52 protein-coding genes, 4 tRNA genes and 1 pseudogene (1 of these 57 running past the window's edge) are annotated in these 57,671 nt (G+C 34.5%); 20 read left to right on the top strand and 37 right to left on the bottom strand.

Annotation, left to right across the window (positions count from 1 at the left end):
• On the bottom strand, window positions 1-1,744 hold the 5' portion of the coding sequence (speA, locus tag CQA66_RS06100; protein WP_104763419.1) for an arginine decarboxylase. 98 nt of this gene lie to the left of the window's left edge; the window shows 1,744 of its 1,842 coding nt (coding positions 1-1,744); it begins with the start codon at window positions 1,742-1,744; the stop codon falls past the left edge of the window.
• 149 nt (window positions 1,745-1,893) lie between these two features.
• Here speA and CQA66_RS06095 point away from each other — a divergent pair, with 149 nt between their 5' ends.
• Together CQA66_RS06095 and CQA66_RS06090 are read left to right on the top strand one after the other, a co-directional pair.
• Window positions 1,894-2,190 (top strand): YciI family protein, encoded by a 297-nt coding sequence (locus CQA66_RS06095; RefSeq protein ID WP_104763463.1) that lies wholly within the window; start codon window positions 1,894-1,896, stop codon window positions 2,188-2,190.
• A gap of 18 nt (window positions 2,191-2,208) precedes the next feature.
• Window positions 2,209-3,420, top strand: a complete 1,212-nt coding sequence (locus CQA66_RS06090) for an argininosuccinate synthase (protein WP_411698785.1) — start codon at window positions 2,209-2,211, stop codon at window positions 3,418-3,420.
• An 11-nt stretch (window positions 3,421-3,431) separates the two neighbouring features.
• Here the strand turns inward: CQA66_RS06090 and gatC are convergent, their stop codons facing one another.
• The 14 genes from gatC to CQA66_RS06020 form a co-directional block, all read right to left on the bottom strand.
• On the bottom strand, window positions 3,432-3,710 hold the full coding sequence (gene gatC, locus CQA66_RS06085; RefSeq protein ID WP_104763421.1) for an Asp-tRNA(Asn)/Glu-tRNA(Gln) amidotransferase subunit GatC: 279 nt from the start codon (window positions 3,708-3,710) through the stop codon (window positions 3,432-3,434).
• A gap of 70 nt (window positions 3,711-3,780) precedes the next feature.
• Entirely contained in the window at window positions 3,781-4,227 is a 447-nt protein-coding gene (locus CQA66_RS06080) for a hypothetical protein (protein ID WP_104763422.1), read from the bottom strand.
• 93 nt (window positions 4,228-4,320) lie between these two features.
• Entirely contained in the window at window positions 4,321-4,605 is a 285-nt protein-coding gene (locus CQA66_RS06075) for a DUF2018 family protein (RefSeq protein WP_104763423.1), read from the bottom strand.
• Between the two features lie 124 nt (window positions 4,606-4,729).
• Window positions 4,730-5,506: an endonuclease III gene (nth, locus tag CQA66_RS06070; RefSeq protein WP_233707770.1), complete on the bottom strand. Its 777-nt coding sequence runs from the start codon at window positions 5,504-5,506 to the stop codon at window positions 4,730-4,732.
• Entirely contained in the window at window positions 5,497-6,210 is a 714-nt protein-coding gene (locus CQA66_RS06065) for a hypothetical protein (RefSeq protein ID WP_104763424.1), read from the bottom strand. The genes nth and CQA66_RS06065 overlap by 10 nt, the downstream gene beginning before the upstream one ends.
• A gap of 96 nt (window positions 6,211-6,306) precedes the next feature.
• Window positions 6,307-6,879: a Holliday junction branch migration protein RuvA gene (gene ruvA / locus CQA66_RS06060; protein ID WP_104763425.1), complete on the bottom strand. Its 573-nt coding sequence runs from the start codon at window positions 6,877-6,879 to the stop codon at window positions 6,307-6,309.
• 14 nt (window positions 6,880-6,893) lie between these two features.
• Window positions 6,894-7,775: a hypothetical protein gene (locus CQA66_RS06055; RefSeq protein ID WP_104763426.1), complete on the bottom strand. Its 882-nt coding sequence runs from the start codon at window positions 7,773-7,775 to the stop codon at window positions 6,894-6,896.
• A gap of 65 nt (window positions 7,776-7,840) precedes the next feature.
• Entirely contained in the window at window positions 7,841-8,536 is a 696-nt protein-coding gene (locus CQA66_RS06050) for a chemotaxis protein (protein WP_104763427.1), read from the bottom strand.
• A gap of 156 nt (window positions 8,537-8,692) precedes the next feature.
• The gene (surE, locus tag CQA66_RS06045; RefSeq protein WP_104763428.1) at window positions 8,693-9,556 is read right to left on the bottom strand and encodes a 5'/3'-nucleotidase SurE; all 864 of its coding nucleotides are present in this window, start codon (window positions 9,554-9,556) and stop codon (window positions 8,693-8,695) included.
• A 164-nt stretch (window positions 9,557-9,720) separates the two neighbouring features.
• Window positions 9,721-9,797: transfer RNA gene (locus CQA66_RS06040), tRNA-Arg, on the bottom strand.
• Window positions 9,798-9,842: 45 nt separating this feature from the next.
• Window positions 9,843-9,919: transfer RNA gene (locus CQA66_RS06035), tRNA-Arg, on the bottom strand.
• Window positions 9,920-9,939: 20 nt separating this feature from the next.
• Window positions 9,940-10,016, bottom strand: a tRNA-His gene (locus CQA66_RS06030).
• 19 nt (window positions 10,017-10,035) lie between these two features.
• Window positions 10,036-10,113, bottom strand: a tRNA-Pro gene (locus CQA66_RS06025).
• A 545-nt stretch (window positions 10,114-10,658) separates the two neighbouring features.
• Window positions 10,659-11,123: a low molecular weight protein-tyrosine-phosphatase gene (locus tag CQA66_RS06020; protein WP_104763429.1), complete on the bottom strand. Its 465-nt coding sequence runs from the start codon at window positions 11,121-11,123 to the stop codon at window positions 10,659-10,661.
• 60 nt (window positions 11,124-11,183) lie between these two features.
• On the opposite strand from CQA66_RS06020, the gene CQA66_RS06015 reads away from it, so the two are divergent.
• Window positions 11,184-12,320: a metallophosphoesterase gene (locus CQA66_RS06015; protein ID WP_104763430.1), complete on the top strand. Its 1,137-nt coding sequence runs from the start codon at window positions 11,184-11,186 to the stop codon at window positions 12,318-12,320.
• A gap of 132 nt (window positions 12,321-12,452) precedes the next feature.
• Here CQA66_RS06015 and CQA66_RS06010 read toward each other — a convergent pair.
• The 7 genes and pseudogenes from CQA66_RS06010 to CQA66_RS05980 all read right to left on the bottom strand — a co-directional run bounded on the left by CQA66_RS06010 (window position 12,453) and on the right by CQA66_RS05980 (window position 18,327).
• A pseudogene (locus tag CQA66_RS06010) lies at window positions 12,453-13,281 on the bottom strand (class I SAM-dependent methyltransferase).
• Between the two features lie 116 nt (window positions 13,282-13,397).
• A complete protein-coding gene (locus CQA66_RS06005; protein WP_104763431.1) occupies window positions 13,398-14,165 on the bottom strand; it encodes a class I SAM-dependent methyltransferase in 768 nt (255 codons plus the stop codon).
• Window positions 14,166-14,170: 5 nt separating this feature from the next.
• Window positions 14,171-15,208 (bottom strand): DUF2972 domain-containing protein, encoded by a 1,038-nt coding sequence (locus CQA66_RS06000; protein ID WP_147289210.1) that lies wholly within the window; start codon window positions 15,206-15,208, stop codon window positions 14,171-14,173.
• Window positions 15,172-15,579 (bottom strand): hypothetical protein, encoded by a 408-nt coding sequence (locus CQA66_RS05995; protein ID WP_115582564.1) that lies wholly within the window; start codon window positions 15,577-15,579, stop codon window positions 15,172-15,174. Before CQA66_RS05995 ends, CQA66_RS06000 begins: the two co-directional genes overlap by 37 nt.
• A 65-nt stretch (window positions 15,580-15,644) precedes the next feature.
• Complete coding sequence (locus CQA66_RS05990) at window positions 15,645-16,178, bottom strand: adenylyl-sulfate kinase (protein ID WP_104763465.1); 534 nt, start codon at window positions 16,176-16,178, stop codon at window positions 15,645-15,647.
• Between the two features lie 45 nt (window positions 16,179-16,223).
• The gene (locus CQA66_RS05985) at window positions 16,224-17,723 is read right to left on the bottom strand and encodes a leucyl aminopeptidase (protein WP_104763433.1); all 1,500 of its coding nucleotides are present in this window, start codon (window positions 17,721-17,723) and stop codon (window positions 16,224-16,226) included.
• 4 nt (window positions 17,724-17,727) lie between these two features.
• A complete protein-coding gene (locus CQA66_RS05980) occupies window positions 17,728-18,327 on the bottom strand; it encodes a DedA family protein (RefSeq protein WP_411698800.1) in 600 nt (199 codons plus the stop codon).
• A gap of 222 nt (window positions 18,328-18,549) precedes the next feature.
• On the opposite strand from CQA66_RS05980, the gene CQA66_RS05975 reads away from it, so the two are divergent.
• The gene (locus CQA66_RS05975) at window positions 18,550-19,017 is read left to right on the top strand and encodes a ribonuclease H family protein (RefSeq protein WP_104763435.1); all 468 of its coding nucleotides are present in this window, start codon (window positions 18,550-18,552) and stop codon (window positions 19,015-19,017) included.
• 80 nt (window positions 19,018-19,097) lie between these two features.
• Here the strand turns inward: CQA66_RS05975 and CQA66_RS05970 are convergent, their stop codons facing one another.
• A complete protein-coding gene (locus tag CQA66_RS05970) occupies window positions 19,098-20,300 on the bottom strand; it encodes an ABC transporter permease (RefSeq protein ID WP_104763436.1) in 1,203 nt (400 codons plus the stop codon).
• Between the two features lie 262 nt (window positions 20,301-20,562).
• Between CQA66_RS05970 and CQA66_RS05965 the strand changes: the two genes are divergently transcribed.
• Both CQA66_RS05965 and CQA66_RS05960 read left to right on the top strand, forming a co-directional pair.
• A complete protein-coding gene (locus CQA66_RS05965; RefSeq protein ID WP_104763437.1) occupies window positions 20,563-24,090 on the top strand; it encodes an acyl-[ACP]--phospholipid O-acyltransferase in 3,528 nt (1,175 codons plus the stop codon).
• Window positions 24,077-24,955: an aminotransferase class IV gene (locus tag CQA66_RS05960; protein ID WP_104763438.1), complete on the top strand. Its 879-nt coding sequence runs from the start codon at window positions 24,077-24,079 to the stop codon at window positions 24,953-24,955. The genes CQA66_RS05965 and CQA66_RS05960 overlap by 14 nt, the downstream gene beginning before the upstream one ends.
• Before the next feature lie 4 nt (window positions 24,956-24,959).
• On the opposite strand, the gene CQA66_RS05955 is transcribed toward CQA66_RS05960, so the two are convergent.
• The 3 genes from CQA66_RS05955 to CQA66_RS05945 all read right to left on the bottom strand — a co-directional run bounded on the left by CQA66_RS05955 (window position 24,960) and on the right by CQA66_RS05945 (window position 27,173).
• Window positions 24,960-26,009, bottom strand: a complete 1,050-nt coding sequence (locus tag CQA66_RS05955; RefSeq protein WP_104763439.1) for a tetratricopeptide repeat protein — start codon at window positions 26,007-26,009, stop codon at window positions 24,960-24,962.
• A gap of 86 nt (window positions 26,010-26,095) precedes the next feature.
• Window positions 26,096-26,653 (bottom strand): DUF2147 domain-containing protein, encoded by a 558-nt coding sequence (locus CQA66_RS05950; protein ID WP_233707771.1) that lies wholly within the window; start codon window positions 26,651-26,653, stop codon window positions 26,096-26,098.
• A gap of 31 nt (window positions 26,654-26,684) precedes the next feature.
• Window positions 26,685-27,173 (bottom strand): NanQ anomerase/TabA/YiaL family protein, encoded by a 489-nt coding sequence (locus CQA66_RS05945; protein ID WP_104763440.1) that lies wholly within the window; start codon window positions 27,171-27,173, stop codon window positions 26,685-26,687.
• Between the two features lie 207 nt (window positions 27,174-27,380).
• Between CQA66_RS05945 and CQA66_RS05940 the strand changes: the two genes are divergently transcribed.
• From CQA66_RS05940 to CQA66_RS05930, 3 genes are all read left to right on the top strand, one after another.
• Window positions 27,381-27,941 (top strand): DJ-1 family glyoxalase III, encoded by a 561-nt coding sequence (locus tag CQA66_RS05940; RefSeq protein WP_104763441.1) that lies wholly within the window; start codon window positions 27,381-27,383, stop codon window positions 27,939-27,941.
• 221 nt (window positions 27,942-28,162) lie between these two features.
• Window positions 28,163-29,593 carry a nicotinamide phosphoribosyltransferase domain-containing protein gene (locus CQA66_RS05935; RefSeq protein WP_104763442.1) on the top strand — a complete coding sequence of 477 codons (1,431 nt, stop codon included), beginning with the start codon at window positions 28,163-28,165 and terminating at the stop codon, window positions 29,591-29,593.
• A 385-nt stretch (window positions 29,594-29,978) separates the two neighbouring features.
• A complete protein-coding gene (locus tag CQA66_RS05930; RefSeq protein ID WP_104763443.1) occupies window positions 29,979-31,481 on the top strand; it encodes an outer membrane family protein in 1,503 nt (500 codons plus the stop codon).
• Window positions 31,482-31,633: 152 nt separating this feature from the next.
• Here the strand turns inward: CQA66_RS05930 and CQA66_RS05925 are convergent, their stop codons facing one another.
• From CQA66_RS05925 to acnB, 3 genes are all read right to left on the bottom strand, one after another.
• Window positions 31,634-32,971 (bottom strand): (Fe-S)-binding protein, encoded by a 1,338-nt coding sequence (locus tag CQA66_RS05925; protein ID WP_104763444.1) that lies wholly within the window; start codon window positions 32,969-32,971, stop codon window positions 31,634-31,636.
• 14 nt (window positions 32,972-32,985) lie between these two features.
• Window positions 32,986-34,428: an oxygen-independent coproporphyrinogen III oxidase gene (gene hemN, locus CQA66_RS05920; RefSeq protein WP_104763445.1), complete on the bottom strand. Its 1,443-nt coding sequence runs from the start codon at window positions 34,426-34,428 to the stop codon at window positions 32,986-32,988.
• A 270-nt stretch (window positions 34,429-34,698) separates the two neighbouring features.
• Entirely contained in the window at window positions 34,699-37,272 is a 2,574-nt protein-coding gene (gene acnB / locus CQA66_RS05915; protein WP_104763446.1) for a bifunctional aconitate hydratase 2/2-methylisocitrate dehydratase, read from the bottom strand.
• 121 nt (window positions 37,273-37,393) lie between these two features.
• Between acnB and cysK the strand changes: the two genes are divergently transcribed.
• From cysK to CQA66_RS05890, 5 genes are all read left to right on the top strand, one after another.
• A complete protein-coding gene (gene cysK, locus CQA66_RS05910; RefSeq protein ID WP_104763447.1) occupies window positions 37,394-38,314 on the top strand; it encodes a cysteine synthase A in 921 nt (306 codons plus the stop codon).
• A gap of 173 nt (window positions 38,315-38,487) precedes the next feature.
• Entirely contained in the window at window positions 38,488-39,615 is a 1,128-nt protein-coding gene (locus CQA66_RS05905) for a tRNA dihydrouridine synthase (RefSeq protein ID WP_233707772.1), read from the top strand.
• Between the two features lie 20 nt (window positions 39,616-39,635).
• Window positions 39,636-40,628: a hypothetical protein gene (locus tag CQA66_RS05900; protein WP_233707773.1), complete on the top strand. Its 993-nt coding sequence runs from the start codon at window positions 39,636-39,638 to the stop codon at window positions 40,626-40,628.
• 71 nt (window positions 40,629-40,699) lie between these two features.
• On the top strand, window positions 40,700-42,697 hold the full coding sequence (locus tag CQA66_RS05895; RefSeq protein ID WP_233707774.1) for an extracellular solute-binding protein: 1,998 nt from the start codon (window positions 40,700-40,702) through the stop codon (window positions 42,695-42,697).
• Between the two features lie 18 nt (window positions 42,698-42,715).
• Window positions 42,716-43,603, top strand: a complete 888-nt coding sequence (locus CQA66_RS05890; protein WP_104763448.1) for a hypothetical protein — start codon at window positions 42,716-42,718, stop codon at window positions 43,601-43,603.
• 34 nt (window positions 43,604-43,637) lie between these two features.
• On the opposite strand, the gene CQA66_RS05885 is transcribed toward CQA66_RS05890, so the two are convergent.
• On the bottom strand, window positions 43,638-44,729 hold the full coding sequence (locus CQA66_RS05885; protein ID WP_104763449.1) for a hypothetical protein: 1,092 nt from the start codon (window positions 44,727-44,729) through the stop codon (window positions 43,638-43,640).
• 26 nt (window positions 44,730-44,755) lie between these two features.
• Window positions 44,756-45,145 carry a hypothetical protein gene (locus CQA66_RS05880; RefSeq protein ID WP_104763450.1) on the bottom strand — a complete coding sequence of 130 codons (390 nt, stop codon included), beginning with the start codon at window positions 45,143-45,145 and terminating at the stop codon, window positions 44,756-44,758.
• Between the two features lie 162 nt (window positions 45,146-45,307).
• Between CQA66_RS05880 and CQA66_RS05875 the strand changes: the two genes are divergently transcribed.
• Complete coding sequence (locus CQA66_RS05875; RefSeq protein ID WP_104763451.1) at window positions 45,308-46,423, top strand: Cj0069 family protein; 1,116 nt, start codon at window positions 45,308-45,310, stop codon at window positions 46,421-46,423.
• A 757-nt stretch (window positions 46,424-47,180) separates the two neighbouring features.
• Here CQA66_RS05875 and mqnE read toward each other — a convergent pair.
• Entirely contained in the window at window positions 47,181-48,260 is a 1,080-nt protein-coding gene (gene mqnE / locus CQA66_RS05870) for an aminofutalosine synthase MqnE (RefSeq protein WP_104763470.1), read from the bottom strand.
• Window positions 48,261-48,433: 173 nt separating this feature from the next.
• Here mqnE and CQA66_RS05865 point away from each other — a divergent pair, with 173 nt between their 5' ends.
• Window positions 48,434-48,658, top strand: a complete 225-nt coding sequence (locus CQA66_RS05865) for a DUF362 domain-containing protein (RefSeq protein ID WP_104763452.1) — start codon at window positions 48,434-48,436, stop codon at window positions 48,656-48,658.
• A 23-nt stretch (window positions 48,659-48,681) separates the two neighbouring features.
• The gene (locus CQA66_RS05860) at window positions 48,682-50,217 is read left to right on the top strand and encodes a Ppx/GppA phosphatase family protein (protein ID WP_104763453.1); all 1,536 of its coding nucleotides are present in this window, start codon (window positions 48,682-48,684) and stop codon (window positions 50,215-50,217) included.
• 89 nt (window positions 50,218-50,306) lie between these two features.
• Here CQA66_RS05860 and mnmA read toward each other — a convergent pair whose 3' ends face one another.
• From mnmA to petA, 4 genes are all read right to left on the bottom strand, one after another.
• Complete coding sequence (gene mnmA / locus CQA66_RS05855) at window positions 50,307-51,353, bottom strand: tRNA 2-thiouridine(34) synthase MnmA (RefSeq protein ID WP_104763454.1); 1,047 nt, start codon at window positions 51,351-51,353, stop codon at window positions 50,307-50,309.
• A gap of 238 nt (window positions 51,354-51,591) precedes the next feature.
• Entirely contained in the window at window positions 51,592-53,052 is a 1,461-nt protein-coding gene (locus CQA66_RS05850) for a c-type cytochrome (protein WP_104763455.1), read from the bottom strand.
• On the bottom strand, window positions 53,049-54,284 hold the full coding sequence (locus CQA66_RS05845) for a cytochrome b (RefSeq protein WP_104763456.1): 1,236 nt from the start codon (window positions 54,282-54,284) through the stop codon (window positions 53,049-53,051). The genes CQA66_RS05850 and CQA66_RS05845 overlap by 4 nt, the downstream gene beginning before the upstream one ends.
• 9 nt (window positions 54,285-54,293) lie before the next feature.
• Window positions 54,294-54,809, bottom strand: a complete 516-nt coding sequence (gene petA / locus CQA66_RS05840) for a ubiquinol-cytochrome c reductase iron-sulfur subunit (protein ID WP_104763457.1) — start codon at window positions 54,807-54,809, stop codon at window positions 54,294-54,296.
• Between the two features lie 217 nt (window positions 54,810-55,026).
• Here petA and nadE point away from each other — a divergent pair, with 217 nt between their 5' ends.
• The 3 genes from nadE to CQA66_RS05825 all read left to right on the top strand — a co-directional run bounded on the left by nadE (window position 55,027) and on the right by CQA66_RS05825 (window position 56,783).
• The gene (gene nadE / locus CQA66_RS05835) at window positions 55,027-55,860 is read left to right on the top strand and encodes an NAD(+) synthase (RefSeq protein ID WP_104763458.1); all 834 of its coding nucleotides are present in this window, start codon (window positions 55,027-55,029) and stop codon (window positions 55,858-55,860) included.
• A 29-nt stretch (window positions 55,861-55,889) separates the two neighbouring features.
• Window positions 55,890-56,336, top strand: coding sequence for a GNAT family N-acetyltransferase (locus CQA66_RS05830; protein ID WP_199770435.1), 447 nt, complete (start codon window positions 55,890-55,892; stop codon window positions 56,334-56,336).
• Between the two features lie 132 nt (window positions 56,337-56,468).
• Window positions 56,469-56,783, top strand: coding sequence for a DMT family transporter (locus CQA66_RS05825; protein ID WP_104763459.1), 315 nt, complete (start codon window positions 56,469-56,471; stop codon window positions 56,781-56,783).
• 80 nt (window positions 56,784-56,863) lie between these two features.
• On the opposite strand, the gene flgA is transcribed toward CQA66_RS05825, so the two are convergent.
• Complete coding sequence (gene flgA, locus CQA66_RS05820; RefSeq protein WP_158657030.1) at window positions 56,864-57,526, bottom strand: flagellar basal body P-ring formation chaperone FlgA; 663 nt, start codon at window positions 57,524-57,526, stop codon at window positions 56,864-56,866.
• Between the last annotated feature and the right edge of the window lie 145 nt (window positions 57,527-57,671).

The following is a 57,671-nucleotide window of genomic DNA, read 5'->3' as shown; positions in this document are numbered from 1 at the left end:
CTATATGCTGCTTTAAAATTCGTTCAATCTCTTTAGTATCATAATCTAAATCATCAAGTACATCAACAATTGTTTGCGCTTCAAGGAGATTGAGAATCTCATATCCTTTATTTAAATCATCATCAAAAATAACACTAAATTCCGTAGGATGAGTAAAAAGATTGTGCCTCATACCTAAAACTTCTTGGTATGCGCCAACAAGAAAAAATCCTAAGAAATATTCTTCTTTTGATACATCAATATCATGCAAAAATAATGGCATCTGTGGATTAAAAGAAATTTCACCATCACTATCGCAAGTTATATCCCAAAGACTTGCCGCTCGTGTTGGTCGTCTGTTTAATCTATCAAGTGGCATTACAGGGAAATTCTGCTTTAACCCCCAATAATCAGGCAAACTTTGAAAGAAGCTACAATTAAGTAAATATCGCTCTTGTACGCTCTTTTGGATTTTAAGAATCTCATTATGATTTTTATATTTCAAAAGTTGGATAACTTTTTTAATAATCAAATGAACAAGCACTTCAGTGTTACTTCTATCCTGTAAATCAATATACCCCAAATCAAAGAGAGTCAGTAAAGATTCCATGTGATCAAGACTATCATGCAAATACTCAATGGCATTTTTTTCTGTAATAGAGTGATACAAATCATGAAGCTCCACAACAAGAGGAGGATTATTGTCGACTTTAAGACTCAATGCGCCTTCATCATATTCCTGTGAAAAAAGCTCTAAAACTGGGGCAATGAGCACTGCATGGGAAGCAGAAACAAAACGGCCAGATTCAAGAAAAATATCAGGCTCTAGTTCATTTTTATTTCTTGCAATCTCTTTTAAACTGAAAACTACATCACCGCTAAACTCGGTAAGCGTATAGTTCTTACAATTCATACTCTCATGTTGCGCATATTCAACAGCTAAACCACCGCCAATATTGACTATTGTAAGATGAACCGCGCCCATTTTTCGTAATTCTGCATAAATATTACCAACCTCACGTATTGCTTTTTTCAATGGCGATATATCACTAATTTGACTACCAATATGAAAATGTATCATGGTAAATTTATGAAGCAACTTCGAATGCTCAAGCATAGTCATTGCCTGCAAAAGTTCTGTGGAAGTTAAGCCAAATTTTGAAGTGATACCTCCACTTTTTGCCCAAATACCAGTGCCAACACTGTGCAATCTGATTCTAAGTCCTATGTTGGGATAGGGCTCTGCCATCTCATTTGCAATATCAATGATTGTTTTTAACTCATTAATCCCCTCAATCGTCAAGGTAATATCATGCCCCATATTCGCCGCAATAAACCCTAAACTAATCATTTCTTTATCTTTAAATCCATTTACAGTAATAGGGCTGCCTTTATTAGTGTAAGCCATAGCCACTATGAGTTCGGATTTACTTCCTGCTTCCAATCCGTAGCATTTTGTCTGACTTAACTCAACAAGAGGCAACACGAAATTGGGCATTTGATTAACTTTAAGAGGAAAAACTGCTTTAAATATACCTTGATATTGATATTCTCTTATAGACGATTCAAAGGCACTATAAACTTTTGTAATTTGTTTATTGATAAGATGCGGGAAACGTATTAACAAGGGACCTTTGTAGCCCTTCTCTCGTGCTTCTTTAACAATGTCAATAATCGCGGGTTTCGACTTATGATTAATTTTCACTACACCATCATCGATAATAAAATCATCATTAGACCATAATTTGATGCCATAATCAACCATGTAAGCTTACCTTAAGAAAGAATGTGATTCCAAAGCAAAGCGATATTTTAACAAAACCTTGTTTGATTATTGATACAAACATACAAAATTATCCAAAAATCTTAGCTTTAAGATACAATATCTATTCCAATTTTCACAAGGAGAATAGCATGAAATTATTTGTGTGTATAGTACACTACACAAAACCATTAGAAAAAGTAGAAGAAATCCTTCCGCTACATAGAGCTTATTTGCAAGAATGTTACAATAAAGGTTTTTTACTTGCATCGGGACCGAGAAATCCGCGCACAGGAGGAATTATTATTGGCAAATTCAAGGATAAACAAGAAGCCATTCTTTTTAGTAAGAATGATCCGTTTTGCCAAAAAGACACTGCAGAATACGAAATTATTGAATTTGAAGCAGTACTACACAGTAAACATCTCAACGAATTTTTAGCTCAATAACACAACAAAGGAAGTATCGTGAAACAAGTAAAAAAAGTAGTTTTAGCATATAGTGGCGGACTCGATACAAGCGTGATTCTTAAATGGCTTGCAGATACCTACCATTGCGAAATAGTAACTTTCACAGCCGACATTGGACAAGGCGAAGAGGTAGAATTAGCGCGAGAAAAAGCTATTAAGTTAGGAATAAAAAATGAAAATATTTTCATCGAAGATTTAAAAGAAGAATTTATTAGAGATTTTGTATTTCCTATGTTTCGTGCTAATGCCATTTATGAGGGCGAATACCTACTTGGTACAAGCATTGCGCGTCCACTTATTGCAAAACGACTCGTTGAAATTGCAACAAAGGTTAACGCAAATGCTATTGCGCACGGTGCAACAGGTAAGGGCAATGATCAGGTACGTTTTGAATTGGGAGCTTATGCCTTAAATCCAGATATTGTAGTTATAGCACCTTGGCGAGAATGGAATTTAAATAGTCGTGAAAAACTTTTAGCCTATGCAGAATCCGCAGGAATCACTATTGAAAAGCAAAACAATAAATCACCTTATTCTATGGATGCCAATCTGTTGCATATCAGTTATGAAGGGCAGATATTAGAAGATCCCAATAAAGAACCCGAAGAAACTATGTGGAGATGGAGTGTTTCTCCTATGCAAGCACCCAATGAACCAGAAACAATTAGCATTGAATTTAAACATGGTGATGGTATAGCAATCAATGGGGAAAGTCTTAGTCCTGCAAGCTTTTGGAATAAACTAAATATGCTTGGAGGAAAACATGGAATCGGACGTCTTGATTTAGTAGAAAATCGCTATGTGGGAATGAAATCTCGCGGTTGCTATGAAACGCCAGGCGGCACAATTTACCTTAAAGCTCATCGTGCAATAGAATCTCTTTGCCTTGATAAAGAAGAAGCTCATCTTAAAGATGAAATTATGCCTAGATATGCGCAACTCATCTATAATGGCTATTGGTTTAGTCCGGAAAGAAAGGCATTACAAGCACTCATTGACACAACACAACAAAACGTAAACGGCATTGTACACATCAAACTTTATAAAGGCAATGTAATTGTTACAGGAAGAGAATCAAAATACTCTCTATTTAACGCTGCATATAGCACTTTCGAAGAAGATTCCGTTTATGATCAAAGCGATGCAAAAGGATTCATTAAACTGAATGCATTAAGATTTATTATCGCAGGAAAAAGCCATAAACGCTAAAGGAAATACAATCATTCTATGATTCTTGGAACTATAAAATAATTATCTTGGGAATCTGGTGCTTGTGCAAGTATAGCCTCTGCCACACTGCCATTGTGAGGAATATCATCGCGCAACAATGTTTGCTGCACATTAATAGATGTGTCTAAATCTGTTTCAATGTCTTGCAATATATTCATTTTTTCAATAATTTCTGTAAGTTCTTGCTGAAAAGATTCCCTTTTATCCTTTGGTATCTTTATCATTGCAAGCCTCTCTAATTTATCTAATAAAAGTTCATCAACAAACATCGTTACTCCTTTTGAAAAATAGGAAAAATAATCAAGCATCAAAGAAAGGGATTATACAATAACTATTCAATTACTCACGGGAAAAATTTACTTCTCCAAAGCCATAAATCTTTAAATGGGCAACTGTTTTTTCATCATTAAACGGATTATCTATACCGACAAAGTAAATTGTTAAATAAGGTTGATTAATAGTATTATAAACACCCTGTGTATCAAGAAGATTAAGTCTCCAAGCATTTAACATATATTGTTTATAAAGAATAAACTGATAAGGATAGTTATCATAACGCACCAATAACACCAATCCCTCATTGCGATAAAGTGTCCAACGGAGAGTGAACTGCTTTGCTTCATTGCCATCATCTTGAGAATCTTTTCTTGCAATAATATTAGCTCTAATCACTTCGTCTTTTTTCAAATCTACGTCTAATTCAAAACTCGGAGTAGGCATCCTACTTGATGCAATATTGACAAATAATAAACTTAATACAAAAAAACTAAAAACCCGTCGCAACATACAACACCTAATTATCTTGAATAATAACCCGAAAAATCTATTATAGTGCTAATCACGTACAAAATTTGATAGCCTTAACATAATAAAAAGCAATTATTCATTCTCACTAAGTATTTTCGACATAGATTCAATAGCAAGACTATTTTTTCGTTCTTTCAACGCTTGTTTAAACCTCTCATCATAATGGGTTTTATGATAAAAATCACGCATATTAATTTCCACGTCATATTCATCAAACGCTAATTCATAAAGGGCTAATTCCTCTAGTAATCTCTCGAGTTCATTGTTTGCCAAAGTTCGACTCGCATGAAAAATAATATCTTTCCACTTACTAATTGGTTCACCTTCAAAAATTTCACTATTTGAATTTTCCCACATAGAATAATCCTCACAAAATAAGATAAATAAATACATTGTCGCATATTTTTAATTTTTATGCAAGCCAATCCACATAAATACAACAAAAAATCACCAATAACAACTGACTTTAAACAACCAATAATTATCTAGGCTTAAAATTTTGCTTGCTTATACAAAAATCTGATACAAAGCAATCAGGACAATTGGGCTTTGTAGCTTTACACTCATAACGACCAAATAAAACAAAAGCTTGGTGCAACAAGTTAAGATGATCTTTAAAAAGCCTCACTAAATCTTTCTCCGTCTCTATTGCACTTATACTGGAACTAAGTGATAGTCTATGACTAACACGAAAAACATGTGTATCGACAGCCATATAATTCAAATGTAAAAATTCCCCTAGAACAACATTGGCACTTTTTTGCCCAACGCCTTGAAGTTTCATTAAATCCCGTTGATTCATTGGAATATTTCCGCCAAAATCTTTCTCTACGCTTTTTGCCATAGCAATTAAATGTCTCGCCTTAACGTTAAAAAAAGAAATAGATTTAATAATCGCGCTTACTTCCTCAAATGTCGCTTCACTTAAAGCGCGAGTATTTGGATATTTGGCGAATAGAGTAGGTGTTACTAGATTCACACGTTTATCTGTGCACTGCGCAGACAACATAACCGCAATTAGTAATTCATAGATGTTCGAGTATTGCAGTTCTGTTTTAGCATTTTGATATTTTTGTAAGAATCTTTGCTTAATCTCTTCCGCTCGTTGTAATCTAGATCTATTTTGAGTAATATTGTGTTCAATCTCGCTTTCCGAAAGAGTATTATGCAAATAAATATCTTCATGAGCTAGCTTATCTAGCAATATTTTGTTCCTACCCATAACTATCCCCTTAATATTTGCAACAATCAAATCCATACACCACTCACTCCTTCAGAATGATTCTCATCGCGTTTGGAATCTTCTTTCTGATATTTCCGTATATCATCATTGGGAGGCATATCCTCATATCGATGCAAAAAGGGGTTAAACAATTCCTCAAATCCATTGGAATTGCTATATTCTTCAAGTCGTTTAAGCAGTCCATCTTTATCAAATATCTTACGGCTAATCAAATATTTACCTCTATATCGTTCTTCTTTAACAAGCCTATTATCCACATAATATTTTTTTATTGTTTCATTTGGCGTATAGAAAAACGCCTTTACTAACTCATTGGCGGTACTTTGGCTATAAAACTTTTTTTCAATAATATTACCATTTTTGTAAGTAATTTCCTGTCGAATAAACCCATTAGAATAATATACATTCGTCGCAAGTAATATACCATTATCATAAAAATCTTCATACTCTAACACACCTTTGTTATACCACTTCTCAACCCCATGCTTTACTCCTATAATCTTTTGACAAGGGGACCTACCATCTCGAGATTGACAAATAACAAAGCTAATATCCTCATTATAATAAGGTACATAAGAAGTTTCACTAAGAATCTGGTGTTTATTTTCATCAGAATAATTTACATACACTTCAATGCCATTGCCTATATTCGCAATTTTAAACCACAATATAAAAGCTAACAATACCAAAATTATAATTAGAACATTCAATCTTTTCATTACCATGCCCTTATCTGTAACCCTTGTTTTAATATCTAGTAAAGGAATCATTAGTAACAAGTTTATAAAATTATGATTAAGAATATCAAGTTAAAACTAATATTTACCTATTATTTTTAATATTGCTTTAATAACATCATTAGGCGACAATTTTAAAACTGCTGAATCTAATTGTCGCAGACTATTTTGTATTTCATTTTCCTTAAATCCCAATGCAAAAAGCGAATCATAAATGAGCTGCATATTATTACCTTGTTCCAATTGTTGCAAATTGTGCGTATAACCAGACAATTCTAATAGAATCTTGCCTGCTATTTTATTGCCTATACCTTTCACATTCTTAATTGCAACTATATCGTTGGTTGCAATAATCTCCAAAAAATTATCCACAGAATAATTTGATAAAATCGATAACGCACTTTTCGCACCCACACCACTTACCTTTAATAAACGCAAAAATATATCCCGAGATTCACGCGAGGTAAAACCATACAAACAATGGGAATCTTCACGAATAACCTGCGCTATCTCCAATGTTACCTGATTTTTACCTTGAATTTCATTGCTCACAAGTAATGGCACTTCTATAAAATAAGTAACTCCACCCACTTCCAATTCAACGTTAGTTGGCAAAAGCCGCTCAACATTACCACATAATCTAACAATCATAACTCACTCCTAAACTAACGTGTATTTATGGATTCTATAAAAATTTGTATATCCTTAAAATGTAAATAAGAAATACTATAGTGATAGTATCGAAGCGCATGAAAAATAGCAGTATTTGCTTCTAGAGCATTTAATGCAATAGCTTCCAAATAACTTTTCGGAATAATTATACCCAATGACTTATCGTGCAAAATCTTTGCGGTTCTCTCTCTGAATAATGGCAAGAAACCGCAAAAAAAATGGATTTTATGATAATCTTCATGCAAGAACATAGCAATATAATTTTGTATTTTTTTCAAGAAATATTCATAATGCAATGCTTGGACATGTTTGTTTGTTTTCATATTTTGTCTGTTTTGCTCATCTGTGGTAATCATATAAAAAGGCTGTGTAATAAAATCACGTACACCAAACGAAATTTTCATTTGCAATGATTCTAAAGTGCGTCTTGATAAGTTAGATTCTATTGCGCAAAACACACGTAAAGTGGAAAAATAACTATCTCGTTTCGACATTTCAGTAAGTAGCAATAGCGCATCATACGTAGTGAGTCCTGAAGAATCTACGTGGTTATCACCGCTCACTATTGCCACCGCAAATAAATGAGCATACTGCAAGGATAAAAATGCGCTTTGTAAAGATTCTAACGTATGATTATTTGTCTTAATGGTAGGAATAAATAGCAATTCTTTTGTGATTGCGCATTGTTGTGTAGCAGCAAGCTTTTGTTTTATTGAAAGTTGTAGCAAGCTAGCACAAACAATGGAATCGGGATAAGACTTTGAAATAGGGTTAGCGGGTATAATAACCGCATCAATATGCAAATATGAGCAAGCCCAAATAATATTGGTAATATCTCGTTCCAATGTTTGAGATATATATTCAAACAGAATCATAATGTAATAAAAAGTACCTTAGTAAAGAAACAAAAAGTATAGTATTTGGAATATAAACAAAAAAATTATTTACCTTTTCCAAATGATGCAATAAGTGCTTCTATATCATTTTCGCTTGCAACATCGTCATGATTGTCTCCCTTAATATAAGTAGCAGAAGAAACTCGTTTAGAATCATCACCTCTACCTTCAAATAACGAATTCATATACTGACTTAATGCGCGCATAACATTTATGACACGTTCAATCTTTTGCCTATGAATATCTTGATACTGCATAATGTCCATAGCCTGCAAACAAGCATCGCCACAGTCCATTGCACTATTTTTAATTTCTTTAATCACATTAGCAACCTTACGTGTCTCTTCTAAAGAAGCACCAAAAGCTTTGATTTTAGGAAAATTCTCTACAAGCATAAGAAGCATTTTTTCTTGTGATTCGATATATTGCTGAATTTCTTTTGATTTTTTTTCAATGCCATTTACTGCTTCACCAATAATATCAATTTGATCAAAAACTTCTGTCATTTTCACTTCTGAATCGCGCGTTACATCATCTAATTGATGTACAACCTTATGCTCTTCAGTAGGAGGTGGAGGTGGCCACTTTTTATCAGCTTCTGGTTTGTATGTATTTGGATCTACAAACTCTGCTTTAATTGAATCATCTTTTGGATCTTCGCTTGTGTCTGAATTTTGTGTGTCTAACTTAAGAGAATCTACATCTTGCGCCATCAGGGAATCTAGCTCTTCTTGCGTCATTAAAACTCCTATAAAAGTAATCCCATGATTATAACATATTTTAAAATAAAAGAATCTAAGATTCTAAAACATACAACAAGCATTCATACTATCGAAAGAGAATAGGGTGAATAATAGTTGAATAATTTCGATTGCCAAATAAATAAAATCTCTAATTTAAAAGGTGTTCCCCTGCATATATCGATTCAATCTATTTATATCAGTATAACTTGTACTGTCGAGGTGTAAGGGTGTAATTGAAATATACCCTTCATCTATTGCCTGAAAATCTGAAACTAGAGGAAATGTCATTCCAGATTCCTCTTTGGCATGTTCATCGCAATGATTGATAGGCATAGCAATATCACTATTGCGTTCCTGCCAAGCAAGAGGATTTAACCCTATCCAATAATATTTTTGCATTCTTGGATTGCTATTCTTTTGGATAGAAGGTGTATAGATTCTATATCCAAGTTGTGTAATTCTTATGCCTTTACATGCAGATTTTGCAATCGGGGGAATATTAACATTTAGCAATTTTCTTTCTCCAATAGTATATGTATTATTAAAAATTAACCCTGCTAAAAAAGCAACAAAATCCGCTGCAAGCTCAAAATCTCTTTGTGCTATCTTATTTTCTTCTCCGTATTTATCGCGGATACATTGAGAAATAGCAATACTTGGAATACCATGAATAGCACCCTCCATAGCAGCAGCAACAGTACCAGAATAGGTTACATCTTCTCCCATATTAGCACCTATATTAATTCCTGAAATTAATAAATCTGGACGCTTTGTAAATAATTCACAAATTCCAATATATACACAATCAGTGGGGCTACCGTCATCTAATTTATAAAAATCTTTTTCAATCTCTATAAGTCGCATAGGTTTGCTTACAGATAAACCATGCCCACAAGCTGATTTTTCATGCGCAGGAGCAACTACAACAACTCTAGCAATCTTTTTTAGAGATTGGTATAAATGTAATAATCCATGGCTTTCAAAACCGTCATCATTTGTAAGAAATATTGTTTTCATTCTCTGCCTTAAATTAACGCTTAATTTTCACAAACACTATAATATCAAAAACATTTGAAAACTTTACAATTATAATAACAAGAGTTGCAATATTTCAAAAACAAAGGTAACTAGCGTATATTAAAATTTCATGAAGTTTATGCTAATCGTATGTTTCATGTTTATGGTACGCCCAATAGGATTCGAACCTATGACCTACGGCTTAGAAGGCCGTTGCTCTATCCAACTGAGCTATGGACGCAACATTGCTGTAAAATCAGCAAAATGCGAGAAAGAGGTATTTTTATGGTACGCCCAAAGGGAGTCGAACCCCTAACCCCCAGATCCGAAGTCTGGTGCTCTATCCAATTGAGCTATGGACGCACTACATCAAGCTATTATAGTGGGGTGGATGATGGGGCTCGAACCCACGACCCTCAGAGCCACAACCTGATGCTCTAACCAACTGAGCTACATCCACCATACATAAATTTACAAAATGGTCGGGGCGAAAGGATTCGAACCTTCGACCCCTTGGTCCCAAACCAAGTACTCTAACCAGACTGAGCTACGCCCCGACTAAAAACAAAGACTATGATTATATAGTAAAATAAAATAAAAGTCAAGTTTATTTATTGGTTTATTCAAGTTATTTTATTGCAAGATAACTTAACCCTAATTAACTAAAGTTTATGCTTACTATATGTTCATAACAAAAAGGGGAGGAGAGAGGTATATAAAAATAAAAATTTGAAAATTATAGTTTTCATAATTTTATATGTATGTTGAATGACATGGCGTCATTTTGCAGTACTAGAACTATTATGATAATACTTATTCTTGTGTTATATCTTATCAAGCTATGACAGAACAATAGTAAACATTTAAAATCTCAAGTCTTGTTTGTTGGCACAATTAAATTAATATACTAGCTTAACGAAACTCTTATTTACACAGCCCAATATTAAAAATGTGTGCTATTTGATTTTTATATGAATCCTTGCCTATTTGCATCAACCAATAAATTTCTGTAAATTTTAAAAAATAACAAATTATTTCTAATAGCAAAACCCAATTTAACTATTGATAAAAATCGATATGTTCTGATTCCTAAGAATCAATATTATTTATAGAGAATAAATCCATAATGCTGAAACATTTTCTTTAACAAAGATTCTATCAATTCGTAAACCATAATAAAACCCCTATCATCTTTAAAATAATAAGGATCTGGAATATCTTCACCATCACCAAAATCACCCAATTTAAATACTTTATTTGTCTCAAAACCCAAATTAAGAATATCTCTTTTATTCTGAGAATCCATTCCGATAATTATATCAAAATGCTTATCATCACAAAAATTAATCGGTCGAGATTGCAACTGCGAAATATCAATGCCATTCCTCTGTGCCACCAACACTGAATAGGTATGAGGATTTTCTCCAAGATGAAAACTACTTGTTCCGCAAGAATCAAGCTGCAGATTCCAAGCATTCCTATTATTCATATCTCTTGCGATACCTTCTGCCAACGGTGAACGACAAATATTTCCTAAGCATACAAACAAAATACTTCGTATTTTCATTCTATTATCCTCAATAAAAAATGCTAAAATTATATCTTACAATTCAAATAAAGAGGTGTAATGTCAATCAGCATGCGCATTGTATTTTTTATTGTCATAGTGGTGTTGCATATTTTTATCTACTTTATTTTATTTAAAAACATTTCTACTAATCCTGCTATGAAACATCTTGGAAAATGTATTGTTATTGCCAACCTACTCTGTATTATATTTTTTTTAAGATTCTATCATGGGCAGCTACACCCTATTATTTATACCCTTATGTCAAGTAGTATTGGTATTTTTTGGATTAGTTTCAATATTGCCCTTATTGTATGTATATTAAACTGGGGAGTTTATCTTGGCTTTGGTGCTATCGTTCTGCAACATTGGCAAACAGCAATTCTTGTTGTTGCATGGGCTACTATATTACTATTGATAGGATTAAGTTTTTATATTAATGCAAAAGCCCCTGTCACTGTTGAACAAACAATCACAATAAATAACCTGAAGCAACCAATTAATATTGCACATTTAAGTGATATTCATATTGGCACTCTAATGAATGAAAAAAAAATTGCTGCAATTGTCAAACAAACAAACAAACTTCATGCTGATATTATTGTCCTTACAGGAGATATTGTAGACAGTTACTCTAACTTTAGCATTAAAGCAATAGAAGAGTTAGGAAAATTAAAAAGTAAATATGGTATCTACTATGTTTTAGGTAATCATGAGTACTACTATGATACACACACTATTTTGCACTTGCTTAAACGAATTGGGATTACTCCACTTGTTAATCAAAGTATGATTCTACGTAATCTAGGTATTAACATATCTGGTATTGCAGATTTGGTAGGAGAAAGAACAGTGTTTAAAGATAATTCTTTGAAACCAAATTTGACAAAAGCATTAGAATCTAATCAGGCAAACTTTCCCACCATCCTGTTATCACACCAACCAAAAATCATCAACTTTTTAACGAATGAGAAAATCGATCTTGTTCTAAGTGGACATACACACGGCGGACAAATATTTCCTTTTAATTTTATTGTATTGCTCGATCAGCCTTTTTTAAGTGGTTTGAATCAATTTACCTATCACGATAACAATGCCCAAATCTATATTTCAGAAGGAGCGGGATGGTGGGGTATGCCTATGAGATTATTTAGTCGCAGGCAGATTAATTTATTGCACCTAATTCCCAACAAGTAACTCCACTACCAACCAACAATCAAAAGTTTATTAAGTTTCTCCTAATTAAATAGACAAGTTGAGCCCCCACAAGATTCTAAACCATTGTTCTTCTTATTATTATTCTGAAGGACAATAGGAATAACAAATCCTTTAAGCAACTTTCTTGGCACTCCAACACCGTGTTGTATATTTAATACCAAAATGTGTTGGAAGTTTATGTCGTATTTGATAGGCAATTTTTTCAAACAATTCAACACCCTCTTTTGTTTCTAAATCCCAATAGGGATTTTTTACACTCTTCCATGCATTGATATAATTTTCAATATTCTGATAAAAATAAAAATCTGACTCTATATAAATAATATTATCAAACAGCTCTTTATTCTCTTCTAATATTGGTCTCTGATCTTGACGTCTTATACCTCTAGTATAATTTGGAACAAGCTCTAAAATAACTTCCTCTGCCATCTCCTGAATAGGATCATTTAAATCTCGATGATTCCACATACATGAAAAATAACTCTGAGGTTTTAAAATTCTATGAGCTTCTTTCAATGCTTCATTTCTATCCATAACATTAAAACTACTACCAAAAGTTACCCAATCATATTCACCGCTTTTTAAAGTAGAATCTATACCTGTTGCTCGCACCCATTCTATACTACTATCCGCGCGAAATTGAGAGGAGTCTGTTTGATTTCTTGACGTTGCCTTTATACCCAATTCACGCATTGCATCGTTTGGTTCAACAGCAACAACATTGCAACCTCTTTGTAACAACATAAGACTGAGATTGCCCGTACCTGCGCCAATATCTGCTACTCGCAAGGAAGGGAATGTTGCCCCCCCCCCCCGTTACTCTATTGCTCTTTACGAGAAAAACCAACATGTCAATAGCTGAATCTGCATAATTTGGACGAAACTCATAAAATTTTGCATGCTTGGTATAATCCCAATGCTGTTCTACTAATTTTTGCATAAACTATCCTTTTCGATAATATCTAAGTGTAAGATACACTACTAATTGCACAAAATACTCTTAATGCTGTATCTTTATGATAATCCCCCCTCCTAACATTTTATTTATATGAAAAATTATTTTTTGCGAACGCTCCAAGCACGAATTTTATATGGAATTTCAATAATATGTAAATCCTTAATATGAGACTCTATCATACTAAGGATATGCTGCCATCTTTGTTCACCAGCTTGCGCTTGAATATCATTTACAGAATGCCATGCGCCAATATAACGTGCTTTATCCATCATTTCAACATAATCACATTCCATAAAAAAACAATCTTCAAAATCTCCTGTTGAAACTAGAATTTCCTCCCAATTCTTAGTATTCTGTGTACCACTACTCACACGATTAAGTTCTGGAACAATACGTTTAATTTCAGATTCAATACTCTCAAAAATAGAATTTGGCTTAATATTACGTGGATTCCAAATTGCCGTAAAATACCCTCTTTCTTTTAATATCCTTGCGAATTCAGGTAGAGATTTTTGAGGATTAGTCCAATGAAACGAGCTTGCCATAATAACCCAATCTGCAAAATTAGATTGGACACCTGTCTGCTCACCGCTACCATTCATCCATTTAATAGAAGTATTACGCGTATATCGGATTCCCTCCTCTCGCATATTATCGTTTGGTTCAACAGCAACAACTTTCAATCCAAAATTAGCAAGCATTTTTGTAAGCTTGCCCGTGCCCGCACCAACTTCCACAACTTGTAAAGATTCTAAAGGCTTATCCAAATCATTAATGCATCTTAGTAGCTTCTCCAATAACCTTGCACTATATGCAGGACGATTATGGTAATATTTCGCAACTTCTGTAAAATCACCTTGTTTCATAGTAACTATCCTTTCCTAATTGGTATTAAAAGTCTCTGAAATTCTTGATAATGCTCCCATGTTGCTACAATATCAGGTCTATTTTGTTGCACATGCTGTAGTTCATAACGTAGCACAGTATCAAGAAGTTTAGCTTTTTCTTGATTGTGTGATAAAAAATCTAAAAATATTTGCGGGGTAATTTTAAGAGGATGATAAGATGAAATTTTTTGATGTAAAACTTCCAATCTCAACTCAATCTCTTGAATCAAAGCGGGAAAAAGAGAATAATCAAAAGAACGAGAACTTGTACTAATAAATAATCGACGTTCAGGGAATAAAGGAGAATAATACATTTCATCAATATAGAATCTTTTATCTTGTAAATGATAATATTGCCTAGGACCAATGGCAAAAAACCCACGAAAAGCAGAAACATAAATTTGATAATTAACGAATGTGAATTCTAAAGGAAGATTGTGAGTGAGGAAATCATTAACTTTTAGGTCAAAATCAAATTCTTCAGGTAATTTTATCGTAATATCCTCTGCTACTCGTTGATTATCTGCAAGAAAAGTCGCAATATTTTGCATAGTTGTCTTTGTCTTTTTACCCAATAAATCAGTGGTATCAATGTAGAGAATCTCGTTACTGTAAGGGAGAATTTGTAAAATATTTGAATACCAATCAAGAATAGTCGCATAGGTAGTTTTAGCAGTTGCAAAGACGCACAAAGAATCCATTCTAATGCTCATAATCTCTTCAATCGCACAATGAATTTCTTGTGTCGAACTATTGGCAGTAATTTTTTTTGCGATTTCATCATAATTTAATCCAATATTCATTGCGGATATAATAGCAAGTATTGGATCTCTAACAATGCAAATAATAGGAACTTTGTAGCAAGGAGTAAACTTAGCCAACCATTCTTCTTTACCTTGAGTAAAACCATCCAAAGTGATTCCCCAAAGTGCATAATCTACATTTCGGGTTAATTCGTAGCTTACTTGCAATGAGAAATCAGACGTTACTTCGGATCGCATGGCAAACATACTAAGAGGCAAGATGCCCCCCCCCCCCGTAATCGTGGGAATATCTTATTTAGAACTTCACATGCTCTTGCACTGTTATGATTCTTTTTCACTTCAAGCATACTTAGAAAATAAAGCAATGAATGTAGTCCTACTCCATGAGAACCGCACACTGCAAAAGAGAAAGTTTTGGGAACATGTACAAAATTAAAGCATCTAAAAAGACTATATATAACAATTTTCCAATAAAGATACTTGCAATAGGAAAGCCAACCTTCGTTTTTGAAAATAGACCACATCATTTTTTGTTGCAATTTATCATTAAACTTTCTGATTCTATATTTACATGCAGCAACAATACCTTGCTCTTGATAGATTTTATAGGTTCTTGACTTACCGCGCACATTTCGCCCTTTGCCCACTATAATACGTCCATTACACTGCAAGGTATTTCATAATAAAAAAGCATTTATCCATTAATATCAAGGCAAGAAAGAATGGAATCTACTTTTTGTTCCAAACATTCACGCTTATTATTGTCAATAACAAGACTCATGCCATCATTTAATGGAGGAACATCATAAGCTATGTCCATCCCTACAACTTGCCGTATTTTCCCCTCTAAAAAACTACTATATATACTTTTTTGATCTCTAGCAATAAGCTCATGTATATCACATTGAACATAAACATGCAAAAAATGCTTAAACAAATTGGCGTTATATTCATACACTTCTTTAAACATAGAAATAGTTGTAACAATAACGATAATACCTTGTTGAGAAAGATAATGGGCTAAATCTGCTCTCTTTTTTGCCATATTAATTCTACCTATCTTATCATAAGCAAAATGCCCCAAAATCGAACGCAAAACATCACCATCTAAATACACAACATTTTTCAAGGTTTTTGCAATCTTTTGATGAAGTGCCTGCCCTATTGTGCTTTTACCGCTTCCAGAGAGCCCATTTATCCAAATGACAAGTCCATTACCATTAAGCATTGTTTTCATCATAGAAAGATCTTCCCCATTGCAAGAAACTATAAGCTATTGAATAACATCACAGAGAAACTGAATGCAAGCCAATACACCTGCTCCACTTGCTCCATACGGATTAACCCCCCATTCCTTTTCAACGAAAGCGGGACCTGCTATATCGATATGCAACCATTTATCTTTATATTCCTTGCGTATAAATTCACCCAAAAACATACCAGCTGTAATTGCGCCGCCATAACGAGAGCTAGAAGTATTGCTAACATCTGCAATTTTAGATTCTATAAGTTTTTTAAGATGACTATTAAAAGGAAGAGTATGCGCTAACTCACCGGATTTCAGAGCACTCTCTACAAAAAGTTGTTTAAGCTTTTCGTTATATCCCATAACACCACTTGTATACTCACCAAGTGCTACAACACATGCACCAGTAAGTGTTGCAAAATCCAGAATCATATCTGCTTCTAAGTCCTGTGCATAACTTAAACAATCAACTAGTACCAAACGTCCCTCTGCATCGGTATTTTTCACTTCTATACTTTTTTTCTCACGTGAAATTAAAATATCATCTGGTCGATAAGCATTGCTACCAATGGCGTTGTCAGTAATCCCCATAATAGCATGCAATTCAATATTCAACCCTAATTCCACTGCCGCTAAAAACACCCCTAAAACAGCACAAGCACCACTTTTATCGGCTTTCATGGTTACCATATAATCTGCCGGTTTAAGACTCAATCCACCTGTATCATACACAAGACCTTTACCAACAATAACAACTTTTTTAGTGCTGCTATCAACGTGCTGTGGTTTATAACTTAGATGAGCAAGAAAAGCCGGAAAATTAGAAGTTTGATTCACTGCAAGAAAAGCACCCATTTTTTGTTCTTCCATATAGGAATTACTACGTAAAACTGCTTGAATATCACAATTTCTATATTTTTTTGCAAGTGCTATTGTTTCATTCTGTGCCAAATTGGAAAGAAAAATAGCATTGGCAATATTAGGAGGAGTATTAACAATATCACGAACAAAATTTACACGATTGCAAATGACACACATTTGCTGCAATACATTATCGCGCACACCAATTAGAGCAAGATTAAGTATTTCTCTCTGTTTAATCTCTTGAGATTTTTCCATAGAATCTTGTTTAAAAACATTGTATTCATAATCACCCAATAATATGCCACGTATGATATGTTTATGTAATGATTCATCTTTATCTTTTAGAGCAAAAAAAGCCTCTTTAATATTAAGCGTTTTAAGTGTTTTTATTGCAAGGCATGCTGCATCAGCATAAGAATATGGATTCAAATCCTCCAAACCCACATAAAGAATATTGCTAGCTTGAGCATAAAATGCTCCCTTACCCTTATAGCCTCTTTGTGTAAGTAAAGCTAAATCTTTGACGTTTTCTTTATTTGTTTCCAAAATAACAGAAGAATTTTCTGCAAAAATATCTTTTTCAATCAATACAACTGCCGTACCAAATTCAACATCAGATACACTGATATTAATCTTGGGGGCTACCCAAAGTTGCTTATTCATTCTGTTAGTCCTTTATATTTCTGAATTTCCTAGCCCAAAAATAAATAAGAGCTACAATCAATAGAATTATAACTAATAATGCGAAAAATACAATCGGGTTTTTCTTAACTTCAGTGGAAAAATGCTGCAAAAATTCTAAAATTTCCTGCCCAAAATACCATGCGGGAATAATGGTAATAGATGCCCATACCCAAGCAGATATAAGATTAATAATAGCAAACTTAACCGAAGAATAACGTGTCAATCCAATACTTATGGGGATAATTGTCCGCAATCCATACATATAACGTTGTACAAAAATAATAGGCCATCCATATTTTTTCATAAGACTGCTAGCAAGAGCAAATTTTCTCCTCTGATTGCGGAATTTTCTCTGTACATAAGTTTTATTTAATCGTCCAATATAAAAATAAATTTGATCTCCAGTAAAACCTCCAAGCCCGGCAATAAAAATACACCAGTAAACATTCAAATACCCCTGATGTGCCGCTATTCCTGCAAGCAACAGCCCCCATTCTCCCTCTAAAATGCTCCAACAAAATAAAATGAGATAACCCCAATCTTCTACATAAGTATCCCAAAGAATCCTAATAAGATGTTCCAAAGAAAAATCAGATTGCCATACATAAAATAAAAAGATAACAAGTCCCACTAGAAATAAACCAATGATACTTACTGTCCTAATATTATGACGAATAAAATACATAGTCTATCCTTAAGAGAGTCGCGCATAAAAAGATTCTATATCATAATTAATTTTTATTAACGATTTGAGATTCTTATGATTCTTTGATAGAATTTCTCTACCTAGACTTTAAGGAAACTCATGAAACAAGTAACTTTATATACAGATGGCTCGAGCTTAGGCAATCCTGGACCTTCAGGTTATTGCGCTCTGCTAGAATACATCACAAAAAATGAACAAATATTTTATAAACAAGTAAGCGGAGGCGAAGCATATAGTACAAATGGACGCATGGAACTTAAAGCGGTAATTGAAGGATTACGTGTGCTACATGAGCCTTGTGAAATTCTCATTATAAGCGATTCAAAATATATTTGCGATTCGATAACTATTCACTTACCCAATTGGCTCAATAAAGGTTTTAAAGAAGTAAAACATACCGATCTATGGGGAGAATATATTCATTTAAGTCAATCGCATGTTATATCTACACAATGGATAAAAGCACATAATGGCAACCCTCAAAATGAGCATTGCGATAAAATTGCAAAAGAAAATGCAAAGCAATACAGCAAAAGCAGAATAGCAATTCCCACAAAATTGTCTTGAAGTACATCTATAATTAAATATATTAACTAGTCATTTCGACAGCAAACATAATCAATAAATTTTAACCTTACATTTAATCGCTATTCATAACGTAGCGCATCAATCGGATCGAGTTTTGAAGCACGATAGGCAGGCAAATAGCCAAATACAATACCTACCAATGCTGAAAAGAGAAACGCCCCTAAGGCTACCCACACATCAAAAATAAATGGTAATCCCATTTGCGCAGTAGCAAACCATGAAATAAAAAACCCCATAACAACACCTATTAACCCCCCTAATGCACTCACAACGACTGATTCTATAAGAAATTGTAATAATACATCACTCTCTAATGCCCCAATTGCAAGCCTTGTACCAATCTCACGAGTACGTTCTGTAACAGAAACTAACATAATATTCATAATGCCAATACCACCCACAATAAGGCTAACCCCTGCTACCGCACTTAAAAACAGCACTAAAACTCGGGTAGCTTCTGTCAATCTCTCTTCAAACGCCTTTGTATCCCAGACATCAAACGTATCAATTTGCCCAGGCTTAATATGTCGATAATCTCTTAATATTGCTTTGATATTTCTCACTATTTGCGTAGAATCTGCCCCATCATACATAGAAATCATAATCCGATTCACGTTGTAAATGCTTGTTGTCCCAGAAATATCACGTAAAAAAGTCTTAAACGGCAACAATATCACATCGTCCTGATCACTTCCATTACTCGAACCTTTAGCTTTTAATATACCTACAACCTCACAAATAGCCTTACCGATACGTACCCTTTCCCCTAAAGGGTCCTTCTCTTTAAACAAAGCTTGCCGCACGCTTTCTCCTAAAATGCACACATTAGCACTTGCCTCATTAGAATCAAATCTCCTGCCTAAAGCAATCTCTAAATTAGCGACTTCAAAATATTCGTCCGTAATGCCATTAGCTGTTGTTTGCATATTAGCTCCTAGATACTGCACGAGAGGCGTAGAACTAGCAATAGGTGCTACTGCTTTAAGATTCAAACGAGAACGTAAAATATTCACTTCCTGCATTGAGAATCGTCTATTGAGTGATCCTCCTCCAGTATTTAAGCCTCTAGCAGGATGCACAATCAATAAATTGCTTCCGAGTGCTTCCATTTGCGTCCTCACGTTTTGCGTTGCCCCATTACCTAATGTAATCATAATAATTACAGATGCTACACCAATAATAACACCCAGCATTGTCAGAAATGCTCGTAAATAATTACGTGAAATTTGCCTAAATGCCAATACAATAGCGTTCCATATCATAGTAATCCTCTTATGAATTTTATTCTTAATATTAAAGAGTATCCGAGTATTATAATATACAAGGGTACAAAATTGAGATAAAACCGTGTTCTTACAAATCATTTCCAAAGCAATCAGTGTCTTAAAGTATCCAAAACAATACCTGTAATACCTTGACATTGTAAATTCTGATTGTCATTACAACCCATGTATTCAAAGCTCCATTTATAGAGTACCGTTAGAAAATTGTTATAATCCACACAACATATAATAAAGGAAAAAAATGGACAAAATATATCGCATTAAAGGACTAATCCCTTTTATCATTGTAACTTTCATCAATGCTTTTATAGACTTAGGACATAAAATCATCATGATAAATACTATTTACAAAACTTTTAGCGATAGTACGCAATTATTGTACAACTTAATTATGAATGCCCTTATTATCTTGCCTTTCATTCTAGTATTCTCGCCCTCTGGATTTTTAAGCGATAAATTTCCCAAAAATCAGATTTTAAAAATTGGTGCTTTAGTCAATATTTTTCTTTTTTTCCTGCTTGCTCTTTGTTATTTATATGGATTATTCTGGGTTGCGTTTTCTTTGACTTTTTTACTAGGACTACAAGCTGCTTTTTACTCTCCTGCCAAATATGGCTATATCAAAGAGCTTGTTGGAAAAGAAAATCTTACTTGGGGTAATGGAGTGATTCAAGCCACAGCCATTATTGCCATGTTATTAGGCATGGTTGTTTTTTCTGCACTCTTTGAACAGCTATACAATACGCAACTAACACAACCAGAATCGATTCTACAAGAAATGCTTCCTTTGGCTATTGCATTATGTGTTTTTGGAGTATTTGAGTTTCTCTTAAGCTTCCGTTTGCCTACACTAAAAACTACAGGACAAATAACTTTTGATAGAGTCAAATATCTTAAAGGCACACTACTTAAAAAGAATCTTTCTGCTCTCACAACACACAAAATGATTGCCATCTCTGTTTGTTTTATCGCAATCTTTTGGTCGATTTCGCAATTATTAGTAGATATATTACCCGTCTATGTAAAAAACACCTTGCATATTACAGATACTCGATTTGTTAATAATGTGCTTGCAAGCACAGGACTAGGAATCATACTTGGCTCAATTATCGCAGGAAGATATTCAAAAAACTATATTGAAACAGGCTTTATTCCGCTTGGTGCGTGCATTATGTTTATCTCTGTTTTACTCTTAACTTCTCTTCATTCTTTTTATGCGTTAGCGCTAATCTTTTTTCTATTTGGTGTAGGTGGAGCATTATATATCGTACCTCTTAATGCTTTAATGCAATTCTATGCTAATGATAAAAAATTAGGCGTAATCCTAGCGGGAAACAACTTCATTCAAAATGTAGGGATGCTTTGTGCTTTAGTGCTTGCCAGCGCATGCGCATTATTAGCATGGAATGAAAAGTGGCTATTTTATGTTGCTACAATCCTTAGCTTCTTGGCAATGATTTATACAATCAAACTTATGCCATTCTCACTTGTGAGAATCTTAATTAGCATGGCATTCTTGCAACGATATCGTCTAGTTGTTGAAGGATTTAATAATGTCCCTCAAACAGGTGGTATCCTCCTACTTGGCAACCATATATCATTTATTGATTGGGCAATAGTGCAAATGGCGCTTCCTAAAAAAGTTTATTTTGTTATGGAACGTAGCATTTATTCGCGTTGGTATATTCGGCTATTTATTGATTTTTTTGGAGTGATACCCGTATCCAATGTCGCTAGCAAAGAATCAATGCAGCACATACAGCAACGTTTAAATAATGGCGACACAGTCTGCCTTTTCCCTGAAGGGGTCATTAGTAGGCATGGACATCTTAATGAATTTAAAAAAGGTTTTGAAAAAATTGCAGAAGGAGTAAATGAGGAAAATGCGGTTATTTTGCCATTTTATATCCGCGGTATGTGGGGGAGCATTTTTAGTCGCAGTAATGAGCAATTTAGAGAGCGCAAGAGGAGTTTTACAAAACGTAATGTTAGTATAGCTTTTGGTGAGCCTTTAGTGCTGCATACACAAAAAGATAGGGTGAAAGCAAAAATTTTTGAAATGAGCTTTAAGGCTTGGGAACATCAATGCAAAAACTCTCCCACTTTAGCAGGTGCTTTCATTGAATCATGCAAAAAAGGGCAAGGCGATATTGCCATAATCGATACACAAACAGGTAGCATGTCTTACCGCAAACTATTAACATTGTGCGTTATGCTTAGTCAAGATATTAAAGAACTGCTTTTTAAGCCATTGCCAAAACAAACCTCAACATGCTCTCTCCCCAATGACTGCGTTGGTGTATTACTGCCCTCTTCCATTGCTTCTGTGCTATGTAATTTTGCCACGATAATATCAGGCAAGATTGTAGTAAATCTCAACTTCACTGCTGGGGCAAAATCCCTACATGCCGCTTTAGAATCTGCAAATATCTCACATATTTATACTTCAAAGAAATTTATAGAAAAACTCAACAATAAAGGCGTTACTCTTGATTTATCAAACTACCATCTCCATTTTATAGAAGACTTTGTTGCTAAAATTAAAAAACATCAAATCATGTTTATACTTAATCTTATCTTCCTATCCTTGCTTCCAACTTGGCTCTTAAAACTACTTTTCACAAAAGATAGCACGATAGATTCAGTATGTGCAATACTTTTTAGCAGTGGGAGTGAGGGAACTCCAAAGGGGGTAATGCTTACTCACTTAAATATCATGAGCAACATTACACAAATTGCTGATGTAATTCATGCAAAAAATGATGAATGCATACTTTCATCTCTCCCCCCATTTCATGCCTTTGGTTTAACTGTCACTACTTTTATGCCAATCATTGAAAATATGTCAATGGTTACACACGCCGACCCAACAGATGCGCTGGGAGTCGCAAAGGCAATAGCGCAAAATAAAGTAACCATTATGTGCGCTACCTCAACTCTTCTTGGGATCTACGCCCGCAATCCTAAGTTAGATAGAATCATGTTTGATAGCATTCGTCTAACAGTAGCTGGAGCAGAAAAACTCAAAGCCGAAGTGCGTGAAGCCTATACAATCAAATTCAATAAACCTATCTATGAAGGCTATGGCGCAACCGAAACCACCCCGGTAGCAAGTGTCAATTTACCCGATGAGTTTGATGTAACATATTGGCAAATACATAGAGGCAACAAAGAAAACACGGTGGGCATGCCTTTACCAGGTACTGCTATTAGAATCGTCGATCCAGAGACCTTACAACAACTACCAACAGGAGAACAAGGACTAGTTCTTATCGGGGGACATCAAATTATGCGAGGCTATCTCAATAATCCCGAAAAAACAGATGAGGTTATTGTGGAGCTAGAAGGGATTAGATGGTATAAAAGCGGAGATAAGGGATATATGGATTCTGATGGTTTTTTGCATATTACTGATAGATATTCAAGGTTTGTTAAAATTGGTGGCGAAATGATAAGCCTCTCTGATGTTGAAGAGGAGATTGGGAAAACTCTAAAATTACATTCTATTTCTCAAGAAGTCAAACTCTGCGCAGTAGGATTACCAGATTCAAAAAAGGGAGAGAAAATAGTCCTCCTTATAGAATCCATAGGCAATATACATGAACAAGTTATTGATACGATTAAAGCCTCTACTATCATTCCACTAAAAAAACCCAGCCAATATTTCATTGTCGATTCAATTCCTGTGTTAGGAAGCGGTAAAGTAGATTTAAAAAGCGCAAAAGAACTCGCCATGCAGATAGAAAAAGACTTATATGCCTCATCTTAATTATTCTCTTTTTGAAACAATGCTTGTCGTGCAAGATAAAATTTTTTTATTATTGCCGCATTTAGAAAGGCTCTATAAGAGTGCATTGCAGTTGGGATTTGATTATCAAAGAATAGAATCATTTCTCTCATCGTATGATTATTCAGCTGACAATACGACATTAAAGCACAAGCAAACACTTCAAAATTCATCACACACTACAAATCAAGACTTCTTACAAATACTCCAAAAATTTTTTCACGATTCAACAAATACTCCAACAACAAGCCCGCAACAGCGAGTTCTCACGCCAAATACATTTCGTAACTTTACGTCTCTTTGGGGAAGCATCACCATGTTAAAAGAGCTTTTTGATACCTACAACATTATCTATAAAGAACCCGACAGACAAACTTCATTAAATTATATTCTACGCATAACATTGCAACAAGATGGGGGGCTATTCTATCAGACAATGCCTCTACTTCCTCTTATAAATTATGATACTTTCCTCTACCCTACTCCATTAGATTCTCAAAATATTATGCTAAGTCATAAAACTACGCAAAGAGAACATTTTAAAGAAGCCGCACAGAAAATTACACAGAATCTATGCTTTGACTATATCTACGTCAATAGCGATAACCAAATTACAGAAGGCTCAAGAAGCAACATCTTAATACAAAGTAATGCGTATTATTATACTCCTCACAGCTCTAGCGGACTTTTACGTGGAACATTACGTGAAATATTGTTGCAACATAATCTCTGTCAAGAAAAAATACTTGTCAAACAAGATTTACAAAACGCGGATTCTATTTTTTGCATAAATTCTGTAAGAGGTATTGTACAAGTGAATTGGAAGCACGGACGTGATAACCCCTAAAAAATTATAGAGTTACTAATGCAAAATTTACTCGTACTTCACCAATTTCATCGCAAGTTGCACAACGATAGGAATAAAATGGTGTGATTGACCCGCAGCTATTGCAAGAATAACTGAAATCCAAATCGCCTTGAAGCTTCGAGTGCTGGTTTAATAGCTGCAAAGATTCCAAAGTAATATCGCGTATGATTTTATATTCCTTTATATACCCTTTAGCGCGATAAATGTCCATGATGGCAGAATTTACTTGAATACAATGAAACGGGATCTCATAAGGCTCAAAATGCCATAAAACATCTATGCACAAATAAACATCTTGGCAATGCAAAATCTTTTCCCAAAAAAGCGTAACATTATAAATCTTGAGATGTCTTAAAATAAGAGAATGCAGGCTCGCATCTCGATCGTAAATCTCCAATAATTGTTCTTGTTGTGTTTCCAACGATAGTTTGGGATTAGAAATCACCTTCATAGCTTTGAGATAATTCTTATTTTTTGCTATGCGATTCCCTATTACTTCTGTTAAAACCGCTTGATATTGCAGTTCTTCAAGACAATAAAGAGCTTCTAAAGCCTCCTGATATTCGCCTAAGCTCTCGCAAGTCTGCATAAGAGAAATGAGTGCCTCACTATTATAAGGTGAAATGCGTAAAACTTCTACAAGCACAGACTTTGCACGTTGTAAAAACCCTGCTTTGTAATACCCTTTCGCAAGCATTTCTAATATCTCTATTTTCTGATTAGTATTATTGGTATGCTCGCTTAACACTTGGCACATGGCAATTGTTTGCTGATAATTCCCTGCCTGACAATATGTTTCAGCAATACGCATAATAGTCGTTGTTGGATTCGCAACATGCTTCATAAAAACAGAAATATTTTGCTGTAAATTAAAACTATCAAAATTTTTGCTTAATTTTTCTAAAGATTCTCGTTTTTTCTTCTTGGCATAAGCTACTTTCACAGAATCAGCAATAATAATCACTAACACAATAGCAAATAATATCATTACGCCAAATATAGGATTGCGATACAACTCTATAAGGCTAGTCATTACAAAACCCCGACTGTGCTTTTACTTGCAATTATAGTATTATTTCTTGTATCGTGCGGGACAAATCAATCGACTAAGATTAAAACCTATTTATTGCTTTTTCTTGTATCTTCAATACTTTGTAGAAGTTTATCTATTGGCTGTCGATACTTATCGTATTCTTTCGCTTGATGTGGTAGTAAAAGCTCCCATTCGTATGTTCTTCTAAGCATATAATAAGAATCTAAGGAACCAACAAAATCAATCTTGCCGTCTGCCTTTGGCACTATTTTCCCATAATATGTTTTGCAATTATGAAAATTATAAATCGAGCCGCCAACAAATTCTCCGCTTGCATTTCGTGTATAATCGTAGGCAAAAACAGTCCCAACGTTTTTACGATTCCGTAATTGTAGATCTGTATTGCATGAATCAGTAAAAACATTGTTTTTCAAATTTTTTAATCCATAGACATAGTATTTATTATTGTGTTTAAAGATTTCCACTATAGCCTGTCCACCTGGAGTATCCTTATGAGTAAGATAGATACCTGCAATATCCCTTCCGAATACACAGACACTACACACAAACATTACACAAACAACAAATGTAGTGCCTCGAAATTTCTGTTTATAACTTGCTAGCATACTAACCATATTTTCCATTACCTTAATTATTGTCTCTGCGATCGCATCTTCATATTCTTACTAGATTAACTGGAACTTTCGCAACCACTTTACAAACATTACTTTCTTGCAATCTAGTGTGCCGTAATCCGCCAGCATGTACATCATTTGGCATAAAAACACAAAGATTCTGCGGTAAAGATAAAATTCTATGCGCATTTGCACGCGAATAATATGCAACAACATCATTTTTCTCATCATAGGGTGTTTTGATAGAAAAATCTTGAGAATCACCTAGCATAAAACATTCATTGCCTTTAACTGTGAGCTGAAAATCAACATATTGTTTATGTGTTTCAAAAAAAGCTTTTCTTTTTGGTTTAAGTTTGTATGTTTGCAACATAGCAAAAATCCCGTTTTTCAATTCAACTCGTAGAGCTTGCTCAAAGTCCAAATGGGTATAGTTACCATCCATGCAGGACACAAAAAACTCATAAAGAGTTTCTAATTCCCCTAAAAATAAACTTTTTAAATTATGTAGTCTCCCTATAATTGCCATTGATTATGTCCTTCACATTCAAATCAAATTACATGAAAATTTCCCATTTTATCTGATAAAAGTTACTCAACTTTAAACGCCTTTATCTCAAGCCATGCAATATTCACATGTCAAAAAAACGGTACTCCTAAATATTCTAAGATTTTTGAGATGTTGTAAAACTTCTGCTAACATAGTAAATATTCAACTAAAATTTAAGGAGAAACCATGCAAACAAAAAACGTATTAGTCCCACTTGCAGAAGGTTTTGAAGAAGCAGAATTCATAGGTATTGTCGATGTGTTAAGACGTGCTGGTTTGCAAGTTATCATCGCAAGTCTCGATAAAAAAAACTTAGTGAAAGGAACAAATAATATTGTCGTGCAAGCAGATACTGCATTGCAAGATGTCGCAATAGAAGCCCTTGATGCTATTTGTCTAGCGGGAGGCTTTGAAGGAATGCAAAATCTTAATAATAATGAAAAAATTTTACACATTATTTCAGAGCTACATAAGAAAGGGAAATTGGTCGCCGCCATTTGTGCGTCACCCATTGTATTAAGTAAGGCTGGAGTAATTGCTGGGGATTTTACTTGCTATCCTGGATGTGAAATCGGTATAGCGGGCAATAGATTGGCAAAAGCAGTAGTTGTAAATGGTAATGTTATAACTTCAGCTGGTCCTGCTACTGCCATTCTTTTTGGCTTGGAAATTGCTAAATATCTTTGTGGGCATGAAACTTATAAGAATCTCTATGAGGGAATGCAAATGCCTCTTGTAAGAGCATAATAAGGACGAATTATTTCTTCTCTATATGATACAGATTGCGATAGAATAGTTTCATTGATTGAAATCGATATTCTCTCCTCTCTACTTTATCTCACTATATTTGTTACAAAAATGTTGCACTTTAATCTAAAGAAGATTCTCTATTCAATAATTTTCTTAATACAATATAAAACATCTTGCAAAATGATTCAATCATTTATGACAGACTTATAAGGGTTTCCATGAATTATCCAAAATTGCTTTTTATCGCAGACTGCTATAAGTACACCCATGCAGCTATGTATCCTACCGGATTAAATGAAGTCTACAGTGTGCTTTATTGCAGAAAACCTCGACTTGACCTCCGCTCGCTCAATGGGCATATTGTCACTTTCGGTATGCGTCAAGCTGTTGCAAAACTACAAAGAATCTATACGGAATTTGTCGCTTATCCAAGAGAAGAATTAAAAAAAGCTCTAAAATTCATTTATACGGATTTTATGAAACTTAACTGCCAACAAGATTCTTATCAATTTCTGATTGACAAATGGCTGAATCTACCGCCTACTATACCCGTTACATTTAAAATGCTACCAGAAGGGACATTCATTACAAGCGATACTCCGATTATGACAATTTATTGTCAGGAAAAAGAATATTGTTGGTTCGTAAATTTTATAGAAACTTACCTCAATTCTGAATTATGGAAAACATGTTTTATTGCTACAAAAGCTGCCCTTTTTAAAAGAATAGAATATGACTGCTTAGGATACTACCTTGACGATAGCTATAATTTCCATGATTTTTCAGCAAGGGGTATGAATGGTATTGAAGATTCTTATAATTCGTCTATGGGACACTTACTTTTTTTTAGCGGAACAGATTCAGTAATGGCTGTCAAAAATATTTGTGATAACTATGGCTTTGATGTAGGGCATATTGGCTCTATTCCAGCAAGTGAACATGGTGTTATGTGCTTGGGTGGAGAAGCAAACGAACTTGAAACTTTCAAAAACATTATGCAAAGATTTCCTCAATCTATGGTTTCAATTGTGGCGGACACTTGGAATTTATGGGAAATTATAGAATCACTAAAGCAAGATCAAGAATCTTTTGCCATGATTAATGCGCGGAAGTTTCCTATTGTGTTACGACCGGATTCGGGGGATCCTTTTCTCATTCTGACTGGAGATAAACATAGCAAAATTCCACAAGCGCAAAAAGGTGTCATTAAACTTATAGATGAATATTTCGGCTTTGATAAAGTACGTATTATTTACGGAGATGCAATTACGGTGGAACGTGCAAGAATGATTTATGACTGGTGCATAAAACACAATTATAATCCAACAGATTTCTTGTGTTTGGGTGTCGGTAGCTATGCCTATAATTCGGGAATTAGAGATGATGTAGGCTTAGTAACCAAAATGACTTGGGCTAATATTAATGGCAAACCCACACATTTAATAAAAAACCCCATTACAGGCAATGATAAAACTTCACTCTCTGGAAGAGTAGCACTAACACAAGAAAGAAAAGTACTGCAATTTTTGGATTCTGAAATCGAAAACGACATGTTGCAATATGATTTAGAAATAAAAAGCCTAAGCCAAATAAGAGCTTATAGTAAAAAAGAATTTTTACGAGCGATTACCAATCAAGCTTCAAACTAAATTTATTCTCAATGTAGCCAACCAAATTATGAGTAATATATCCTCATAACAACACCGAACTACTACAAAATTATCAAAAAGTAAACATTAAAAGATAAAATATATTATTAGATAAAAATATTTTTATTAATTTCCTTATTATGCTACTATAAGTAACATAATAAGGAAACTTTAAAATTGACGTTTTATTTCTTCTATATCATTACTTGAAATGCCCTTGATACGCAATTTATTACTTTTTTATAACAGAGAAACAAAGAATATAAAACGAATCAATACAAAAAAATCTTGTCTTATTGATTAAAACCCACAAAAAAATCTATTTTATTTCCCTTTTAGTTATAATCCAATACATAACGAATAAAAACACTTAAAGGATTTAAAGATGATAAGCAACATCAAAGCATTTGTAACTTTCACAAGTGCCTCACTTTTACTTAGCAGTTTATTCGCCTATTGCGAACAATACACAACACAAGAGGAAAATAAAAAAATATTTAGTTTTAAAGGTTCTTTGGAAAGCTTTACCAAAGCAGGATTCAATACACAAAGCATTAATGTTGCAACTGGTGCCTATCCCACAGAGAGCTTTTCTACTATCTTTGGACAATTTGATACAAAATACAACTTACTAGCCGTCATCCATTCAGATTTTATTACCAAATTCGAATTTGGTTTAGGCGCATCTGCTGCTGGGTTTACTTGGGATTCTACCTTACATGATATTCGCGATTCTGCAGCAAATAGCTTTAGTGGACTAAGTACGGGCAGCGGATTAAATAATAATTATGTGGGGGCATATTTTGGTCCTGCTGGCAATGGTGGAACTGTAAATGGAGCATATACAAATAATCGATACTTCCTTGTACATAACGCTTATCTTGATTTACAAACAAAATACTTTAACCTCAAGGCAGGACGCTATGAATCAGAAATGGATTATCACACAGGGTATGTGCAAGGATTTAATGTGGACGCACATTTTGGCTATGGCAATCAAGAAGAAAATCCCAACAACAATATAAAAGTCTGGTGGTTTAGCTCTTTTGGAAGAGCCTTTGCCTATTCGGAATGGTTTTTGGATTTCTATTTCCCGAAGACTACAACGGTTAACGGTAGAGATGTTAATTATGGTATCCATTCTGTCGGTGTGGACATCAATTATGGTGGATTCAAACAAAATGGAGATATTACCGTAGGGCAAAATCTCTTAGTCCGCCCATTCTTTTGGTTTTATCCTGGATTATATGAAGCACCGGGGATGAAAATAGTGTATGAAAATCAATTTGGTAATGGCTATGGCATAAAAGCTACTGTGCAAGGATTTGTATTACATATACAAAATTCACACACTACGGCAGCTAACCCAAAAAATAAAAGATATGATGAAATTATAGACAAATGGTCGCAGAATCTCAACATCATTTTACAAGCAAATATCTATAATTATAATGTGCGCATTGGCTATTATCAGAATTTTGGTAGTGCTAATTCGCATTTCGGGACATATGGTAATCCCATAGGACTCGACTATTGGACTGCTAGCGTCTATGACATCGGTGCTTCTATTAGCGACTTAATTAATAGAAATGCAATTACTGGCTATCTCTCTGGAGGGGGATTCTATGAAACTAAACTCGGCGCATTCAGCTGGGATATACTTGCTCGAATCACAAGAAGCCCAAGAAGCGATGAGGAAAGTATTGCACTCACTTTAAACCATGCTTTTAAAAACAATATCACTTTAGGGCTCAAACTTGAATGGTTGAAAGACACAACAAAAGCTGGATACAATCCCGGTGCTACGCTAGTAGGTAGTGAGGCACTGAAACAATCGCGCACAGATGATAGGAGTCATTTGTTTGCTACATTCGCTTATAATTTTTAGAATCAAGCAACATAAACACAAATTAGTCGACAATGAAATAAATGAACAATGAGAGGAATAAAAGGGAGGTAGACATTATTATTACTTAGAAATTCATTGCCTAGAAAATGCGATACTACATCCGCTCCCCCAAATACTAAATATAGGCTATTTTATAATCCTAAATTTTGTGCAATCAATTCAAGTGGATGCTTAAAATCTACATTAACGTTATTACGTACAAGAGAATCATTAATTTGCATACGGCACGCGCTACATTCTGCACTAACAATATGTGCCCCGCTTTTTGCGATATTATGCGCCTTATTGTCTCCGACATGCTTTGCCAAATGATACTTCTCGCTCTGTATTGTTACACCACCAAACCCACAGCACACATTGCTTCCTTGCATTTCTACCATAGTAAAATTCCGTAATAATTGTCTTGGCTCTTGAAAAACTTTTAATGTTTTACGTGCATGACAAGGGTCATGATAGGTAATTATATTCTCTGTATCTTGCCACAGAGGAGCATCCTGAAGCAACTTCATAATCCTTGTATGCTTATAGAGCCACTCACTAGCCATAAAAGTTTTTTGAGTGAGCAGTTCCAACTTCTTCAAATATTCTGTATTATCAATACCAAACACTTCAGATTCTATCTCAAGGGCATGCGACCAATCAAGTTTAAGCATAGATGCACAAGTCGCCTCTGGAATCAATATGGCGTCTAACTCATCAAGAAATGTCGCAAAATAATCTAAATTCTTTTTAATCAACCTCGTTGTATTGCGGATATCTCCGCTAAAAAAAGCTGGTGCACCGCAACATTCTTGCTTGCTAGGAATAAAAACCTGAACATCTAATCTCTGCAGAATTTTTACAAGACTAACTCCTACATTGACATAGTTATAATTACTCAAACAACCAATATAAATCCCAATTCTCTGTTGTGTGACAGAAGCAGAATCTGATTGGAATGATTCTAACCATCCTTTATATCGTTGCAAAAAACTTCTTGGCTGAAAAGGCATAATCACTCGATTGCCAAGAATCTCTTTTAACTTTGGAATACTGAAACGTAGCTTATTATGTCCATTTTGCGCTTTAAAAAGACAAGGACTAAAATAAAATCCTAGAGAAAAGATAAAATTAAGAATCTTGCGATTACCCAAAAGGAAAAAGGCTATTTTTTTATACAATGGGATACCATATTGCCTTGCAATATCTACGCGCGCTCTCTCAATAACAACATCGATTGGCAAACTCATTGGGCATTGTGTTACGCAAGTGGTACATAAAAAACAAGATTCTATAGAATCCTTGAAATTTTCATCGATACGAAGTTTGCCTTCCGCATAAGCACTAACTATATCCAAGTAACCACGTGGCGCAGTAACTTCATCACGATTAACAGAATATATTGTGCAAGTAGGAACGCACTTCGCGCACTTTACGCAACTCAACGCACTTTTTTGCATAATACTTAAGGGACGAACTACATTACTCATACTTCTCTCGCAATCTAAATAGTTTTACTAAATTGCCTTGCAATATTCTTTGCTAAATATGTATCAAATACCATGGCAATATTACGAATAAGCATATTGCCTGTCGCATTGACTTTTAATCCCTTAGAATCTATTACTAAAAATCCTAAATCCTGAAATGATTGCAGCTGTTGCAATTCTTTCTCAAAATACAGTTGAAAGTCAATTCCAAACGTCTTATTCAAAGCAGTAAAATCCAATTGTGCAGTATTCATAAGATTCATAATGACTTCTTTACGTACAATATCTTCAGCCTGCAAGATAATTCCACAAGCTACAGGTAGCTTATCGGAATCTAATGCTTTTTCATATTCTTGCATATTTTTATAATTCTGCGTATAGTAATTCACTCCCTCACCGATTGCAGTTACACCAATGCCAATTGTTTGAGAAAAACCTTTTGTAGTATATCCCTGAAAATTACGTCGCAACTCTCCTTTTTGCTGTGCAAGATATAATAAATCGTTAGCTTTTGCAAAATGATCCATGCCAATCATGCAATACCCATGATGTTGTAAAAAAGAAATAATATTTTTGAGCATAAGAAGCTTATGCGATGGATGGGGCAATGTAGTCTCATCAATCTTTCGCATAGTTTTTTTAACCCAAGGCACATGTGCGTAATTAAAAATTGCCAATCTATCTGGCTGCAAAGACACAACATCTCGCAAAGTCGCTAAAAAACTTTGTACATTTTGAAAGGGAAGACCATAAATCAAATCAAAATTAATCGAACTAATACCATACTTCCTAGCTATTGCCACAGTATTCTCAACAAGTTTTATGGGTTGGATTCTATTAATCGCTTTTTGCACTTCCAAATTAAAATCCTGTACGCCAAAACTAATACGATTGCAACCATTTTCTCGCAAAACAGCCATTTGCTCATCATGGAAATATCTTGGATCAACCTCACAACTCACTTCACAATCAACACTAAAATTGGGGAAAACTTCCTTTATCATAATAAATATCTGTTGTAATTGAACGGCAGAAAAAAATGTTGGTGTACCACCACCAAAATGCAGCTGAACAACCGAACGCGTAGTATCAAGTGAATCTTTCAATAGGGAAAGCTCTTTTTGAAGATAACGTATATAACGATCTTTTTTCTCTTCTTTACTTGTATAAATAACATTACAACCGCAAAAATAACAAGCACTTTTGCAAAAAGGTAAATGTACATATAAAGAAAGTGCCTTATCTCGATGATACACATCAGAATCTTTAAGGCATCGCTGCAAATCTATAGAAGTAAAATCTTTAGAAAATTCATTGGCAGTAGGATAACTTGTATAACGAGGACCCGGCTTAGAATGCTTTGCTAACACATCAAAATCGATATCAAGAACATCTTGTTTATAATAGGAATCTTCTCTATTTGTAGCTTGCGCCTTATATATAGTTTGTGTTGGCATACAATTCCCTTGTTCTCTATTTTGATGAATTATAACACAATATTCTGCACTCTTCAGAATCTATGAATTTCACAATGAATATAAACAGACAACAAACTTTATTGATTATTTGATATTAAATCTCTGATTTTTTCAGAATCTATTCCAAATAATACAATATTTGTTAGCAAAATCAATAAGAACACTTGCATAAATAAAATGAAATACTATATTTAATAGCTCACTTTTAATAATATCATCATAAACATCGGTTGGGCGAAACGCAATAAATTATAGTGTAAAATCCTCAATCTTATTAAACTCCAAATATCGATAAACTTTACCTGTATTTCCACCTAATTTCTGCGGAACAATTTGGAGATATTCCTCTGGACTTGGTAGCCTACCAAGCTTCGCGCATACCGCAGCAAGCTCTGCGCTGCCTAGATACACTTGCGCACCTTTTCCCATACGATTATCAAAATTACGCGTAGAAGTAGAAAATACCACAGCATTATCTCGCACCCTCGCCTGATTTCCCATGCAAAGACTGCAACCTGGCACTTCAATTCTCGCACCAGTTGCACCAAAAAGACTGAAGTATCCTTCATCGCTTAATTGTTTAGAATCCATTTTAGTGGGCGGTACAAGCCAAGTACGTGTAATGCTCTGTCCTTCGTTTTTCATGATTTCGCCAAATGCCCTAAAATGCCCGATATTTGTCATACAACTTCCAATGAAAACTTCATCGATATTTTTCGGTCGTTTAGAATCCGCAAGTATCTCACTTAGAGTCGCTACATCATCTGGATCGTTAGGACAGGCAAGAATAGGCTCTTTAATATCAGCCAAATCAATTTCAATAACTGCCGCATATTCTGCATCTTTGTCGGCTTTTAAGAGTACAGGATTATTTATCCATTTTCTCATTTTTTCGGCTCTACGTTTTAGAGTTTCCGCATTACCATATCCATCTTTCACCATCGCCTCAATAAGTGCAATATTAGATTCTAAGTATTCAATGATTGGTTCTTTATTGAGAGCAATTGTGCAAGCAGCTGCGCTTCTTTCGGCACTTGCATCAGAAAGCTCAAAGGCTTGTTCTACCTTAATATCTTCCAACCCTTCAATCTCTAATACTTTCCCACTAAAAATATTTTTTTTATTTTGCTTGGGCACAGTCAAAAGCCCTTGTTTAATTGCATAATAAGGAATTGCATTAACTAAATCACGCAAAGTAATGCCCGGATTCATTGTTCCTTTAAATCGCACTAAAACAGATTCTGGCATATTAAGAGGCATGCTCCCTGTTACAGCTGCAAAAGCTACGAGTCCACTACCTGCAGGAAAACTGATACCAATAGGGAATCTTGTATGAGAATCCCCGCCTGTGCCAACCGTATCTGGGAGACAGAATCTATTAAGCCAAGAATGTATAACGCCATCTCTTGGTCGTAATGCGACACCGCCACGATTTGTCATAAAATCCGGTAAAGTTGCTTGCAAACTAACATCTGCTGGTTTAGGGTACGCAGCAGTATGACAAAAGCTTTGCATGACAAAATCAGCACTGTAACTTAAACTTGCCAATTCTTTCACTTCATCTCTTGTCATTGCGCCTGTAGTATCTTGACTGCCAACTGTTGTAGCTTGCGGTTCGCAATATTCCCCTGCTCTAACACCTTCTTTACCGCATGCAACACCCACCATTTTTTGTGCAAGTGTGAATCCTTTCGTGCTTGAAGCTGGTTGCTCTGGTTTCGTAAATACTTCAGACTCTCCTAAACCTAAAAATTTTCTTGCCTTATTTGTAAGACCTCTACCAATAATAAGCGGTATCCTGCCACCCGCTCGGATTTCATCAAAAATTGTATTTGGCATAAGAGTAAAGGTGCTAACAACTTGAGAATCTTTTACAATCTCACCACTGTAAGGCTTCAAGACAATAATATCACCTTCTTTGAGATTATCAACTTTTGCTACAATTGGCAAACAACCGCTATCTTCACAAGTAGCAAAGAAAATCGGCGCAATGATTCCACCAATCACAAAACCACCACTCTTTTTGTTTGGTACAAAGGGAATCTCTTTACCAAAATGCCACACAATCGAGTTACAAGCGGATTTTCGGCTACTACCAGTACCTACTACATCGCCTACATATACGACATTTGCATTATGTTGTGCAGCAACTCTTTTGATATTATCAATACGGGATTCATAATTTTCAATGCGACTTTTTAGCATAGCTTTTGCATGCAAAGGAATATCACTTCGCGTAAACGCATCGCTTGCGGGACTCAAATCGTCAGTGTTTGTTTCCCCATCAATCTTCAAAACAGCAAGCTTAATTTCTTCAGGTAGTTTTTCTTTATGTAAAAACCATTCAGCATTCGCCCAAGATTCTATCACTTCCTTTGCATAAACATTGGACTTGCTAAGCTCTGCAATTGTTTCAAACGCATCGTATACCAAAAGCGTATGCTTAAGTGCTTTAGCTGCAGATTTGGCAATTTCTTGATTGTTCTGCTGCAATGCTTGCAATAAATGTGGAACATTATAACCACCCAACATCGTACCTAAAATATCAACTGCTTCGACAGGATTAAAAACGGCACTTTTAAGTTCACCAGAAATAATTTTTCCCAAAAACTCTGCTTTAAGTTTCGCAGAATCATCAACTCCAGGATTTACACGGTGTATCAATAATTCTTTATAAAATATCTTATCATCACTGTTATTATTTGATAATATTTCAATAATTTCCCTTGTTTGCTTTATATCTAAAGCAAGTGGTGGAATATTTTGTTGTAATCTTTCTTCTGCAAGATTATTGTATCTTTCCATAAAAGTATCTAATCTCATACTTAATCTCCTTTAAAATAATTAAAAACCAATCCTGATTAACCTTTAATAGTTAAAATTATTCTAGCCTAAACGCATAAACATTAAACTTACAGACAAATTTTCAAAAAGGAGTTTTTTCATGATAGCACAAAATGTAACAGAACTTATTGGTAAGACACCAATTATAAAGTTCAATAAATTATCTCAGAAATTTGGAGCGAATATTTTTGGCAAATGCGAGTTTATGAATCCAAATGGATCCATAAAGGATAGAATCGCAATGTCAATGATTACAGAGGGGTTAAAAAATGGCAAAATCAACCAAGATACTCTGATTATAGAGGCAACTAGCGGCAACACAGGGGTAGGCTTGGCAGGAGTATGCGCTTCACTCGGGTTAAAACTAGCCGTCGTAATGCCAAGCTCAATGAGCATAGAAAGGCGAAAAATTATGGCAGCATTGGGAGCAAAACTAGAACTTACTCCGCCAGAAAAAGGAATGAAAGGTGCGTTAGAAAGAGCAAAAGAATTGAATGAAACTAACAGAAACTCAATCATTCTTAAACAATTTGAAAACGAAGCAAATGTAAAAATCCACAAAGAAACAACAGCGCAAGAAATTATTGCTGCATTTGACAAAGAAAAAATTGATATTTTTGTTGCCGGTGTAGGAACAGGAGGTAGTTTAACGGGCATATCCTCCGTATTGAAGCAACATTATCCCAATATACAAATAGTAGCAGTTGAACCAGCAAGCTCGCCTGTTTTAAGCGGTGGTGCACCTAGCCCGCACAAAATTCAAGGAATTGGTGCAGGGTTTGTACCCCCCATTTTAGACACAAATGCTTATAGCGATGTTATCAAGATTGAAAATGATGAAGCATTTTCAATGGCGCGAACTATTGCTTCAAAAGAAGGTGTTTTAGTAGGTATATCAAGCGGAGCTAATGTACATGCAGCGAAGATTCTAGCTAAAAAGCATCCTAATAGTAATATTCTTACTATGTTAAATGACACGGGTGAAAGATATTTGTCGACTGAATTATTTGAAGTTCAATAATCTTATGAAATTTAAATAAGCTAAATTTGTAGAATCTAAATTTCAAAATTCCCCCTATCGTCAAAATGAGAGTTATTAAGCCCTGCAAATTGCAGCCCAAACTTACAGGACTTTTTAAACTTAAGTTAAAAACCAAAATCTTTACCATTAAAACCTAAATTAAGAGGACAAAAGTGGAAACATTATTGCGTTATCAAAACTACTACCATAATGTCAGCACACTTAAACAATCTTTGCAATCATTTCAACATACCAATGCCACAGAAAACCACAATCATGCTAGTAACAACAAAGCAACAAACATATACAACGCACCAAACACACATTGCGCTAAGCAATATTCTCCTGCATTCAAACCTAATAATCAACAAGCAAAAAAGCTTCCTATACCTCTTCTCATACTCGCTCCTCTAGCTGGATATAGCGATGTGCCTTTTCGCAAAATAGTCAAAGATATTGGGGTAGACATTACAGTAAGTGAAATGATAAGTGCGCATGCTCTAGTATACAACAATACAAAGACATTGAAGATGTCCCTCAAAAACTCAAATGAATTACCCTTTGCATTACAGATAGCGGGTAGCCAGGAATCCATTCTGCAAAAAGCCGTAGAGCACATTAACATGCTTGATTGGGTAGATATTATTGATTTCAATTGCGGATGTCCAGCACCAAAAGTTGCAAATCATGGCAATGGTAGTGCCCTACTCAAAGACTTACCAAAATTTGTCTCCTTGCTACAATCCATACAAAAATATAGTCAAAAACACATCCATACCGTGAAAGTTCGATTAGGCTTTGATAAAAAGATTCCTGTGGAACTAGCCCATGCAATCAACGAAAGTGGTGTAGATTATTGTGTCGTACATGCAAGAACAAAAGTTGATTCCTACAAAAAAGAACGTATTGATTATGAATCTTTAGCGCGCATGAAAGAAATCTTGCGCATACCTTTGATTGCTAACGGAGAAATTGATAGCCTAGAAGCCTACGAACATGTTATGCGAATTACTAACGCCGACGGGGCAATGATAGGAAGAGCGGCATTAAAATCACCTTGGATTTTTTGGCAAATTCGCTCCAGAACACAACAATTGCCACAAATTCTTAAGAGAACGTTAGTTCTTAACCATCTGGATTCTATGTTTGAATTTTACGGCGAAAAAGGGGTTATTATGTTTCGTAAGAATCTTCATACCTACGCAAAAGGACATAAAGATTCAAATAAATATAAAGATTTTGTCAATAGTGAAAAAGATTACTACAAAATTCGAGAATCAATAGAATATTTTTTTGCATAAATGAATATCAGGAAGAAACAATGAACAATAAAAAATATTACAATATTTCAGGACATGAAGCCTACCCTTTAAAGATTCTCGTATCTTGTTTTCTCTTCTCTACTTCTCTCTCTCAAGCAACAAAAATACAATTTTTCGTAGGTCTTGGACAATCTTTTAATCAACCAAAGATTCTAACAAATGCCACGAATCAAATGACAAAAAATACCTCAAGCGTCAATGCTAGTGGAGGATATTACTATAATCAAGAGCAATTAGGTAATTATGAAGGTACGATAAAAAATATTACAAATATTTATGCAGGAGCAGAATCAACACTTGATAATTTAGGTGTTTTTACGATTCGCGGATTCTTGCATGCTGGTTACTCTAATAACGTAGGTTTCGGCAATCTCCACAATGTGAGGCAAGGTAATCTAAGAGCATGCAATACGGCAGCTGGGGAATTGCCTAGTCTTACTAATATCTGTTATCGCGATCGTTTCCCTACCTCACAACCCAACACTACAATAACATTTAATGATAATCCCGGCTTTAGTAATACCATTGCCTCAAATGCTCTTATGTTAAGCTATGGGGTAGGCGCGGATGTAGGAATAAATATTCCGATTCATTTTATTATAGAAAAAACAGCAGGATATAAAATCATTGCCCTGCGACCTGGGGTATATATAGGTGGAGGATATGAATTTATCTCTTATAGTATAGGCACTTATGATAATCGCACATACAACAACACAGGCACTGCTCTTATTAAAGAAAATGATACGTTTTATGCTTCTGGTGGTGGATGGTTCTTTCACTGCGGTTTTAACTTTTATATAGGCGAACATTTACGTCTTGATATTGGCGCAAAATGGGATACAACGGAAAGAGAATCGGCAAAATGGTATTTACAAAATTCCACTCAAAATGGACAAGAAAATAATATTTTTGCACAACAATTATTAATTCAAAGTCATAGTATCAGAATGTCATCTCTATGGCATGTTAATGTACATGTACTTTTTTAATCGGTTCAATATGTTACTCAATATAGAATCATAAAATAACGCGACTATCTTTCAATTACAGAGTATAACAAATGAATGCGACAAGTTTTTTCCACATTCTCTATTGCACAATAAAAGAAAAACTTTTATCCTTTTTTTTACTTCATACTTTAATCGTCTATTTATTATCAAGTGTAGCCTATTCCAAGCAAATAAACGCAACCACAAGCCTTACCTCTAAGGGCAACCGCGATACGTTATATACAAAATGCCATAGTGCACTTGCTATGGATAGTGCACCAAAGCATATTCACGCGAAATATCTTCCCTATGCAAATCCAAATGCAAAAAAAGGCGGTACGTTTAAAATGATGGCGCTTGGCAGCTTTGATAGTCTAGATCTTTTTGTTCTAAAGGGTAATAAGGCGGATTCCCTTAATCTTCTTTATGATAGTCTTATGGTGCAAAGCCTTGATGAACCTTTCGCAATCTATCCCTTAATAGCCGATAGAATTTGTATTGCCGAAGACAAAAGTGGCGTGAGATTCCATATCAACGCGCATGCCGCCTTTAATGATGGCACATCAATAACCTCTGAAGATGTCAAATTTAGTTTTGATATGCTCACGCAAAAAGGCGACCCAACGCAAGCACGTTATTACGGCGACGTTAAAGAAGCAGTGGTAGTAAACGCCAAAACTATTGAATTTATATTTAAGAATGCGCAAAATAAAGAACTTCCTTTTATTCTTTCTCAACTTTATATTTTTCCTAAACACTTTTATATTGCAAATACTGATAAGTCTAATTCCTTTGGCAAATACCCACTTAGAATCCCCTTAGGAAGTGGTCCTTATACCATAGATAAATTTGAACCCAACAAATTCATTATTTACCGACGTAACCCAAACTATTGGGCAAAAAATCTGATGGTTAATAGAGGTGCGTATAACTTTCAACAAATTAAAATTGAATACTACAAAGACGAAAACGTAGCCTTACGTGCTTTTTTAGCGGGAAACTACGACTATCGTTTCGAATCGAAAGCAAAAGCATGGGCAAACGACTACGATGTAAAAACCTACAAAGAAGGTAAATTTAAAAAAATCGAGCTGCGACATGGGCTACCTGCAGGAATGCAAGGATTCTATCTCAATACACGTAAGAAATTTCTGCACGATAAAAAAGTCCGTGAAGCAGTAATGCAATGCTTTGATTTTGAATGGAGCAACCGCTACTTATTCTATTCACAATACACTCGAACAAAAAGCTATTATGAAAATTCAGAATACGCCTCAAAAGGTTCTCTTAAAGATGCAGACAATCAAGCAGAAGTGAAACTACTCACACAACTTGGAATATTAGAAAAAGATTCCAACACTAATTCCACAAATACCACAGCACGGGCAACAACGTTACGTATTGCCAAAGAATATCAACAGGATATAGACAAACGTATGCTAGAACAAAATTATCCTATCCCAACAACAAGTACGCATTCTAAAAGAGAGAATCTTAAATATGCAAAAAAGCTTTTGGAAGAAGCTGGCTATCAAGTTAGAAACAATAGCCTTATGGACGATCAAGGTAATCCTATAAAATTGACTATCTTGCTTAATTCGCCACTCTTTGAACGTGTAGTGCTGCCTTTCAAAAAAAACCTAGCGATTCTAGGAATCGAGCTTGATATTTCACTTGTAGATCCTGCACAATACGAAAATCGTGTAAAGAAATTTGATTATGACATAATAATAGGCGTTATTCCTCAAAGCCTGTTCCCTGGTAATGAGCAGGATTTCTTTTTTTCTTCGTCAAGTGCAAACATAGAGGGGTCAAGAAATTTTTCAGGGGTAAAAAATAAGGCTATTGATAAGCTCATCGCGACACTCAATCAGACAGAAGAACATCACAAAAGAGTAACAATTTTACATGCTATGGATAGAATCTTGTTGTGGGGATTCTATGTTGTTCCGCATTATTATAGTCCAAACTTCCGCATAGCTATAAAAAGCGATATTGGCATACCAAACTATTTTCCACCATACAGCTCGCCATTTATTGCCTATTATTATTGGTGGCTAGAAAAGTAAAATATTGGGGGAGTGATAATGAAAAAATACATTATGATATTAGCTACATTGCTCGTAGCAGCTCATGCAGATTCGGAAATTACTTACAATGAAGATTCTAAAAAACATGATATTTCATTGCATAAAACAATAGAAACAGAAAATATAAATCCCACCTTTCAGCGATTAAACGGAATCTTTGAAAATAAAAATTTTGGTGATTTAAGTGCGAGTTATTTTGCGATTTTTAGTCTTTCAGATTCTCAAATATTAGGAATAAACGGCATGAACATAAACTATGAATATTTGCATAATTTCGCAAAAATGCAAATGAAAATTCATGGTAATACTGCCCTTGGATTTGTATCTAGCTCACTTTCGTCCCAATCCAATAGTCGCAAACCTTTATTTTTATCTGCCTTGGTAGGCAAAGAAATAAGCATACCGCTCAATTTCACCCCTCTTTCCTTCTTTATAATAGGTACAGACATCGGTTTTAGTAAGCTAGATAGGTTATCCCTTTATCTCTATGTGCAATATATAGGCGTTGATTTTCCCTATAAATCATACGTATTTCGACCGTTTTTAAAAGCGCAAATTTATACAGCAAATGCTGACGCATTAACAACACGCGGAGCATCTATTGCTCTAGGGTTGCGCGCCTCTGCTTTCTTTAAAAATGGTTCAGCATTTATTGAGACTTCAATACAACGAAACATACCGCAAAATAATCATGTAACTATTGTTCTACCTACACTCCAATCTTCAACGTTACAAGGAATCTCTACGGCTATAGATGTTAAAGCTGGTGCTGAAATTGTAAACGCTAAATGGATGAAAATGCGAGGAGATGCGGGAGTGCTTTACACTTGGGACTATTACAATATCAATACTTATATTAAATTAAGCGCGCTACTAACACTTTAATAAATGGAACATTTAGGAGTTTTAGATCGAGAAGTTATTTCTCCGATTTCTCTTTGCTACTAAGAATCAAAAGAAACGCTCCGTGCCCATAATACCTTGGTTTAATAATTTTTACATTTCTATTAGCTATTACGGCAAGAGAATCTAACTTTGATACAAATTCAGTAGAGGCATGCGCCACTAACACAAAAATATGATTACAGCTCGAATAACTATCGAAATGAGGATTCTCATCAAATACTTTATATGGCAAAGATATATTGTCAAGAAAACTATAATATTTAAAAGCAGGTTCTGTACTTTTGTATATCATCACGCAATCATTTGATTGAAACTCTGTATTTGCCTTTAAAATCAGCTCATGAGTTTGCTGTATCGCATATTCATGCTTGTAGAGATGCTGAACGTAACGACATAAATCTGCAATGACAAGACAGATAACAACAAAGCTCCAACAATTACGCCACCATATATTTTTGCTTAAACTTATAAGATATCCAATTCCAGAAGCACAAAGCAAATAAAAAATTACTGAAAGATAGAGTGAAAGTCTTCCGCCAATAATCCCATTATGTCCAAAAGGATAAATCCGTAATAGACTCAAGACAATTGCAGTAAGTAAAATTACAAAAGTTACTATAAACATATCCTTACGATTCTTATAAAACCAAATAAAACCCAGCAAAGAGATAAACATATAAACGGGCAAAACCCTCTCTTTTCCAAAAGGCGTATAACCAACAAATGTACCTAACAATATTTCTGAAAAAAACTTAGGATATTCTGCAAGCCTATGAGGTAAAAAGAAACTCTGCCAATAATCATAGAATCCACTCACTGCCTGATAACGTATATAACCATAGTAATAAATACCAAATACGATAGGAATAATTAACAAATAAAAAAGATTCTTATAAAAAAATCTTTTTAAATCAAAGATATTCCGATAAAGATATCCGCATCCCAAACCAAAAGCTATAAAAATAATAGTGTTAGAAAAAAGAATAAAAATAACAATAAAAAAAGTAAAGATTCTGAAATCTTTACCCGTAATGTAGATATAAACAAGCAAAAATGCTACAAAAGCTTCTATACCATACTGCTTAAACTCGGTTGAATAATGCAATAATCCAAGCGAACCAGCACAAAGCGTTACGAATAAACAAGTAAGGAGCCCCCCCCGTAGATTACATTAGCAATCTTAAAAGCAAGAATCAATGAAGCAATACCGCAAAGCATAGGAAAAAAATAAAGGCTGTACTCGGAATAACCAAATAAAAGACATAAAAGCTTTGTAACAGCCAAAAAGCCCAATGGAGCAGCTTGTAAATGAGGTAAGGGAGAAAAAAATATCTCACTAAAATCTTTATGATATAAAGTTGCACTTAGCATTGCTTCATCGAGCCACAAATCTTTATGAAAAATAAACTGAAAAATTCTGACACTTATAGCTACCATTAGTATAAAAATGCTTAAAAATTTCCATATTTTAGGATTACATAAGAGGCTAGAAATAAGAGAATTTTGAGAGAGAATCTGCATAAAATTTATCCTAGTTTTAATATTAACAATAAAGCTACTCGCTAAATAACTATAAAAATAATTAAATAGTTAAATAATTATAAACTATCTCTACTCAATAGCATAATAAATATGTTACAATTAACAACACAATTTATATTTTAATACATTGAGGAGACATTTATGAAAAAACATATCGTGTTTTTTGAAGCAGTAGGTGGTAGTGATAAAGGTAAAGATGGACATAGAAAAGATACTGTGCCTATGATGGATTATCTCAAAAAACTAGGCTGGAATGCAGAAGTAGTATTTTTTACTGACGAGATTCTTAAAGATGAAAAGAAAAAAAATGAGATCTATGAGTATGTCAAAAATTCTGCTGATGCCTATGTCTCTCGTGTAAATCCGGGAAATCTTAAAGAAGAAAAACTATATTTCGATGTGCTACGCAAACTATGCTCTGATGGCGTAATTGGTATGCCTCACCCCGATGCAATGATTGGCTATGGAGCAAAAGATGCCTTGACGAAATTGCGTAATACAGAGCTTGTTCCTACCGATACTCTAGCATATTATGATCCGGCAGAAGCGCAAAGAATTGGTGTAAAATGGGAAGCAGGCGGCGAGCATGATTTTAAAAAGAATTTCCCCAAAACACTTGTGAAAGGTGAAAGAGTATTAAAACAGAATCGAGGCTCAACAGGTGAAGGTATTTGGCGTGTGCAAATTAAAGAACCAGAAAAATATAAAGGCGCAAGCGAATTACCTTTAGATGCAATAATCCGCTGTACAGAAGCAGTCGATAATCATGTCGAGGAGAGAAAACTTGGTGAATTTATGGATTTCTGTGAAAAATATCTCAAAGGCGACAACGGAATGCTTGTAGATATGACTTTCTTGCCACGTATTAAAGAGGGAGAAATCAGAATCCTTATGCTCTATAAAGATCCTATTTATGTCGTACATAAAAAACCAGCAGAAGGAGCAGATGCTTTTTCTGCCACGTTATTTAGTGGTGCAAAATACCGCTATGACAAACCTGAACAATGGCAAAGCTTGGTAGATTATTTCCTTGCAAATCTCCCGGAAATCAAAACAAAACTTGGAAATTATGATTTACCATTAATTTGGACAGCAGATTTTATTCTTGATACAGATGAAAATGGTAAAGATAAATACGTGCTCGGTGAAATCAACTGCTCTTGCGTAGGATTCACTTCTCCTGTAGAATTCTTGGATAAAACTGCTCGAAGAGTGGCAAATACAATTATCAACATCGTAGAAGATGCACAAAAATAACATCATATTTACTAAATTGTAAAATTACATACTCTAACTAATCTTAACCATAAACTAACGCAAAGCCGCTAGTTAAAGGATTCTTCGCTTGAATACTATTCGTTCTACTCTGCAATAGAATTGAATAGTATTTAAATATCCTCAACAAATTTCATACAAGCAAACGTTTCTCACATTATTTGAATCGTAACGTCAAACGAATAAAAAAGATTCTGCCAATTAAAATATTACTTAGATAACTAATTACATTGATTCACAACGTTGCCAATGACAATAAACTAAAATACTTCTAAATAAATTTACGCAAATATAGTTTGCTACCAGAATCATGCTGTTATGTAAACTTCACCCACATGGCTTGCATCGCTGTAAATATGGAAAAATAGTAATTGTATTCTTATTCGCTAATTATCCCGTTACAGATAACATTTCTTACAGTACAAACAACGTTCAATACTCCTCAATACTCTTTAGAATCTCACCGTTTCCATAAAGTTAATGATTTTGAGCGTACGATTTGAGAGAATCAACTTTTAACATTTGATTGCAGGTAACATAAATCATGCAATTCCTGCCTAACATTAAATTCTATAGTGATGTATAACTAACCAAAATATCCATGAAAACTTAGGATTTCTGTAAGTTTATTAAGTTTCTATGATAAAGAAATTTTGCCAAGAGTTACAAGACGAATTTTAATATATGAAATATCCAATATTCCAATAATTCTAATATCTTTGTCTATTTTTCTAGGTTATCATGAAACTTCTTGATAACTTTGCAATTCATTATATAAACTATCACGTTCTACCGGAATAAAACCTGCGTTCTGAATCTGCGAAATCATTTCCTGTAATGAAACACCGTTTTTACTTTTAGCACCTGCAGCAGATTGTATACTTTCATTTTCTATTGTGCCATCCATATCGTTTGCACCAAACTCTTGAGCAACTATTGCAAGATTAAACGAAATTGAAGCCCAATATGCTTTAATATGCGGAATATTTGGAAGCAATATCCTAGCAATAGCAATAGTTTTAAGGATTTCTTGCCCACTTGGACTTGTTTTGACATTAAGAAAATTATTCAAACGTTGATATAACAATGGAATAAAGGCATTGAATCCACCCTCTTTGTTATTGGCTCTTTCCAATGAAGTTTGTGCTTTTCGTAGCCTTAGAATATGATCGATTCTATGATGACGAGATTCTATATGCCCAAAAAGCATCGTAGCATTACTCATTCTGCCTAAACTATGCCAATATCTATGCACTTCAAACCAACGTGCGGAATCGGCTTTACCATGGCAAAGTTTTTTACGTATTTTCTCATCAAAAATTTCAGCCCCACCGCCTGGCAAAGAATCAACCCCAGCCTCCAACAAATCTTCGAGTACTTTTTCCAAGGGAAAATTAAATTTCCTTGTAAGATAATCGACTTCAGCACCACCCATTGCCTTAATATGAATATTGGGCAATGCTTGTTTAATAGTCGAAAACATATCCAAATAATGTTTATAGTCATAATCTGGATGATGCGCAGAAACTATATGCACTTCCTTTGCACCGCGATTATAAGCTTCCCTACATTGGTTTAGCACGTCATCAATAGTCATACTATAAGGATTCGGATTTTTTCTGCTTGCAGAAAAAGCACAAAATTTACAAACATCTGCACAAATATTTGTAGGATTAATATGCCTATTGATATTAAAAAAAACTTTTTTACCGTATCTCGTCTCGCGTATAGAGTCAGCCGCATCACCCAATACAAAAATGTCGTAATCATATAACCTACTAAGTTCAGCAATACTTAAATCCTCAATCTTTTCTTCCATAGCTAACGCGAGTATATCTTTAGAAAATATCCCCATAAAAAACCCCCATATTTTAAACTTCACGTTAATTCATTAAAGTATATTTTACTTTATAAAACAAAGAGAATCCTATCGAAAATAAATAATTTTCAATCTTTTTAGCTACAATAGCTTTAAAAACTCGAGGAAGCTTTATGCTCTTTATCAATCGCAATTGTATTGCTTGCGATGCATGCAAAGAAGTATGTCCAACACAAGCTATATATGTTGCGGACCCAATTTATATCATTAAACAAGAGCGCTGCATTATGTGTAAGGGTTATAGTTCCTATCCGGAGTGCATCACAGTTTGTCCAATGGACGCAATTGTCTATGAAGATTCAAAAGAAAATTCTTCCAAACACACATCCCGTAACTAATTTTTCATTGTAAAAGGTTTTGCATGGCTAAAATCACAACAATTATTGATATAGGTTCAAACTCTGCCCGAATGGCTATTTTTCAAAAAACAAGTCGATACGGATTCCGTCTTATTCATGAACTTAAGTCAAAGGTAAGAATTTCGGAAGGAAGCTATGAACACGATTCTTATTTACAAAAACCAGCTATGCAAAGAGCATTAAATGCGCTCAAAGAATTTAAGAGAGTAAGCCAATTATTCAAAAGTCGTAAACTTATTTGTGTAGCCACTTCAGCCATTAGAGATGCCCCAAATAAACTAGAATTTATTGCTGCAGTAAAAAAGGAATGTGGTATTCATATTAAAGTTATCGACGGTACAAGAGAAGCTTTTTTTGGTGCAGTTGCTTGTGCGAATTTATTGCATGAAAAAAGTGGTATTACTGTGGATATTGGTGGAGGAAGCACAGAGTTAGCATGTATTGACAATGGAATCATTAAAGAAATGATTTCTCTTAATCTAGGTAGTATCCGTTTAAAAGAGCTATTCTTTGACCACAACAAAATCAATGAAGCCTACAACTATACAAGACAATATGTAAAAGAAAATATTAAGACAATTTTACATTTTTATCGTGATTCTATGTCAAAAAGTAAGTTTCATATTTTTGGCATCGGCGGCAGCATACGGGCGTATGCGAAATATGAAATGAATAGAATATCATATCCATTAAACTTTTTACATGGTTATGAATTAGACATTCAAACGATTATGCCACATCTCAATCATATCGTACATGCTACAACGCAAGAATTATTAGCAACAGGCATTAATCTGGACAGAATAGATTCTATACGACCAGGTTTGCTGATTTTACAAATTATATTAGAAGAATTACAGGCACAAACGCTTATTATTAGTGGTGTGGGCGTACGCGAAGGCGTTTTTCTGTATGATATGCTACGCAACCAAAACTGGGTATTACCAACACATTGTAATCCTAGTGTTAGCTCTCTACGTGATACCTTTTTAACGTGTATTGATGAATCTAAAATAATTTTTAAGCACGCTAAAAACCTGTTTATTCTTTTCCAAGAAAATATAAAACAAAAAATATATTTAGATTCTCAATATCTCTATCATTTAAAAATTGCTAGCAATCTCTACAATATTGGTACAAATGTCAACTTTTATCAAGCACACAAACACAGTTCTTATATTGCTCTACATTGTTTAAATTATGGATTCTCGCACATACAAAGGTATACAATTGCCACATTATTAGAATTCTCGCATAAAAAAAGACCTAAAACGATACCGCAATCGCATAAGAATCTATTGCCGCATGAACCTGTCCTACACATGCTTAGTTTTATCTTATCTTTGAGTGTAATACTTGCTAAACAAAAAAACGTTGACTTTAAACTTAGTATACGTTCACAAACTCAACTATATTCTTTATCTCTTGTCGTTTTACACATCACAGCATGCCCATTGCCTACACAACAAGCCCTACTCGAAATCATACCTCCAAAGTTAGAGTGTTATGGGATAGCACTAGAAATTATTGTAGACTAATAAAATATATGATATAGATTCTTGATTCATTGTTAATGAATCAAGAATCTATAATAAACATTTTATCATTACTCTCGATTTATTCCCCTTTATTCAACAATCACACCACCACCTAGAACAATATCATCTTGATAAATAACGAGTGCTTGCCCCTTTGCCACTCCATATACAGGCTCTTCTAAAGAAGCAATAATTCTATCTTTATCAATAGTGATTTTAGCATTGCTAGGAGCACTACGATAACGTACTTTCGCCTTAAAATGCCCACCATGAAAATGTTGCGGTAATGATTTGTTAATTGCCTTTATATAAAAAGTTTTAAGCTCCTCTCTCTGTCCTACAACAATTTCGTTTTTATCAGCATTAATACTTAGCACAAAATGTGGCTCATGAGCACCCCTTATAGTGAAACCCCTTCTTTTGCCAACTGTATATTGCATATAACCTTTATGCTCTCCTACAATATTGCCAAGAGTATCGCGCACTATACCCTTTTGGTTTACCTCCGTATGCTTCTTTAAAATATCAATATAATCAGTCTCCACAAAACAAATTTCCTGTGATTCCCTATAAGTTTCTAGGCTACCAAGTATTGGTAAGGCGGCAAATGCTTTTGGTTTCACCTCTTCTTTAAGTAAATCGCCCAATGGAAAAATCAGCCTGTTAATTGCGTCCTGTGAAATAGCATAAAGAAAATAACTTTGATCTTTACTTTTATCTACGGCTTCTCGAATTCGTTTGATACCATCAATTTCGCTAATTCTTGCATAGTGTCCTGTCGCGATATACTCGCAGCCATTCTGTATAGCAATATCAAGTGCTAAACCAAATTTCATCAAAGGATTACACAGGGCGCAAGGATTTGGAGTCTCCCCTCTCTTATATGATTCAATAAACTCATTATATACAGCCTCTTTGAACTCATTTCTAATATCAATAACCTGAAAAGCAATATTTAAAAAAGAAGATACTTTTTCACAATTCCTTATAAAAATTTGATGTTTACTGTCTTTATCATGGAGTTTTAAATAGATTCCCATAACTTCGTAGCCTTGTTGCTGCAATAAATAAGCAGAATAAGAACTATCAACACCACCACTCATTAATAACGCAACTTTTTTACCATTTTGCTTCATATTTTAGAATCCTACAAATCGATATTATATAAATTACTAAAACTATAACACAATAAATACAATTGACAATAAACAAAATGCCAGCTTAAATTCATTAAACATCTATATATTAAAAATAATGGAGAATATACTAAACAAATAAAGAAGTATATGCACCTTGTGCCTCATTCATAATAAGACCAATGAATACACTAAACACAAGGCGATAAGAATAATAATCTGTTAATAATAAATTATATTAATGCAAATCCCTCCATATCTTAGTTTTCCACATATATGCAAGCGCAGAGAGTAGTACAAAGAATGCTATAAACCATAAACCTAACGAATCTCTATCCTCTTTCTTGCTATCACCTATTGTTTGAAGATAGCTTATAACTTGCGCTTCTGCTTGTTTTGTTAAGCCTACTCTCGGCATAGATTTCCCCTGAGGCATTACACCCATCTCTTGTGCCATATTAGTATAATCATCATTGCTCTGCCATGGACTCTTAGCAGTATTAGCAGGAAGTGCAATATGATAATATTGGGCATCTCTAAGATCGATTTGCTTATAAAGAGCCTCTTTTTCTTTTTGACTTAAATTAGGAGATAATGCGGCTTTTTCTTCCTCTCGTTTATCTTTGACCAATTTATTAATAATAGATTGTTGAATCTCAATAAGGGGTACTCTTTGTGGATTATTAATAAAAGCAGCTAACTCATGAGTGCCTTTTGAGCGGATGACCATAGACAAATCTGGAGGATTATTACCTAAATAAGCCTTAATCAAATTTGAATCTGTTGCAGCTTGTAGCCCTTCCTTGTTAAAGGTAGATTCCAACAAAGAATTTCTAAGTAAATTGAGTACACCATAATGCTCAATAGTTTTGTCATTAATCGAATCATTATGTTCGTCAATCTCAGATTCTGTAAGGGCACTCTTCTCTTTAGATTTCGCTTGAGCTAATAGAGAATTTAAAAAAGAGGCGTCTTGTTCACTAAGAGAAGCTATAAGCATCTCCTCACCATCATTCTCTGCTCTATTAATCAAAGGTTGTACTTGCGCATTATGTGCTGCATAAAACTTCGAGTCATACTGATTTTTATCGTATATAGCCGAATGACATCTATTGCAAGATTCTATAAATACCTCTTTATCACTAATCTGTTTGGGAGCAATTACCTTAAGAAAAGCCACAATATCGGCAATTTCTTTATCGCTTAATATCCCATTGAATGCGTTCATGGGGTAAGTTTCTTTACCCGCATTAGAAGACTCACATGTTGCCATTGCATGTTCATCTAATCCTTCGCAAGATACTTGAAATTTAGAATTCAGCAATGAAGCACGTACCGGATCCTTAATGAAATGCGCTAAGAAATGAGAATCAAAAATCAAACCTGCATTTGACAAATCAGGAGGAACTACACCACCTTCGCCCACTGGTTGCACTGTCTTCGGATTACGGCTATTGAATACCGCTTCTGACTGAGAACTTAGAGTATGACATGATGCACAATTATTAGCAAATAATTCTCTACCTTCATAGGCATCACCCGATTCCACATCAATCTTACCTAGTTTCTCTAAATCTTTGAACGCATAGTCACTTGGGGCAGTTGCTGGATGCATAGCGTGATGTGCCAATGGTTCAACGCCATAATACATTACTCCAATAATAAAAGCAACTACAATAAATATTTTAATTTCTCTCATAAACTACCCCCTTGTTTATTTTCTTTCATTGTTACATAAGGCAATACGACAAACAATAAGACAAGAAAACTAAGAGAGGCTGCTAAACCTACATACTTCGCACTTCCCTCTGGAGGTAGCTTGCCATATATAGTGAGCACAATTAAATCAACAATCAAGAGAATAAAAAATAATAAAAATCCTGGTCGTTTATGCGCAGGCTTAACAACCTTGCTTCTATCAAGCCAAGGGAGCAATAAAAACACTACTTGTGCTATACCAAAAAAAACCAAGCCTAAATTCGCACTAAAGAAGATGCCACGTAAAACCTCATAACTCCAAAGAAAATACCATTCAGGATAAATATGGGGGGGAGTAGCAAGAGGATTGGCTCTTTCAAAATTAATCGGATCCATTGCAAAATCGAAATGATAACACACCAAAGAAAAGAATAGAATCATAAATAAAGAAATAATAAAAATATCTTTACATAAAAAATCTGGCCAAAACCTAATAACTTTTGATTCTTTCCTATCTCCTGCTATATACTTCGCCGCTTCTACTTCAAAATCAATTTCTTCTCCATCTTGGTTATTAACATGTGGCGTTCGAAGAGCATAAAAATGCACTGCTATCATGGCTAAAATAACTACAGGCAATAGAAAAACATGCAACATAAAAAAACGAGTAAGAGTAGAATCTGCTACGACATAATTACCGCGCACCCACTCAACAACATCACTACCAATCAATGGAATGCCTCCAAAAAGATTAGTAATAACAGCAGCAGCCCAATAGCTCATCTGTCCCCAAGGAAGCATATAGCCACTAAACGCCTCTGCAGAAAACACTACGAAAAGTATCATACCACTGATCCAAATCATCTCGCGTCCATTTTTATATGAACCATAATAAATAGCAACAAACATGTGAATATAAATAATCACAAACACCATACTCGCAGCAACAGCATGTATATGTCGCCACAACCATCCAAATGCAACTTCTTGCATAATTGTATAATTCACCGAATCATAAGCTAGATTCTCATCTGGCTTATAATACATAAGCAAAAAGATTCCGCTAATCACCAATAAACCAAACAATGTTGTTAAAACAACACCCATAGCCCAAAGCCAATTGATATTTTTTGGAATCCAATACTTTGTCATCATAACTTCAAAAAGCCGATTGGTCGCGAGTCTTTGATCAAACCAATCAGCTAGATTCTTTGCTTCTTTTATATGTGCCATACATTCTCCTTATGCATTACTTGAAGCTTTGAGCATTGCTTCATATTCAACACCGCTTTCGCCAAGCACTAATGTCGTGTCACCCTTAATCACAAAAGGAGGTATATCAAAGGGACGGGGTGGAGGAGTGCCTGCAATATTTACACCATCACCTGTAAATTGTCCACCGTGACATGGGCAATGAAAAATTTCTTCATTGCTCTTCCAATTTGGAATACACCCTAAATGTGTGCATATTTTAATTCCAATACAATAATAAGAATCTCCCAATTGAAAATCTCTAGCAGGAGATATACTATCACCTGCTTTCTTTTTCATAATATACACTGGCTTGCCACGCCATTGCGTATCTCGTATTTCACCTTCCTGCATGCCGGTAACATCTACGGTAGTAAAACCTGCAGATACCACGCTAGGAAGAGGATCCCAAGTTTTTTTCATAGCTACAAGAGCGGCTATAGCACCAACGCCTGCCACTCCGCCAAGAGCCATGCCAAGAAAATCTCGCCTTTTGACATCAGCCATCACTATCTCCTTCATTAAAAAATAAAACGAATCTCAGGGTTAAATTAAAACCCTAAAGATTCTCAAAACTCTTAGATTCTAGTCAAAAAACACTTAAAAAAATATTATATTGTCAAATATAATCAAGTTTTTCGTTAGAATTGTAAATATTTACAATATTCCCAAAATCAAGTAAAACAATACGCTTAATATATCTTTAAAGAACTATGAGAAAAATATGCAAACCATTACTGACGCACACAAAAAAATGCTTATCAAATTTTTAAGAGAATCTGTTACAAAACGTGGTTTCCACAAAATTGTAGTGGGACTTAGCGGCGGTATTGATAGTGCTGTTGTTGCGGCACTGTGTCAAGAAGCATTTTCTCAAGAAAGATATTCCCAAAACCAATCCTATGAAAAGAGAATCCATAAAGACACTCAAACAACAAATTGCAAAGTCGTTCTTATGCCTTCGCTCAATTCCTCACAATCAAGTATTCAAGATGCCCTAGAACTTTGTCAAAAACTAAACATTGAATACGAAATATTATCAATTCAAGGATTCGATGAAGTGTTCTGCAAGAATCACCCCAATCATACTGCCCTTGCGAGAGGAAATTTTTGCGCAAGAATGCGTATGGCAACGCTTTATCATGTTTCTCAAATGGAGCAAAGGTTGGTTATTGGAACAAGCAACAAATCTGAAATTATGCTTGGTTATGGAACGATTTTCGGTGATTTGGCTTGCGCAATTAATCCTATCGCACATCTCTATAAAACACAGATTTATCAACTCGCTCATTTGCTTGGAATCCCGCGCTCTATTATTGATAAGCCGCCAAGTGCCGACCTCTATCAAGGACAAAGTGATGAAAAAGATTTAGGATATAATTACTCTGAAATTGACAAATTTCTAGAATCGTATGAACAATACCACACTAATAATATACAAGAAAAAAAAGCCTATTTGCAATCCCTCTATCCAAGCAAAATGGTAGAAAGTCTAATGAATAGAATACAAAAAAATGCCTTTAAAACAGAACCAATAGAAAGATATTCCCCAAACTAAACTATATTCATTATAAATGAGGATAAATCATGCTACTAAGACTTATGACAATACACGATTACGAAGAGATTATATTGCTATGGAAAAGCATTCAGGGATTTTATATTCGTGAAATCGATGATTCTAAAGAGGGGATCAATAAATTTCTTTTAAGAAACCCCCATACAAATGTTGTAGCCATAGAAGATGATAAAATTGTTGGCACTATTTTGTGTGGCTATGATGGACGTTGCGCTTACTTTTATCATGTCTGCGTTAAACAAGAATACAGACACAAACGTATTGGCATGAGCATGGTAGAGTTCTGTATTAATGCGTTAAAGAAAGAAGGGGCAACACATATCAATTTAATTGCTTTCAAAACAAACAACATTGGGAATCTTTTTTGGCAAGAATTAGGCTGGGATAACAAAGATAATGTTAATTTATATGAATATATCTTAAATACACACAATAAAAAACAAATGACTAACTAAATTATTCATTAACATTAAATAAGAATCCTCAATAGACCCCTAATACATTGCATAAATTATCTTTTAGAGTATCTTGATGACTTAAATAGATTAAAAATGATATAATCCACAAAATTTTTCTAAAGGTTACCGTTGAATTTCATATTAATTGTCATATCTGGAATATGCGATATATTTGCCAATCTTGCACTGCAAAAGTCAGATGGATTTAGGCAAAAGAAATGGGGATTCTTAGCATTATTGCTTGTTGGAGTTGCTTTCCTACTACTTTCTCTTGCGATTGATAACGGCATGAATTTGCCCATTGCTTACACGTTATGGGGAGCAATAGGAATTTTGGGAAGTGTAATTGGAGCATATTATTTTTTTCAACAAAAATTAAAGCCAATTGGTTATGTCGGTGTTGTTTTAGTCATCATCTCAATAGCACTTTTGCAATTAGCTTAAACAATGGGAATTCGTCATTTGCTAAGTATTTCTTTTCTCTTTTGTAACATAGTATGAACCTTGCTAGATTTTTCATCATATTAGTTTAGTTTGACTTCATTTTCCCCGATAATTTGCGCCTGAATAATACGTTTACTTTCTATATTCTGAATTTTAATAATATTGCCCTTTACACCAGATTCCAAAGCCTTACCATGAGTTATCGCTTCAATACCTTCAGAATAAAAAACAATCTTTACAAGGGAATCTTTTTGCACTAAGACTTTTTGCATAAGTTTATTCTGAGTAATCATTGTATTAACAGGAATAGAGATTCTAGCACTTGATTCTAATAGTTCGTTCTTTGTTGCAGGAACAAAAGGTAAAGTACTAAATTCCTGTCTTTTTGCCGTGATAACACCCGAATCAATGTTGCTTTTAGCTGGTATATTTTGTGTAGCAGTATATACAGTGATAAATGCCTGCATGGTATATCGTAAGGACTCTTGAATAACATGATTTTTGTATTTATAAGTAAGTGCAATGTATCCATGAGAAGATTTAAAGGATGAAAGATTTTTATTGAGAATCTCAATGTCATAAATCTTTAATTCATTTCTAGCAATTAAAGAAATAGATTCTATATGCATTTCTGGATACATAGCAAGATAAGATTGTTTAATATATTGTTTAATTTCCGCAACATTATCTTTAGCAGCAACAAAACATTGCAAAGTAAGTATGAATAATAATCTTGTTAACACACCTACTCCTTTCTCCAAAAGAATTATTAATATATTATTAATGCAAATACACAATTTCCGTGAAGTTCTTCGTTTCTGCATAAGATTTAAAAAAATCAAGTTTTTCGCTACTGCGATTTGCAACACAGAATGGAATCTCATAACG

This window comes from Helicobacter aurati, assembly GCF_003364265.1.
Lineage (GTDB): Bacteria > Campylobacterota > Campylobacteria > Campylobacterales > Helicobacteraceae > Helicobacter_A > Helicobacter_A aurati.
This window is presented reverse-complemented; position numbering and strand designations above follow the sequence as displayed.

Coding starts and splice junctions, on each gene's coding strand:
- CQA66_RS06050 (WP_104763427.1), bottom strand. CDS start 8,536: ATGACGCAAGAAGAGCTAGATTCCCTGATGGCGCAAGATGTAGATTCT.
- CQA66_RS05900 (WP_233707773.1), top strand. CDS start 39,636: ATGAACAATAAAAAATATTACAATATTTCAGGACATGAAGCCTACCCT.
- CQA66_RS06005 (WP_104763431.1), bottom strand. CDS start 14,165: ATGAAACAAGGTGATTTTACAGAAGTTGCGAAATATTACCATAATCGT.
- nth (WP_233707770.1), bottom strand. CDS start 5,506: ATGGATTTGATTGTTGCAAATATTAAGGGGATAGTTATGGGTAGGAAC.
- gatC (WP_104763421.1), bottom strand. CDS start 3,710: ATGTTTGTTGATGAACTTTTATTAGATAAATTAGAGAGGCTTGCAATG.
- CQA66_RS05965 (WP_104763437.1), top strand. CDS start 20,563: ATGGACAAAATATATCGCATTAAAGGACTAATCCCTTTTATCATTGTA.
- CQA66_RS05940 (WP_104763441.1), top strand. CDS start 27,381: ATGCAAACAAAAAACGTATTAGTCCCACTTGCAGAAGGTTTTGAAGAA.
- CQA66_RS05860 (WP_104763453.1), top strand. CDS start 48,682: ATGGCTAAAATCACAACAATTATTGATATAGGTTCAAACTCTGCCCGA.
- CQA66_RS05935 (WP_104763442.1), top strand. CDS start 28,163: ATGAATTATCCAAAATTGCTTTTTATCGCAGACTGCTATAAGTACACC.
- CQA66_RS05950 (WP_233707771.1), bottom strand. CDS start 26,653: ATGGAAAATATGGTTAGTATGCTAGCAAGTTATAAACAGAAATTTCGA.
- CQA66_RS05925 (WP_104763444.1), bottom strand. CDS start 32,971: ATGAGTAATGTAGTTCGTCCCTTAAGTATTATGCAAAAAAGTGCGTTG.
- hemN (WP_104763445.1), bottom strand. CDS start 34,428: ATGCCAACACAAACTATATATAAGGCGCAAGCTACAAATAGAGAAGAT.
- CQA66_RS05865 (WP_104763452.1), top strand. CDS start 48,434: ATGCTCTTTATCAATCGCAATTGTATTGCTTGCGATGCATGCAAAGAA.
- acnB (WP_104763446.1), bottom strand. CDS start 37,272: ATGAGATTAGATACTTTTATGGAAAGATACAATAATCTTGCAGAAGAA.
- CQA66_RS05970 (WP_104763436.1), bottom strand. CDS start 20,300: ATGATATGGAACGCTATTGTATTGGCATTTAGGCAAATTTCACGTAAT.
- CQA66_RS06095 (WP_104763463.1), top strand. CDS start 1,894: ATGAAATTATTTGTGTGTATAGTACACTACACAAAACCATTAGAAAAA.
- CQA66_RS06080 (WP_104763422.1), bottom strand. CDS start 4,227: ATGTTGCGACGGGTTTTTAGTTTTTTTGTATTAAGTTTATTATTTGTC.
- CQA66_RS05930 (WP_104763443.1), top strand. CDS start 29,979: ATGATAAGCAACATCAAAGCATTTGTAACTTTCACAAGTGCCTCACTT.
- CQA66_RS05990 (WP_104763465.1), bottom strand. CDS start 16,178: ATGCTTAATGGTAATGGACTTGTCATTTGGATAAATGGGCTCTCTGGA.
- CQA66_RS06075 (WP_104763423.1), bottom strand. CDS start 4,605: ATGTGGGAAAATTCAAATAGTGAAATTTTTGAAGGTGAACCAATTAGT.
- CQA66_RS05985 (WP_104763433.1), bottom strand. CDS start 17,723: ATGAATAAGCAACTTTGGGTAGCCCCCAAGATTAATATCAGTGTATCT.
- CQA66_RS05975 (WP_104763435.1), top strand. CDS start 18,550: ATGAAACAAGTAACTTTATATACAGATGGCTCGAGCTTAGGCAATCCT.
- CQA66_RS05890 (WP_104763448.1), top strand. CDS start 42,716: ATGAAAAAATACATTATGATATTAGCTACATTGCTCGTAGCAGCTCAT.
- CQA66_RS06015 (WP_104763430.1), top strand. CDS start 11,184: ATGTCAATCAGCATGCGCATTGTATTTTTTATTGTCATAGTGGTGTTG.
- CQA66_RS05850 (WP_104763455.1), bottom strand. CDS start 53,052: ATGAGAGAAATTAAAATATTTATTGTAGTTGCTTTTATTATTGGAGTA.
- CQA66_RS05895 (WP_233707774.1), top strand. CDS start 40,700: ATGAATGCGACAAGTTTTTTCCACATTCTCTATTGCACAATAAAAGAA.
- CQA66_RS05845 (WP_104763456.1), bottom strand. CDS start 54,284: ATGGCACATATAAAAGAAGCAAAGAATCTAGCTGATTGGTTTGATCAA.
- CQA66_RS05830 (WP_199770435.1), top strand. CDS start 55,890: ATGCTACTAAGACTTATGACAATACACGATTACGAAGAGATTATATTG.
- CQA66_RS06055 (WP_104763426.1), bottom strand. CDS start 7,775: ATGATTCTGTTTGAATATATATCTCAAACATTGGAACGAGATATTACC.
- CQA66_RS06020 (WP_104763429.1), bottom strand. CDS start 11,123: ATGAAAATACGAAGTATTTTGTTTGTATGCTTAGGAAATATTTGTCGT.
- mqnE (WP_104763470.1), bottom strand. CDS start 48,260: ATGGAAGAAAAGATTGAGGATTTAAGTATTGCTGAACTTAGTAGGTTA.
- nadE (WP_104763458.1), top strand. CDS start 55,027: ATGCAAACCATTACTGACGCACACAAAAAAATGCTTATCAAATTTTTA.
- CQA66_RS05955 (WP_104763439.1), bottom strand. CDS start 26,009: ATGACTAGCCTTATAGAGTTGTATCGCAATCCTATATTTGGCGTAATG.
- ruvA (WP_104763425.1), bottom strand. CDS start 6,879: ATGATTGTTAGATTATGTGGTAATGTTGAGCGGCTTTTGCCAACTAAC.
- CQA66_RS05880 (WP_104763450.1), bottom strand. CDS start 45,145: ATGCAGATTCTCTCTCAAAATTCTCTTATTTCTAGCCTCTTATGTAAT.
- CQA66_RS05945 (WP_104763440.1), bottom strand. CDS start 27,173: ATGGCAATTATAGGGAGACTACATAATTTAAAAAGTTTATTTTTAGGG.
- mnmA (WP_104763454.1), bottom strand. CDS start 51,353: ATGAAGCAAAATGGTAAAAAAGTTGCGTTATTAATGAGTGGTGGTGTT.
- CQA66_RS05875 (WP_104763451.1), top strand. CDS start 45,308: ATGAAAAAACATATCGTGTTTTTTGAAGCAGTAGGTGGTAGTGATAAA.
- surE (WP_104763428.1), bottom strand. CDS start 9,556: ATGAAAACAATATTTCTTACAAATGATGACGGTTTTGAAAGCCATGGA.
- CQA66_RS06065 (WP_104763424.1), bottom strand. CDS start 6,210: ATGAAAAGATTGAATGTTCTAATTATAATTTTGGTATTGTTAGCTTTT.
- cysK (WP_104763447.1), top strand. CDS start 37,394: ATGATAGCACAAAATGTAACAGAACTTATTGGTAAGACACCAATTATA.
- CQA66_RS05960 (WP_104763438.1), top strand. CDS start 24,077: ATGCCTCATCTTAATTATTCTCTTTTTGAAACAATGCTTGTCGTGCAA.
- petA (WP_104763457.1), bottom strand. CDS start 54,809: ATGGCTGATGTCAAAAGGCGAGATTTTCTTGGCATGGCTCTTGGCGGA.